Consider the following 49279-nt stretch of genomic DNA (forward strand, 5'->3'; position numbering starts at 1 on the left):
AAGGGCAATTGAAGTTGACGTTAGAAAATGACCGTAAATTCAAAGAAGGGGATTGCGTGATATTCCAGGAAACACATGCTGGGAAGGTCTCGTATTTTACGGGGAGAGCTATTGCTCACATCATCACCTCCATTCAAACCAAGCCAACTGGCCATATGATGTTGTTGAATGGGCACTGTCTCCTGAATCTTCGTATATTAACGGAAGCAGAGGAAGAGATGTACCACCCTGTCATTGATCGACTAGCCACGTTCAAATTACGCGGAGCCTAATCCGAATTCTTTTTAAGAAATCGGAATCAATCCGAATCTTCGGATGAAGACCCTCTTTTAGAGGGCTTATGCACCTTTTGTGTCGTTGTTAAGAATATAGGAATCATAATATAATATAGGTATGTATAGATTTGGACTATACGATGATAAAGGGGATGTTGACATGGAACAAAATGAAGCGATCACGGTAAAATGCTTGCCTTGCAATCACGAGTTTTCTTACGTACGAACAGCAGGAGATGAAAACTCTCGGGATGACTACTACATCCAGTGTCCGAATTGTGAGACGGGTGAAGATGTTGGAACGTCGTATCCACAAACGTTTGAAGTGTTGAAAAAACCTGTCACATTAAAAGACCAGGTCACGCTTTTCCGTGAGAAAATGATTCAGTTTGCCGAGGAGAAAAAACAACTGCTGGAGTTGCTGGCAGAGATGGATGAAGCCTTCGATTTCTGTGGAACCGATATACCCACTCTACTTGAAGACCGCCATTTTGACCTCATGAGAGCTGCACTCAGTCTGCTTCAGGATCACGACTATGCCCGTGAAGAACATCGCTAATCTGAATAATTTGAGCAAGGAGAATTAGTAGAATGAAGGAGAGATTTTCATGAATGAAACCATAAGAAAAATAAAAGAGTGGTGTGAATTAGCGGAGAAAAAAGAAATCAGTCACACATGGGCCTTGTATCAAATCGAAAAGATCATCAAAAAGTAGTTCCATCTAAGAGAGAAGGCAACCCCTTCTCTTTTTATCGTTACTTATATTGAATATCGGAATGAATTGTGATACAATAGGGATACAAATACCTCAAATCTCACCCTTTTAAAGGAGGCATGTTTATATGACTTCTTCCCTCTACGTACCAAACGAGATTCATAGTCTCATCGAAGATGGAGCCATCTTCTACATATCTCATTCTGGTGGCAAAGACTCTCAAGCCATGTACGCCCTTCTCCAGCACATCGTTCCAACGGATCAAATCGTCGTGGTTCATGCGGATTTAGGAGAAGTCGAGTGGCTCGGGGTTCAAGACCACATTCGAACCAACACGCATCATGAGGTTCATGTCGTACGAGCAGGGAAAACATTCCTCGAGATGGTGGAAAATCGAGGAATGTGGCCAAGTGCTGCTTACCGCCAGTGTACGAGTGACTTAAAGCGTGGTCCTATTTTCAAATTCATTCGAAACGACCTGAAGCAAAGAAACGCCACCATTGCCGTCAACTGCATGGGCTTACGAGCCCAAGAATCCTCCTCACGAGCCAAGAAAAATCCTTTTGCCTACAATGAATCCCAAAGCAGCCACAAACGAGTCACTCGTCATGTGTATGACTGGTTGCCGATTTTTTACTTAACCACGGAAGAAGTGTTCCAATCCATTCGAGAAGCGGGTCAAGAACCTTTCTGGGCATATGAGCGAAACGAGAGACTGAGTTGTGTGTTTTGCATCATGGGGTGTGCGAATGACTTACGCCACGGGGCGGAGCAACGACCTGAATTGTACCGAAAGTATGTAGAACTGGAGAAAAAGATTGGCCACACGATGTTCATGAAAGGAAAAGAACCCATTTCCTTGGAAGACCATGTAGGCATTAAGGTATCAGAACTCAGGGAGCAATGGTCAGCATAGCAAGTTGAATATAGGCCCCTGAAGAAGGGGGTATCCTTAGAAAGGTGGTGGAGTGGATGTGGATGGTTGTCCTTGTTTTAGCGTTTTGTTTGTACCTCGCATTAGGAACCTTCTTTCATAAGCCCGATGAGTGGTCCCTAGCGAAAAAGACCCTTGCTCATATCTTTTGGTTGCCTCTTTGTCTATTCATCTTTGTATTGCTTCTCATAGAAAAACCCAAAATCATGTAACACGTCGATGTTAGAGAGCCTTTCTCTAGCATTCTTATCCGTAACAAAAAGAAGGTGAGAAACTTGTCTTTTACTGAATGGTATGAAAAAACCTATCAAGAGAAATGGCACGAAGACTATGCTTGGCTGTATCGTTTTGCAAGTGAAGTGAGCAAAGGCTACGAAACGTACTGTAAGGAACATAACATTCAACCCATTTGGAATGGGTAGAAAAAGTTCGACTCTACAATAGGAGGGATCCTCATGCTGGTCGCTGGTATTTTTCAAGCCCATAAACAAACCAGAAAAGCGTTAGATCAACGGTTTAAAGAATTAGGGTATGACCTCGCCAACAAACGGTATGTAATAGGGAAAACATTAGGCTATTTGCCGAATCTCAAGGACATGACCATCGAAGAAATGAGAAGAGTCCTAGCCGAGTTAAACCACCATCCAATAAGAAGGGAAGATCAATGATGGAAACCATAGTGGTCTCCTTGATTGTGAAGGGTGAGTTTAAAAACGTCATCATGACAAAAGATATGTTGGGTGACCTTTCTCTGAAACTACGGGAAGAAGGAGTGGTCCCGGTTCATTTGGCAAAAGAAACGGTTCTAGCCGAGGGAGTGGTCGTCTTCGGAAAGGGAGCCAAGCACCAACTCATGGTGTTTTCAAATCACGCGGAATAGGAGAGGTCACATGAAAACCTATCGATTCTTTAAAACCCCGATTACGATGGAGCCACCGATGGTGAAAGTCGGAATGTTTAAGAAAGTTGTGGACCCAAGGCACAAAACGACAGAAGAGATTCTTACTCTTGCGGAAGAACACGGTTGGGGCATGACCACACATTCTCCTCACAACACCCTATTCCTGTTTGTGGAGGAGCATCCATCGAACCTAAATCTCATCTCTAGCATTCCTCGGATTTGGTCGACCTTTCTCATCCCAGAACGCTTTCTTTCCCTGATTGAGCATCAAGAACGTTTAGGAATTTCCGATGTCTCCTTGCATGTTTCCTTCAAAAAGGAGGAGGTCAAAAAAGAGATTCTTCCGGTGGTAAAGGAAGCCGTAAATCAGCGACACATGCACCTCCTCCAAACATTACTGGAGGGAATCGAGTACAAGGAGCAGGGGTGGATAAAAAGCCTTTCTTTCACTTACAAAAACCAACACATCGAAGTGTTTGCCAAAACCATGACCATCACCAATCCCCAACCGTTTGAGTCATGGATCCGTGACGAAGTGGTTTGGAGATTGTTCTGAAATTCATAGAAACTCAGATTACTAGGAGGATATGATTCCCATGGATAAATGGAAACTACATCTCGACTACCCGCAGATTGATTTCGTCAAAATAGACAAATTTGCCAAAACCCATCCCGATTCCTTTCATCTAGTGGAAACGGACCCGAACCACACCTATTACGTGAGTGAAGATTCCCTCCACTTTCAGCAACAAGTCAAAACGCTGCAACTCCGCTCCTTTGAAATCACCCAAGACCGTTTCCTTCGCCTCGTGGAACAAATGAAACGCTACCACTATCAAATTCACACCATCACGTTTACCCATCCGGTCTCCAAGCAAGTATCTGACACCATCGTAGCCTTACTGGAATTGGATTACGATGAGGCGCTCCTCGCCCTGTTAAAGGGGGCCAATCAAGATGTGGATTCTATCACCTTTAAGCACGAAGGCGTTGAGTACCGAGTGACCCGGTTTGCGGAAGTGGAAGTAGTATCAGAAGAACCGTGTCAAATAGCCAATCTCCTGCAGCGAGACCCGCTCATGATTTGGTTAGGCTACTAAATGTTTAAAGGAGGAACCTAGATGAATTCCGCCCAGCAAGTGTTAAAAGAAAACATCGAAACGCTTCAAGAAGGGCTTCGCTTGTTGGAGAAGCCTACCCTCGACAACTTACTCACCTTTTTCACGTTTTCCAAACTTCCGAAACATACCTTGAAATACAACCGGGAGGTCCACTTGGCTCTCATGAGTCATCTGAATGCCATTTTAGAGCCATCTGGCTATCAAATCGGTGAAGAAAAGGTTCGAATGAGTGGTACTTTTGATCTTTACTACCGGTCTGAAATTCCTCTAGGAAATTCAGATAGCAAAGAACATAAGCAAGAATCCGTGTTGCGGTGGATGGGCCAACTCGATATACCGAAACGTCGCTTGTTGTACTTTCCAGATTTAGAAGGCTCCAAGAAAAACATTACGAAACAAGTGGAGCAGCTCGTACAACACAAGACGATCTGGTATGTGTCCGTGGAAGAAGTCAAACAAGAGTTTGAACAATTTACGGCTCTCAAGAAAGTCTTTAAGGCCAAACGGTATGAAGAACTCCAAAAGACGCTAGAGCTGGAACCGACCCTCACCAAAGAAAAAGAAAAGGAATGGAAGGATCGTGAAGACCTTCTTCTTCACCAGCTCCAGGTCATTGAAGAGGAACTTGCACAATATCCCGTTTTAGAAGAATTGCTTGCGTCGATTGGGTTTACGATTCTCAAGCGAGAAGAGGAAGAGTCGATTTCCTCATAAGTCCCCTCATAAGGGGCTCTTTTTATGGGGTTCATTCGTTGAATATCGGAATGTATTTAACGTATAATAAAAGAAAGAAGGTAGGAGAAGGGGGAAAGAGATGAAAAGAGAAGTGATTCCCATGGATGTCGTTCGTTATCTGGAGAAGAAAGCAAAATTTCATCGCCGTATTACGGAAAGAGACATGCATCTTCTGCTGTTCTTTGCTCAAGGATTTTGTCTTGGCATCACCGGAAAACCATTGTTTCGAGAGAGAATCACTTGGAACCCTCATCACTTCATGTTCCCGGTTCTCATTCAAAGTCTCTCAAAGGAATGGGTACATCCCAAGTGGAAGGAGCGAGAGAAGCATAGAAACGTTCCAGAGGATCTATTCTCAAAAGAAGAACAGCACGTGTTGGATACCGTTTGGGTTGTGTACAAGGAGAACCATACATCTTTCTTGACCTCGCTTAAAAACAGCACGCTTTTCAACGAAACGGTAGATTCGGAGGAAAAGATGGTTTCGTTAACGAAATTACGCTCGTACTTTCAAACCCATTGGGTGAAACCAGAGTATGTGGCGAAAGAAAATGAGGACCTTACCGAATTAGAACGTGCTCAACAACTCTATGATAATCCACTAGCTAGACCGAAAACCAAAGCCGAACTCAAACAGGAGAAGCGAGAAAAGAGACAGGCGTTCTTTGGAATCATGGGAGTTTGGTTAAGCGTGTTGTTTCCGGTGGTTTTTGCAGGCGTCATGTTGTACGGCATCTACCATGCCATTAGCGATCATATGTCCTCTCAAACAGGGGTAAGTGAAGTTCACAAGCCCGTCATCGAAATCTTTACCGGCTATGTCACGGGGAAAGAACACATTCCAGGGAAAATCGAAACCGACTACATCATGGTACCAGCCGGATCCAGTTTCATCCAGGTACCAGTGGATCACAGTCTTCCCGATGAATACCTTCTTCACGTTGCCAAAGGACCCGAGGTGAAAACCGTAAAAGTGACTCGTGGATTGTTTACTCAAGTAAAAGAAGCGGAACAAGTATCCATTACCTTTCAAGACGGGTATGTTCAGTCTGTGAAGAAACCATAGAGCCCCTTATAAGGGGACATTATCGGGAATGATATTCCTGCGTTTAAAAAGGAGACGATGAGATGGTTCAAGTAAAACTGGTAAAAAATGAAGAAGAAGTATTGCCAAAGTCGATGATTGTGGTGGCCGAAATGGATGATAAAAGTGGAGTGTTTTCGGTTCAAGGAGGTGTAAATCTTCATGCCTTTGCGTATCATTGTGTGAATGCCGTAGAAGGGTGTATCGAAGAATTGAAAACCACGATTGCCCCACTCGCTCTTACGGATCCCAACGCTGGAGTGAGTACGCTAGAGGAAGCACAAGCATTGGTAGAAAAAGAGTTTCTGTCCATCTTACAAAACCTCTTCCTTCAAAAATCCATTGAATTGACTCTTCGTGAACCTCAAAAATAAAAGATGCCCTCCTGCTAAAAAACAGGAGGGTTTTCTTATGTCCGGTCAAACAGGGTTAGGCTTCGATAACAAGCAACCCATTCATGATTCGTTTCACCTGATCATCGTCGATTTCATGAGGGTGAAGAGGAGGATGTTGGTGCTTTTCTCGGTAGGATTGAATGCTTTCCCATTTGGTCCGTAAGGCTTTTTCCCTGCGAATGCCAACGGCTCTTACTTCTTCTTCCGTGGTAGCATACAAGGTTAATTGATTCTGGTGTATCCGAATGATGTCTTTTAAATCAGCCACATCTCGCTTGGTGAGTTCATCGAGCTGCGTATCAAGTTTTCCGAGAAGAATCTTATACATCGGGTCATCTTGTTCGGTACTTCTGACGACGGTATGATTCGCATAGTTTTCTTCAATGGCTTTAATGAGATAGCCTGCTAGATTTTGAACATCATCGGTCGCCACATCCTGGAGGACATATCGGATGTTCGCATCCAAGTAGTGGTAATCAAAGGTTTCAATGAGGTCGATGGCTTTCTTCTGACGAACGCCATAGCGAACCAGTTTATGTAAAATGTCTTGCAAATCCGTGGTGGTGGTATCAATGTCAATCTGAGGTTTCTTGAACTTCGGATTCTCATTGATGTAAAAGATAAACGAATCAATCTTTCTTCCTTTTTTCTTGTACACCTCGTATTCAAACACGATGTCGGTTTCTTTCTTCAGCTCTTTTTGGGCTTGGTCGAGTACCGATTCTCTAAAATGTTTCATGAGTTTGTATTTGTCATCTGGAATGTTTAAGAGATGACGCAAATCTTCCACTCGGATGACGCGAGAGGTTTTATAGGTTTTCCCGTCTTTCGTCACGGGATTTGAAATCCATTCTTTTTCTTTTAACAATTCATAGATTCGCCAAGAATACTCGCTTTTCAGTTTCAAGACATTGATTAAACGGTATTTCGTATAAGATCGCAAGTTTAAGAGAAATTGAGCCAATGCTTCTCCTAGTTGTATCCGTACCGTACCTTCTCCGTCATTGTAGGTAGAACGTTGCACCCAACTGATTTTGTCTCGTACTTTGCCATTTTCAGAGTGTATTTCTAGCACTTTTTTCTGTAATCCATCAATCGCTTTTTCGACTCGGTCATAGAAACTGTTGGCTTGAATTCCTATGAGGTCGGCTAGGTCCTTGACTCGAATCACATACGTTTTAAAGTCATGATCATCCGGTTGAACAAGAGCCACTAACGCAAAAATAATCCTTCTTTCGGTTAGGGTTAAATCTTGTCGCATGTTTATGAGTTCAGTAGATTGATTGACCCAATAGTTCGGTTTGATTTCCGCCTCTAAATCAAGAGACAATTGCTCATCGCTATAAGTCTCTGGCATGTCCAAAAAACTCCTTCGGTTCTCTTGTCTCCATTCTCAAATGGAGATCACTCTAGGCATTATCATACCGAAGATAGGAGAAATTTTCTAGTTTCTGTCGGAAAATGAAACAAAACTGCAATAAATCCAGAAAAAGAGGGCATATGTCCGTGAAAATGGGGCAATCCGAATTTCCCTAAAGGAATTTCGGAATCAAGAGGGGATTCAGAATTCTTTCATGTTATTATTCTATATTCTGTTTTTATTTCTGTTATTATTCTTGTTACTTGTTAAGAGAGTAGGAGATTCCTAGAGAGACAAGCCATTCAAGTCACATATGTCCTCTAAAGAAGGGCGTGAAGTCCGGCAAAAAAGGGGATATGTCCGTGATAAGAGGGTTCAAGTGTCCGGTCAAAAGATGCGATAGGTCCTCTTAAAGAGGGTGATATGTCCCCTAAAACAGGGGAAAAGTGAGGATACATCCCCTTAAAAGGGGCGATATGTCCCCTTTTTGGGGGTGAAACGGGAAAACCTTACTAATCCGAATTTCCAAAAAAGAATTTCGGAAGAAACCCGTGGTATAAAGGTATGTCCAAGCGACTTGATATATGACAAAAAGAAAAAGATTCTATGTAAGGAATGGATCCGAGCAGGAGTTTCAGATATGACCCGGTTTCCCCGGACATATCCGAATTCCTTTTTAAGGATTTCGGACTAACGATAGACCACAAAATAGAGGACATATAAAAAGAAATAAACCCCCTGCTGTTAAGCAGAGGTTGGAACGCCAAAGACGCTCCAGACATCGATGATGGTTCGGTACGCATCGAGAGTCTCAAAGATACGATGTTCGGCAATACCCTCTCTCTTTAAGAGATAGGGTATTTCTAGGAGTTCAAGTGTAAGTCCTACCTGATTTTGAATGGAGGCGGGAACGACATGTGGCTCGTAGCCTTGTAAAAACAGCCATCGGGCTTTTTTCGGCTCTTCTTTCCAAAGAATTTCAATGACAGAAGAAACCTCTTCTGGATGACACTTCAACCAGATGGATTCTTCCGTGGAAAGAGGCATTAACCTCTTATCGCCTTTGGATTTCCACAAGAGGTGCGCCGCATAGAGTTCTTCTTGCTCGATTCCAGCATATGATTGCAACTCTTTTGGCAAATGAGTCGGATTCTCCCCGGTTACATAGGCTTTTCTCTTTGCTTCGTTTGGAGAAAGTCCGTGATAGAGACGACGGTAGATTCCATCCCAATCAGGTGTTTCCACAGGTAGTGGTTCACATCCTGCTGCTAAAAACGTATCCACGAAAGCACTTGCTTCCTCGTACGTATGGATAGAGGGGCGAAAGACCACAAACGTCACCAGATTCCAGTGAAAAAGAGTCTCGGCGTGACCGTATCCCGGTTGCCAGAAGTACGGAATCGTGTCGCCTGTTTTTCGTTCAGAGGCACGAATCATGGAGAGAATCTCTTCTTCGTTGCCTCCCATATCCTTAAACACGTAAAACAAGTGATGTTTAGGAGCACCCTTTGTGGGATTTAACGTTTTCGGGCGAAGATATTCTTCGTTTTCGCCTCGTGGTACTTGGTAAGGAACCGGTACTTTTCGTTCCGTTGGTTTTCCCTTGTCCACGGTTTTCATGCGAACAATTCGAGGTTTTTGGGTTAGATCACGGTGACGACGCTTTTCGTAAGCCACTCGTTCTTCCTCACTCCACGGAAGCCAAACGGAAGATTCTCCGTACTCATTCAAATCCCAATCGGAATAGATGTCAAGATTTGGAATCGTCGTTTCCGCTTCATTGACGCGAAAATCAGTACGTAACACCAACGCTCCTACATGAGGAACATCTTCTGGGGTGACATCTTCATCGTTTTCGACCCATCCACACTCTTCTTTCCATACTTCTTTGATGTAGTGGAGGTCTTCAGGGGAAACCAGCTCCATTCCAGCTACTCGTTGAAAGTAAAGCGTGTTCTTCAGCAAGTAGATTCGGCCTTTCAGATTGTAACGAGCGAGGGATATGTCCGGGTAAACAGGGCTCCCACCTAAACAGACGGATTCGGTACTTTGAGCAAAGGCTGCTTTCTCTTCTTCTAATCGAGAAAGATAGGCTTGTTTCGTTCCCACTTTCCCTTTTGCCCCTTTCCAAGTCTCTTTTTCGGCTTCTGCGTCATGTAGAAACGGATTATACCAATCGAGGTACCGCTCTCTGAAACTTTTGACGGGCAAGCGGAAGTTCACATCAAAGAGAGAAGAGCGAATTCGCTTTCTGAGTTCTAAAATGGGAGCTGCCCACGGTTCTTTTCGAGTCAAAAAGTACTCGAGCATTTGATCGTCTTTTGGCATCATGCACAAGATACAGCCATTCCGACTCGTTCCACAGCCTTTTCGGTCGGCTTTGTCTACTTGAATCGGGCATTCCCCAGCATCCTTATACATCTTCTCGACTTCAATGGTCGAAACGCCCCACGGAAGTTTCGTGTGGGAGAGAAGAATGCCCCAAACTTGTGATTCTTGAATGGTCGCAATCGGGTGAGACACCCATTTCGTCTCATGCTCTTGAAACATGAAGGCTCCTGTTGGATTGTGCTTTCTCATGCTTTGTGCTCGAGACTCACTTTCTTCGAACCTGGTTCCCAAAAAGACCGTATAGGCACCGTATTCTTTCACAATGTCTTTTAAGAATTGCACTTGAGGTTCAATCTTCCAATCCCCGGTACACCAGCGATTCGGGTTTGCGGGAGTAGGCATGACATTTCCATGAGCAAGGACTTTTCCGGCAAACGTTCTCCATTGTTTCCCTGGTCGATTTTCCGGTTTGGTGAGGACCGCACGTAGGTTTAGGAACCCACGTAAGGCTGCGCTTTCATTTAGGGTGTTTACCTGAAGATGAACGTAACTCTTCATGAGGGGATGCTCCATTAACGTATCACTCGTTAAGACGATGACCTTGCGTGTTTGTTTGTGCAACGGGATCCGTTCATGCATCTTCCAGATAGCGAGAACCAGCAAGCAACTGTCTTTCCCGTACGAGGAAGCCACCACCCACGGGCGAGAGTTGGTTGGGTCTAGGTAGGCAGAGGTCAGTTCTTCAATGACCGGCTCTAGGACTGCTTGAAGACGGTCGTGTTGCTTCCGGATGGTAAGAACTTCATCTACAAGCGTGCCCTCAACGGGGTGAGTAACCATCCCGGCTGGAAAAGGAATCGCAGGAAAGACGGTCGCTACTAGACTATCTTTACACAAAAATGGGTCAGATTCGATGATCTGATGAGGGGTAGGAATCATGTTGTACGAGCATGATTGATTTTGTAGCAAACGTTCTGCCGTTAACGCATCTTGACTGTCGTACCAAGAAATGATGATTTCGTTCATGTTTTAGATCCCCTTCCTTATCGCATATCCATGGGTGTAACTATCTATATTATATCACGTTATTCATGTTTCATTCCCTATTTCTTGTATTGTTTTGGGTGATTTGTTACAATGAAAAGAGGAAAAATCATCATTCAAAAAAGGAGAGAATCTCATGAAGTCGTATCAAAACTGGATAGGGCTTTGCCTCATTGGAGGATTATCCTGTTTGCTCCTTTTCCTTCGCCCTGTTCAAGAGGACATATCAGACGGAGAGCATACATGGAAGTGGAAGACGTTCGCTCATCCACTTGGAAGTGTTACGGTGTTCCAACAAGATGAAAAGCCTCGTCAAATCCTCCAAAATCACGTCACCAGCAAACCCCTTGACATGAAAGCCTTAAAAACAAATAACCAAACCTTGTTTCATACCCTTCATGCCTCAGATGTCACCATTTGGCGACTCCCTTCTAAAAAGAAACCACTCACCCTCACGCAATCGTCTATTTCTCTACCGACATCCTTGAAAGGAATGCAAGTTGCATCCTTTTTGCCGGGAGAATCCTTTACCCTACTTGAGCGAAAAAAAGAAGAGGACGAATGGATCCGCATTTCTCATGACTCTGAAAAAGTGGAGACGTTCCGATTGAAAGACATCGAATCCTCCTTTTTTGAGCAACTCATTCCGGTAGGAGCAAGAGAAGAGGTAGCCAATTTTCACGTGACGCTACGTGATCATTCGTTTAACCTTTCCGTGTTAGAACCAAACCAACTCCCGCTTTGGTTTGATATTACGTTTTCTTACCAGAACGAAGAAGAGTATCATTTCACCGCTTGGTGGAATTGGGACAAAGGAACAGGAGTGGAGCTAAAAGGAGAAGCCTATGGAAAGAAAAAAGGAGAGACCATCGCTCGATTGATTCACACCTACTAGACTCACCAAAGAATAGGAGAGAGAACATGGAAAAACCGTTGAAAATCTTGTTGCTCAACCAAGAAGAACCAAAAGTGCAGCTCGAAACCGATGTCTGTTTGGTCATTGCCCGAACGAACGGGGAAGAAGAAGATACGACCTTCGTTCACTTTGAAAATATCTCGAACTTAAATGAGTTGTTCTCGCTTGGGGTGCTCATGTGGAAAAACATGCAGGAAGCAGCATCTTCCTATATCCAGCAACTTCACCCAGAGTGGTTTGAAGGGAAAAGTGAAGAAGAAAAAGCCAAAATCCTATCAGCCGTGCTGCAAAACCTCATCAAAGAAGCCCACGATCAACTTCAAACCCCGAATGAAGCCACATCTGAATCCTCTGAAACGGTTCATTAACTCTTGCGACATGCTAAAAGAAAGGAGCCTCCATATGAAATCCCTTCCTAAACTCCTCATTCCCGAACACGAAGAAATCCTTGAGATTTTCCCCGACAAAATCATCACCCGCACCGAACTTGGTCGACACACCTACAACCGAGCGTACTATGACCTCCCTCGGATCCCTTCGATTGGCACTTCCAGCGATTCATAAAATTTTGCAAAAAGGAGAAACTAACGCCAACAGAAAAAGGAGAGAACCCTGATGAATCCAGATTGGATTGCCTATTTAGTGTTTGGGGCAGGGGTACTGTTCTTCCTCTTGGCTCAAATCAAACGAGCACCGGATCTGGAAGAAGAACGAAACAAGTGTGGAAGCAAACTCGAGCAAACCTTGTTTGATGCCATTGCCAAAAGCGATTTGCCGCTTCCCACCCTTCAGTACAAACCCTTACCCAACCGAAAGTACCGCCTAGATTTTGCTTACGTCTTAGATGGAGGGCGATGCAAGATTGATGTGGAAGTAGATGGACCGCACCACAGCCTCCCTGAACAAATCCTAAAAGACCGGGAACGAGATACACTTCTCAAGAAACATGGCTGGAAAGTCATTCGCTTTAATCAAAACGAAGTGCGTTCTCGAACCGATTGGTGTGTGGAAGAAATTCGTGATCTTTTGCTCCTCTATGCGGTGAAAAACAAAAGAGATGTGAAAACCTTTACTCGACCACGAGCGAAAACCTCATGGTTCAATAGACGACTCGAATCCCCTTCAAAATGATGGGGATTTTTTAGTGGTTGCGGGAAATGTTTCGGTATAATAATGAAAAGAAGAAAAGGAGGAGAGAAGATGAGAGCACCGATTCCAGATGAAGAGATGAACCTCATTACCGATTGTGTTTATTGCGATTATTTAATCGAGGTGCTGGAGCATGATCAACAGCTCGTGTTCAAAAGTACGTTCAAAATCCCCGAAGCCTGGGAAGGATTCCTTGATGCTCACATCGGCCTTCTCCTAAAAGAACGAGGAACCCTCCGGAATTTGTGCCGAGAAAAGGGAATCAAAGTCATGGATTCTGTATGGGAAGAAGGGGAGTTTTTACGAGTCCCTTATACCGCTAGAGGCTATCAAGGGGAGATGAGGTTTTGGCGATTTGCCCTGCAGCTCGAAGGAGCAAAGCGATTAGAACAGATTTTCCTTCATCCAAACAAAACACCCTAAACCGAAGGGCTTAGGGTGTTAATAGGACTTCCGTCTCTTCCACATCTAGTGGAGTTCCTACATCTTTCCACCAACCATCTAAGCGAAACACCTCACAGTGTTTGCCTCGATCCACAAGAAGTTGAATGACATCCGAAATTTCGTACTCCCCACGAGAAGAAGGGAGCAAAAATGGCAACACCTCAAAGAAGGCAGGAGAGAAGAGGTAAAATCCAGCTGCGGCTTCTCGCCCTATATCCTCATTTGGTTTTTCGACGATTTGGGTAATGGCCATTCCGTTGGTTTGAAGAATCCCGTATCGGCTCGGGTCATCCACCCATCGAGTGGCTACTAGAGCATCTTGGCTCGAAAAGGATTGAATCATCGGAAGGAGGGGAGCATTGGTGAGGTTATCGCCTAACGCCACGAAAAAGGGGGCATGTTGGAGAAAATCTTTGGCCACCCCGACCGCATGCGCGATGCCAAGCGGTTCTTCCTGCATGAGATAGGTGAGGGAGACGCCGTATTCACGCCCATCTCCTAATAGGTCCTCTAAAAAGGGATGAGAGAAGGGACTTACCACCAAACCAACTTCACGAATGCCTGCACGGGTTAGTTGCTCCAGTGAATATACAATCATCGGTACCCCGTTTAAGGGGACACATGCTTTCGGGATGCTTTCCGTTAACGGATACATACGAGTGCCTTTTCCCGCACAAAGAAGAAGCGCCTTCATCAGCTCTCACCTCTGGATACTTGTAGGAAAGGGCGGTAACAGGCTGCGTCTTCTATTGGAGTAAACGCTCCATTTTCAAAACGAGAGGCTACGCCATCGGTTCCATAGAGAATCCAGGTGTAATCTTCTATCCTTTTGGCTACATGTACTTCTCTGATGATGAGAGGTTGAAGGTCATCGATCCCATTTGTAACAGAACGAGTGCCTTCTTCATTGAGATCCAGTACATGAATCATTTTCTTGGGTTCGTCTACATGAATGACACACGCGACAGCAATCTCGGTTCTGGGGATTTTGTATCGTCGGTACATGAGAAATCCTCCTTATCCTATTTGTTTTCCGAATGATTCTTTAATGGCTTTTACGATGAACGAAGGTTCTAAGATGCCCTCTAACCCGGTTCCTTTGATTTGAGGGGAGATGTTCATGTCGATGGCAAACAACAATCCTCGTCGTTTCGGATGAGGAATCAAGTCAATGGCAAGAAGCGGGATATTGGTGTAGTGGAGAAGGTTCTCGATGCTGTGAAATTCAGAACGGTACTGTTTGTAAGCGTGGGTATCTGAGTGAAGCAAGGTGATTTCGACCTCTCCCACATTGGAACGCCATTCCACAAATCGTTCGCGGGTCTGAAGGTACTCCATCCAGTAAAAAGAGTCTCCGATTTTTAAGCAACGATAGTGAACCGCTACATAGGCTTTCCTCTTTGGATGAAAAGGGGGTTCGATGTAGAGGCTTGCAAATTCATCCGGATGACAGCGTACCGCCGATTCATGGGGGAGTCGTAGTTTCCCTTCACCTTGATGGGCTTCTATATCCGTATAGACCACGTATTCCTTCTTGGTGAATCGATTCACAACATCTTTTACTCGACCAAATGGGGGGGTGCGAAATCCCATTCCTTGTAACCAAAAGAACATCTCAGGGCGAGTGAGACCAGAGCGTGTCATTCGCTTAAATATCGGACCTTCTGAGTCAAAGTGATGGTCATAGAAGTCCACAAAATCGCTATGTAATCGTGCTTTCATAGGGGTTCATCTCCTTCCTGAAAAAAACTTGAACATTCCTGTCAAGACGTTCTAAGATGAAGATAGAAAATCTTTGTTTACTAGAAATATTCCAGATAAAAGACCTCTCCACTGGCTCACGTCCAACCACGGAGACGGCTACCACCGTCATCCTTTATGGACTCACCACCCAAAATTTTAGTGAGTCAAACTAAGGAGGATTTTTTATTATGGAAAACTCAGTATTCTACAAAGGCTTTCGTATCGATGTCATGGATTTTAGTGCAATTGCTGTTAATTTACCTACACCTGTTCAAGTTGAAATTTTTCGTACTGGTGTTTCATGTGATGACATGGAACTTCCAAACTACAAATTCTCAACTGTTCAAGAAGGTCTTACAGCTGCTCGTAATCACATTGACACATTTTTGTTTACTCGATGCTAAGGTTTTTAGTCTGAATTTCCTTTGGAATTTCAGATCGGAGACGTTTATTTGTCTCCTCCCCCTTATGAGTCATTTGAAGAGACGCGAAGGGTACAATCACAATAGGATTCAGGCATGTCACACGTTTCACAGGTAGGGGTGATATTCACGCCTCCACACTCGAGACAACGGATGTAACAATCCTCATACTCGTGGCCACAATCGGCACATTCCACCATTGCCATTACTGTTCATCTCCTTAAGAGGAAGATTTTTTAATCGTTTATCCACGTTTCGGAAATGACTTCATTGCCTAATTTCAATTGAATTTCGATGTAAGACTTGGAGCCGTATTGTCCGCCCTTTTTCTCTACATCAATACTCAAATGTTTTTTGAGGTACTCTTTGACGATGTGTTCAATCTCTTTCTGTTCCATCAGAATTCACCTCTCATTATCTGGATTAGTTTAGTTGTGCAATCGAAATTCGTGACCACATGGACAATTCACTTTGATGGATTGTGGTTCATCCAGGTTGCAATAGAACCCATCCTGCTGTTGTTCAATCGAGTCGGATAGATAGTGCTTCCCATCCTCATCTGGTAAATCGGTACTTTTGTGGTGGCACCACATTCCGTACATTCTATCGAAATATGAATCTTCAAACCAATCAACTCCTACTACTGTCTTAATCTTGTGTATTACCTTTCTTCGTATACCACTACGGCTTTCTTTTCATTGGGGTAACTGATGCTGATTACGTTAATGTCAGGTCGATTGTATTTTTCAGAAACAGAATTGACGAACTGTTCAAAGGACATGTCAAATCTTTCGACGTAATCATGAAAACCCATCGTGCCTTCATCGACAATCCTAGAAGTTCTTTCCTCAATCGCTTGGCGTAACATAGTATCTTCCTTTCACATTTTTGTTCTAATCCAAGGGTTCTAAATCAAACCATCGAACCCATCTGTTTTGCATTTTTTCATTATAGACTCCAACGAATCCCCGTTTGTCACGTCTGGAAGTAACGACATACTCGCCTGTAAATTCAGGGTGATGGAGATTCTTCCAGAATACACGATCCCCAACTTCGAACCCTGTACCAAATAGCCACTTGTTTAGTTTTTTTAAGATGTTCATAGGTTCACCTTCTTGGAAGGATGTGTTTCAGAGTCGACCGTTTGACGACCCTCTAAGCAAGTAAAAAAGACAGCAAGGGAAACGACAACCCCTACGATGAAAACTGCAGCCCAAAACTCTTCCACGCTTGTTGTGAAAAACAAGATTCATCACTCCTAAATCTAATTTCAGCCATTCCATATCGGTTCAAGATGATGTTGATCGCAATACGTTTGATAGGCGTCTAACCACTCATGAGAGCAACCTAGTAAAGCGTAATCCTCATGCCATTCATCTCCGTATGTGTGTTTATACCATTCAACAAAAGACATCCTAGAATCACCCTTTCTTTTTGCATAAATACGAACGCTGTATTAGCCTTCTTCAGGATCGTTGTAATCTTCCCCACATCCCGTACAGACTAAGTCAATGAGGCTCACATATTCTCCGCATTTTCTATATGTCATTTTCTCACTCCTTTTTGAGATGTGTGAGTCGGTTAAGGAACTACAGTTTCGAACTAATCGCTAGAGTTTTATCCCATATTGTCAAATCGACCATCAACTTCTATTTCTTTTCCACAAGTTTTACACTGATATGTTCGAATGGAATATCTTACATAGCCATTATCTACTTCTCTGAACCCGACTTTTGTATACTCGTGCTTATGCTTTAATAAAGCAATCACCTTTTTAAACATCTTTTTCACCCCTTTACTTTTCAAATCGCATAGAATCCTGTTTAAAATCATCTAAAGTATAGTAATCCATGGTTTCCCCTTTATCGTGTAGGAAGGTAAAAAGAGATTTAACACTCTCAAACTCTTCTTTTGCTCGTTTAAAACAATGATAACGAAGATGCATACGCATTAACTGTGAGTGTTTATCTAATAATGCCCGTCTAAAGTCTATATCATCTTTATGGCTTCGATTTTTCAATTTACCGTTTTCAAGTATCATTCTGACCACTCCTTTTTTAGTTCATAATATGTGTCTTATACGAATCACTGTACCTCTATTGTAGCACAAAATGACTGTATTATCAATGAATAACGGAATAAAATAGAGAGACAAAAAAGAGAAAGGTTCGATTCCTTTCTCTTCATCTTTTTATGGGAGATATTGTTCCGTGATCTTCACGATGACCCCGTTTTGAATTTCGAGATGAAAAGGGATGTCATGGTAGCGTTTATCTTTTTTCATCACGTCGATGAATTGCTTAAGGGTAATCTTTTGATCCCACTGAATTTCACGGGTTTGTTCGATGTTGTACGTTTGCATGTAAATCTTCACGTTCGGGGAAACAGACAAGGTGCGAAGTTTCGGATTCACGTTTCGCATGTAGTAGCCATCCGGGGTTTCACACTTGCCGTTGACGATCGGGCAGTTTTTGTCTTTACCGGCTTCACGGTTCGCTTCTTCACCCATGAACCACTGGATGTAATCGGCTTTTACGGATACTTTGTTTTTGGCTTGGGTGATCCCGACTAAAAAGGCAGTTTCTTTCACCGTTTTGCTTTTGGCTGCTTCCGGTTGAAGGGCAGGGAGGAAAAGCAACAAGACCAGAAGGGAGAGGAACCAGGATTTCTTCAAAGGGCAAACCTCCTTAAAAATATCTCTACACTCTTTAGACGTAGAGGATAAGGGAAAAGATACAAAAGAAAAAAAGGTTATAAACCTTTTTCTTTCGCGTCTTTCCACATTTTTTTCACTCGTTCGAGTTCTTCTTTGGTATGAGGGGTAGAACCTGCATTCATTTCGTAGTACCACTGCAGCACTTCCGCTCGAGTTTTTAGGTTGTTCACGTGCCAAACAATGGTCACCATGTTCGGAACCTTGTCCTCAAACGCTTCCCGCTTATAGCCGAAAATCGGAATCTCGTTTGCTAAGAATCGTCTGAGAGCGGTAAGTCGCTGCAATCCATCGACACACACGTACTCGCCCACCCAATCTTTCATCCAGCCGGGATGATTGAAGTAAAAATCTCGACCCGATCTGCCTCCACGAAACACATATTCCACATAGGCAATCTGCTGTTCTTCGGTCCAGACGTGGCCACGTTGAAAATCGGGGTTCAGTTCAAGCCTGTCTTCCTCAAACGCACGCTTGAGATGGTCTTCTAAGTATCGCAAGGAAACATGAACTTGGTATCCGGCTTCTCTCGTCATTTGGGGAATTTTTCCGAATTGAGGCAATTCGGATACATCAAATGTAGGCATGATTCATCCTTCTTTCTTATTCAAAATAGGTTTCATCCCAAGATTCTTGGACATCTTCAGTCAATTTCAGGATGTTTTGGTATGCTGCATCCGGGATGACTGATTCCAACTCTACAAAATCTAAAAATGACTTTTCTCCTGCCTCCAGAGAGAAAGAGAAGGTTTCGATTCTTTCTAACACTTGAGGAGAGACCCAAAACCACTGTCCTTTGGCTAAACTATGCTGGATGGATTCATGAAGAAGAATGCTCTTTTCGTGCTCATAGAGGGTAACGGTCGTGTCTTCTAAGATGAGTTCCAAATCATCTCGACACTTGTGAGACGAAATACGGGAGTAGGCTTCCTCTATGGTGATGTTTTCTATGCGAAACGCCGCATTAAGTCGTTGTATGGGCAACGCAAGGTCGCCTCCTAAGAGGTCAGAATGGAGTCTCTTGCTTAAGATAGCCGAAAATCGTTCTTTTCTAGGGACGTTTAACACATCTTCTGGTCGGATTTTCGGGAAGATGAGGCAATCGGAGCGGGACCAGTTGGATTTTTTATCAACGCCCTTTTTCTTCACAATGAGGGTTTCGGCTTGTACTTCCACTACAATACCTTCTTGCCCATTGCCTTTGGCTAAATCCCCAGGTCGAATCGAATCGCTCTCCTCTGGTTCATAGAAACAACCATCTTGATAGAATACGAGTCTGCTCAATTGATTCACTCCTTCTTTCATCGTATAGGTGTTGCATACTTTCCTTCACCATAGAACGTCTTGAAGGGGCATTTCAAGAAAATAAATTCCCCCAAGTCTTTTAGACAGGGAGGGTCTGAACCGCTTCCAGTTCAAGAAGCAAGTGCTGTTCAATGAGAAGCCACTCGACGTGATAGCCAATGTGACGGTCATCAATGTAGACATCCGCCCATACTTTCGGCGAGTACGTAAAATCGTATCGTTCCCGTGCTTCTGGGTGCTGGTCATTGATGGCGTCAAACAAGTGAAACATGTCTTGTTCTTTTAAGAATTCTTTTGCTTGTTCTAACGTGTCATCGCTTCGGCAGGTCCAGAGGATGAAACGAAAACCTTTTCCGTATAGGCGAGAAAGAACCTCTTTGCAATGAGGGAGAAGGGTGAGGGCGTCTTTGTGGAAACCAGAGGCGATCGTATCATCAAAATCCACAGCGACGACGAGTTGGTTCGGTAAAATCGGCATAGGGCTGCCTCCTTTCTTATTTCCTTAACGGAAAAAAGATTCTTCTATTTTTTTTCAACGAGTTGGATGATTCCTACACAAAAAGCGGGAACCACGAGAAAGATGAGAAGGAACGAAAGCAAGAAGAAGGTTTCAACTGTGAGCATAGAAAGGCTCCTTTCAAGTAAGGATGATAAAACATAAGAAGGGGAGAACCTCTCCCCAAAATTCATTCAAACGAATTCGGATTACAACTCATCCACATAGTACCGTTTCACGGTTTCATTCGTAACGGTGATTTCAAAGGTGTCAAACCCTGCTTGTTGGACCATCTCTCGGATGCTTTCCACAGAAGGCATGGTTTTCATCGTATAGCCCTTTACAAAGGTCGGTTCCGCCGTTCCTTCTGCGATCTCCATCGCCTTGTAGGCATGAACGTCAAAGCGAATATCGGATTCCTGATCAAAAGGCTCTAAGATGTCTTTGATTTGATTTTCTGGAATTGGCAGAATGCTCATGGCGACAAAGTTTTCAGCGACAAACTCTTCTGCGTCGACGATATGCGTCACGATGCGGTACGTATTTCTTCCCGTGTAGCGGGCTTCTTCTGGTTCAAATTCTCGTAAAAACAGAACATCTCCCACTTTAAAATCTCGGTCATTCTTTCGTAAATCTACGGTCTTTCGTTTATACAGGTTGGCATGCACCAGCGCAGAATACGCTTCTGGCCACGTTTTCAATTCATGTATGGTTCTCATGAGGAGAACACCTCCTGTTTATTTGATTGAGATTCAAGTAACTGCACAAATCCTTTGACGGCAAAGAGAATAGACTCCATATGGTATTTCATGGTGTACAACGCGTCACTGTATTCAGGAAATCGCTGAATCGCTGCTTTGCAAAGAGGCAACACGTACGTTTCCGTTTCCACGACATAGGCTTTCATCTTCTCTAAAGAAAAGGCTCCGACCATGGTGGAGAGATTGTGACAGCGATCCGAGAGTTTCACAAAGATGGGTTCAAACCGCTCGCCGTTTCGTAAATCCTGATAGTACTTGTCTGTTGTCTTGCCGTTTTTTGATAGGAGTTCTAAATCGGAAATGATACTTGCGTCCATGTGGTGTTTATGAACCAAATCCACCCAATCCACCGGGCAATCTTCTAACACATCATGCAAAAAGGCTTCTGAAAGCAAGCCGTCATTGTGAATACCAAGGGAGACGAGGGAAGATGCCACTCTGGTTGGGTGAGAGATGTACGGTTCTCCAGTACGCCTTGTCTGACCTTCATGCAAAGTGGTTGCGGCGTGAATCGCTTTTAACGTATTCCAGTATCCATGTCCTTTGGCGAATCCTTTTAGGAAAATCAATTCTTTTTCATAGGGAGCTGTCGTCATGTATGTACCTCCTCCGTGAATATCGGTATGTATAGTGTATCACGTTACGGCTACATTATCAACGAATATCGGAATATAAAAAGAATAAAAACCCTGATTTCTCAGGGTTACGAGACAAGGTGTAGAGATGATGATGAGAACGGAAGTGAATTCTTTAGGTTGTGGTGTAGGGTGTACGTAGCTGGAACACAATATTCAATGGCTTGTTTCACCAAAGCAACCGTTTCAAGCGGTGTTATCCCTTTTAAGCAACACGTCTCCCATCTTGCAGATGACGTACTCATGATGAAGTAGGATAGAACAAGTGGAAATTCCTGTTTAAACCGCTTAACAATCTCTCCATAGTCTCTCGTCGTATGTTCATCGTGACGTAAGAGGTTGTTGAAGATACGCAAATAGCGAAGAGTGGCATCTTTGGAGGAAGTTGTGGCTCGTGTATGGGCGAGAGCCATTTTCTCTAGGAAAGAAACTCTTTGGTATTCCTTCATTTCCTCTTTCAGTTCGTTTAGGGTTTCCCTTAACCCTAATTCCTCTACAACACTCTCTAAGGTGTTAAATTCTGACAGGATGTAGAGTTTTTGAGATTTCAGACGGTACACCGTTTCGTTCCATGTTTGCATGAGTTGTTTCTTTCGGAGTTCTTGCTCTTGTTTTTGTATGTCTAGTGAATCCTTTCTCTTTTTCTCTTTGATCACACGAGCTCCTGACAGGACAGGAGGCATCGTAAGCGTCACACTAGATTCTGAAACAGGAGTTAATTTGTAAAGCCCTTGGGTGTCGTATACACGAAATCTTCCTGAAACCATGGAACCAAATACGGCACATGACAAAGCGGTGTCCGTATTCAAGTGAATTTGATACACTCGTCTCGTCTTAACGCTCATGACGGTTAAGTATTTGTAGCCTTTCTTCGTAACTTGGAACTCTCCTTTTACAATAGCCCCAACTTGGATTGATTTTTTCATATCGTTTCCCCCTAGAATAGTAGTAAAAAGAATGAAACAAGGTCCTTAACAACGAATAGAGAAACACCAAATCCATACGCCTTGAGTATCGAGATCTCCTTTCTTAATTTCTTTTATTTTACCATGAACAAAGGAATATGTAGAGAATAAAATAACAAAAAACCAAGAAGAATAACCTTCTTGGCTAAAGAGCGGGTGTATTCGAGTCATATCGAACAGGATGAAGTAAAAGGGAATAGTCCGAAATCTTAAAAAGAATTCGGATTGAATCCTCTTCCTGCAAACAAATGGGTAGCGGTTTCTTTCAGAAGAAGCATTAGGCTCGCTCTCCTCTTCGGTATTCCTCTAAGAGTTGCTGAATTTTAGCCTGTGTCTGAAGAATAGTCTCGAGGTTTCCTTCAATCGTTCCACCTGATGCTTTAATTTCATAGTAGTAGTCTTGTGGATCCGTGAGAGGCTCAACGACTTTCGAATGAAGAATGAGCGAGTTGGCTGGATAGGTGACAAACTGCCTTGTAGGGTAGTATTTTTCAACGGTTACCTCTTCAACCAGTTCATAGGCTTTGGAAATGCCTTTTAGTTTCTTCTTTTTCACTTTTTCCAGTTGGGGTTCGTAGTAGGAGAGGGATTTGTACTTGTTGACGACGACCAAAAGCCCGTCTTGGATGCGGTAAATGTCTTGAAGAGAGTGTTGTTGGATGATTTGCATTAACCATTCTCCTTTGGTTGTTCTACTGCCTCGCAGAACACTTTGTATACACGCTTTTTGTTTCGCTGAACCTCTTTTACTCCTTTGTAATGAGGGCAGCGGGGAACCAGAATACCTCGAGAGCTGGTTAAGATACAGGTGCAACGTTGCTCAGGTTCACCTGTTACCAAATCTTTGTGAACGTAAAAACCGACGAGACGTTGAATAGGGCAATCATTCTTTTTGACAGCCACTTCTTCAGATGTACCAGAAAAGGCACACATGGTTGCAAGCACTTCTACTTTAGGGGATTTGGGCATATGAAATTCCTCCAATCATGGATTATCTTGAACTGCGACGTAAAAACCAAATGACGGCTAAAAACAGAGAAACCGCAATGGCTCCCCAATAGAGAATGGTTCCAATCATACAATGTTCCTCCTTTTCGGTTTAAAAATAGTGGGCAACCTCAATCCAAGTGATTGAACTTCACATTCTACTCTCCCATGACCTTCTCGAAAGGTGCGACGAATGGCTTGGTGGACATCCGCCCATGATTTCCCATTGCGATAGTCATAGTGTTGAAGAATAGAGAATTCTGTGATTTTCCTAAACAGAAGCCAAGCAGCGACGTCCTTGAGATTAGGTGATTTGGTTGGCATGATGAATCCCCTCCGGTAGATACACATACTTTCCTTCACAATAGACCGTTTCGGCTTCCCATATGGGCTCCCCAGTTTCTAACACTTGAAAGGTATCGGTGTAGTAGGGATTGTATGTGACAGGAATAATGTGTGCAGGGAGAAGAGTATTGGAAGATTCATAGAAACCACGTACAAAGGCATGTACCGCTTTTCGTTTCTCTTTGCGAACGCGTTCTCTTCCAGAGACGCTTACCACAAAGGAACAGGCTGACAACTGCACAGTTTCGGCATGACCTAACACATGTCCGGTTTTGGCGTCACGAATGGAGTAATTTCCTGTATGTAAGTTACGGTAAACCTCTACGAGCTGTTGAGGAGATACGGTTCTTCCCTTATAGGATTCCATTCGCAATCCACCTTCTTCTTAAAAATCTAGTACCATTATTGTACCACAATGGAGTTACAATGTTCAAGTTATATACCGTTATTCATTGAAAAGAAAAACCATTCATGATAGAATAAGAGAACAGAAGGAGGGGAAAGAGATGTCACGATCTCAAGTGGAGTTGATCGAAGTCCATACGGCTTGTGAGAAGATTCGTCTCCATTTAGCGAAAGAACCTCTTCACGATTTGACCAAGCAAATTTTAGAAGCCTGTTTGGAAAGACTCCCAACCGGGCAATACTCCCTCGATGATCTTCACACCATCCTTCATAATCACACACATTTTCCCAACTACGATGAACTTTCTCTCATTTTTGAAGAGGTGTTTACAAGCGTTCATACCGCTATGGATAAATGGTTTTAGGATTTATTTCAAGAGAATAGGAGGTAGAGTGATGAAGAAAAAATGGAAAACCGTGTTGATGATTGCTTCCCTTGCTACGGCTTTTGGGTTAGGTACGTTAACCGATGACTTACGTGCCGATGCAGCCAAAAAAGTACCTGATCGCTTCAAAACCTTGAAGCACTATGATGAAACCGCCTTGGTTGAAGATGTGGAGACCAAATGCCAATACTTTTACACGATTGGGGTTGGAGGAATGGCACCGGTGGTCATCAACAAAAAAGGAGACATTGCGGGCTGCAAAAAGTAGCCCTCTTTTCCTCTTATTTTTCCTTTCCATACAAATAGAAAAGAAGATTCTTTTCCCTCTGCACAAGAGGTTATCCATCGGTCCGGGAGAACGATTGAAAAACCGCCTCTTAGAAGGGGATGTCAACAATTGCGTTTGCCAGTAGTTGGTTGACTCCTCACCAATAGGAGTGACACTGGCCGTTAGAGGGTGGCGTCCTATTTCCCAGCGAACCTACTTAGAGGATTTATCAAAAATTGGCAACCTCTAATGGTTCACATCCCGTACGCGAAGGATTTATCCTTGGCAGACATTCGTTTGGTGAGAAACCCACTGGTAACGCGCGACCTGGGCAGTGGTTGGTTTCTATCTATAGAACCAACGAACGAATGAACGAAGCGACCGCCCATCCTATACGAAAGGATCTCGTTTTTCTGTCCCCTTAACAGGGGCAGAACTGTTCGCTCCCAACCCTCCGACCGAAAAGGGGGAAGGGAAGGGCACTACCAAACCTTCATCGAAGAGCATTAACCCTCGGTTCCAAAAAAAAGCCTCTTATTCTTAATTCCAAAAGGGAATTAAGATTGCGAATGAAACACACTCCTTATGCCTGATTTCTTAAGATTTCAGAGCTATTCGACGATTTTAAGGAGGATTATACGATGAAAATGAAAAAGTTGTTCAAACGTTTAGCGGTACCTTTTGTATTTGTAAGTGTGTTAGCTGGTGGTTTTGGAGGGAATCAACCTACACCTCCTCAACCTCAAATTCCTGTTGTGGATATGAGTCTTCACCAAGACCTCATGAACCAAGCCATTCAACAGCAGCAACAAACTTTCGCAAATCTTGAATTCAATGACCAGAGCGAAGAAATCGTCTCACAATTTCAAGAGATGCAAAACATGGATGCTATGGATGTGGATACTTCTATGGACATGAACATGGACATGAGCACCAACATGAACGTTTGGCCTTAATACGCCTGACGCTTTCCATTGGAAGACTTATTGATGTCTTCCTCCCCTTATCTTTTTATTATGAATATCGTGATTATTTATGAATGTTGTGATAAAATATAAGTACCAAAATGAATGTTTCGTACGACGATAAGGGAGGCGTTTTAATATGTATCAAGTGAACAAGTTTGTTTGTGAAAGACAGTTTTCTCACGAAGTATTTGTAGTGGGCGGTATGATTAATGTAAACGTTCGAAACCAAGAAGGCTATATTGATTTTGGATACTGCATTCCGACTCTTTCTTGGCCACGTGATGAAGCGACTCAAGATGTGATGCTTGAAGACAAGTTCCATTTCTCCACTCAACAAGAATGGGTCAAACCGATTCTTCGTCAATGGATGAAGAAGCATAAAGACCTCATTGAGACATCTCTAAACGAGTCTTTGGTGCTGGTGTAAGATGTACACACTTTTGTGTGTGTATGTCGTCAAACGCACGGGTCACAAAGGAGTCATTCTCATCGAAGAGAACGATCCACACGAATTAGTCCTTCAACTCGATCAGGAGTTGAAACTCACCGCTACACAACATGAATCTCCCCTCTATGTTCAACTCCTCTCTTAAGAGAGGATTATCCCATTTCAAGGAGGTTTTGAATATGAAATACGAATTCAAGCGAGTCAATCCCAATCAAGTACAGGTGTTTTACGAAGACGGCGGGTATCAAATGATGACGAATGAAGAGTTTGCCGCGTTTCTTAGTCAAGAAAGTAACAAGTTGCAGGGAATTTCCTTTAATGAACAATTTACGTCATTAAGGGATCAGTTGAAATGGATGACGGATGTGTTTTTAGCTGCTCAAGAAACTGGAAGTTCCATTGCAGGAGAACGAATTGAGGTGCAGATTTTGGAGGAAGCGGTAAAGGAAGAAGAAGACGGACTTTCCATCTCTGCCAAATACAAAATCATTCACCCGTCGGGAAGACGAGAGGGAGATGATATTTCCTTTTCAATCGCAGGGGTCACTGGAGAAATTGCTCCTCGTATTCCTTTCATTTTTCCTACCTTACTTCAACTGATGTATAGTGGGGTTCATGCCACCAAAGCAGACAAACGTGCCCTGTTTGAGGCCTACGGCGAACCAACTCCAGAAGCCTACCGGGAAGAGGAGGCAACACATGTCTAAAGAACCGCTTAAAGACGAATCCCATCCCATCTTTCAACGGATTGAAACCCTATTCCATTACATCGGATTGATTCTTGGAATCATGCTGGTAGTAGTGGCTATCGTCACGATGGTCATGACTTCAGATTACAAGTATCAACATTTCGTCTTAATCGGAGTCTCCATTGTTTTTGTCTTTCACTTGTGGGTTACGTTGCCTAGAGATGTCCGGCTTTCAACCCGATTAGAGAAAAAGAAAAGAAAAAACGAAGCATAGTTTTTGACATAGCACCTACCCATTCGGGAAAGGTGTTTTTTTTTGCAAACCTTGCAGCAAACCTTCCGATCCTCTCGTCTAATAAAACGCAAGGGGAAACATGTTATGCACCTTTGAATTTCACAACCGAGGTGCTTTCACACCACCTAAAGGAGGATACACCCTTGAAGAAAACCCCCATTGTACTAGCAGGCATCGCAACGGCTCTCTTGCTGACGGCTTGTGGAACCAACGTAGAAGTAGAAGAAGTGAAAGATGGCACCAATGGTTCTGGTGTAGTCAAAGAAGTGAAAGTAGATCCACCTGTAAAAAGCCCGGAAAAACCAACTAACGGCGATGAACTCATGTTCATTCCCGAACAAAACCTCACCTACACGGTGAACGGAAAAACGGTTGAAGAAACCGCCTTCCGAATTGGAAACAGTGATCTTGGGCTTTACGTGTTGCCAGAATACCAACTCGAGCAAGAAGAACCGGGGAAATCCATCATCATCCACGGAAAAACAGGGGATATGATGAGAATGGAAAAAGCCCCAAAAACCACAACAGAAGACATGCTTGCGGAATTGAAAACTCGAGCGGAAGCCGTATCCAAAGACGTGTTTCACAATGAAACCGCCGGTACCGATTTAGACGGAGCGATTCACTACAAAGCGTACCACGGGGAAGAAGTGGTGAACTTCATCTATCTGCCGGAGCAACAAGCGATGTTGACCATTTTTGACCAAAAGAGTGCAGAAAGCATCGAACCGCTCGTCGCCATGGCCAAAACGATTCATTGGAACGAGTTTCAAGAATAAACCCCAAGAGTAAGAGGAGATCCTCTTGCTCTTTTTATTTCCACAAACATTGTATGAATAAAGGTATTGTTTTATAATAAAAGTATAAATTGTTTCGTTTCGTGCGAAGAATTAGGCATCTGAAATCCTTTTCGGAATTCAGAAAAAAGGGGAGATATAATATGGAACTATCCTTTCTTACTTCAGGGAATACTCGTTGTGTCTATGAGCATCTCACGACACCAGCTCGTGAAGGAGACATCATTCGATTACCCATTCAAAAGACGGATTCTCCGACTCATCGCTTGTTTAAAAACTTTAAGGTTGTCAAATCATCCTCTTCATTCGTCATCTTAGAGAAAACCGCAAATGGAAACAAGACTCTCCGCCATGACCAGTACATCACGTTAAAAGAAGTGTCGTGGAATCCTCTCTATCGCTTTGTGTATCTTCTTCATCAACTTACTGAACGAGTGGATGTGTCTTACCGGTTGCTTGAAGTCATTCCGGTCTGGAACGCCGCTCTTTTGAAGAACGTAACCATTTGGGAACTTCCTGAACTTGTCAAAAAAACCTCTATGCTGCCAGAACATGCAGAAGAATGGGCGCTCTTAGAGGAAGCCCTTTACGCGGAATTTTACGAGTGGGAATACCAAGATGCGTTGATTCAATCTTTACATGGTCATTTGGAACTTCTTCCAAAAGAATCTACAGAAGAAGATCATCGAGTCGAGCGGAAAGCACTTCAAAATTGGATTGAGAACCTACGAGAAGACACTTCGTTTGCAAGTGAAATTGAGATTCGACTGAAACACATTCATGCAGGACCAACCGTAAAACCACTTCTCACAAGACTTAAGGAAACTTGGCAAAACACGAAGGACAATGCCGAATTTAAACTCAATCAACTCTACTCTAACGCCTAAAGGGGGAATTTGGATGTTAGGCCTCACATTTCTACATCAAGATGGAATGTTAATTCCATATGAGCGGGTGAATGAACCTTTCTCTATTGGAGACCTTGTTCAGAAAAAAGATTCCACGTTGCCTGATTTTGATACATACCTTAGTGATCAATACGTCTATACCGTTCACGGTTTGACGTTTGACTCTGGTGTGCAGCAAATCATGGCTGAAAAAGTGGGGGTGACGGTAACCATCCCTGAACATCACTTAAGTCTGTTGCGTCCCATTGAGTGGAACGGAAGAATTCGGTTTGTCTACTTGCTTAGTGTGTTGCGGGATAAGGCGTCTGGTGAGTTTACCCAACATCTCACGACTCTCATCAACCTCATGTTCATGGTAAACCTACCGATCAAACAAATTCCACGAGAATACAGCGTCGATAAACCACTATCTCCAGACTCGATAGAAGAGTGGGAATTCATGATGGAGGAGTTGTTCGCCGATTGGTATGAGTGGGAAGAGCGGGAAGGAGTCATCCAGTACGCAACCAACTTCCAAGAACGCCACTCCAACGCTCGTATCGCGAACGTCATCGACCAACTACTACCCCTTCTTCACAACCACACCAAGTCACTTTCTACCATTGAAGAAGAGATCCAATCCTTCCCCATGCCTGCTATTACGAGTGGGTTAATAAGGGTAGGAAAGAAAAAGGCTCAAGAAGCCATTGAAACCTTACTAGCCTAAAATGGCTTTCAGACTGAGAAGAATAAGGGGGATTACCATGCTAACCATACAAGAAATTGAGAGTTTACAAGACTGGTTGAAACTGAACAGAGCTCCTGCGATCCATCGAGCGAACCTTCTCATCCTCATTGATAATGGTCATTTTCCACACCTACATGACGAAGAAGAGTTAAAAGGGCTTTACGAAGAGGTACAAACCTTACGTCGGGGATTGAATGCAGAAAAGGCTTGGAAACTCTTAACCGCTTTAGAGAAGGGTAAACAAGAAAATAAGGACTTGGCGGAAGCCTTGCAAATGAATAACCAAACGGTTGAACTTCTTTTGAAGGAAAATAAGGAGTTAAAAGAAAAGGTGAAGCGTTACGAAGAGAAGGGAGAATAATAGTGTGTTTCATGCATGTTCAGGAATTTCTCTCCTATTGGGCAAAAAAAAGAAAACGGAGCAATCTCCGTTTTTCTTATTTGATTTGATAATACACGCCTAGAATTTCTTTTAGTAAACGCAATTTCACGTTATCTGGGGTCTCATATTCTCCGGTGATTTCGTTATAAACCCGTTCCTCTGGTGCAAGCAAGTAATAGGCTCGCTGCTCCACTCCGATTTGATCCATAACCGCAAGCAAAATCCGCTTCATATACACTTCAAACCGTTGAACCTCTCCGGGAATGGTGTGGTCTACCTGAAATCCTTTGATTAACGTTTCAATCGCTTTTATAGCCAGTTCATTCACATCATCTTTTTCTGAGTATCCATCCATCTCTGAGGTGATTAGGGGTTCCAAGCAAACGCTCCTCCTTATACGGTCTTTTTACCTATATTGTACGGAAAAATAGGAAAAAAGAAAGAGGTTTCACCCAAAAATCAAAAATAAAAAGACACCCGATGAAGGTGTCTCTGCGTCATCCTGCCTATAAAGCGTTCAGACGGTTATTCGTTTCTCATCAAACCTCTCTTTGGAATCTTCCGAAATTCAGATGATTCCAGGAACATCTTCAAAGAGTTCATTGATGTCTTGCTGCTCAATCAGACGAGTCAGATACACGGCTAAATCCACCGTATACGGTCGCCAATCAGGGTCATCCAGCAAGAAGTAGGGAACTCGGTAAATCCGGTTCTTCATTATCTCGCCAATAAACCAATCCCGGCGTTTGTCTTTCTGCCTATACCATAACCAGAAGTGGTGGGGTCCATCCACCTCAATGTTTAAATGGCGATAGGCTAATGGGAGTTGGCAATCCAGCGTACAACGGCTCACCGGAACTTGTAAATGTTCCTCTCTGATTTTTCGCACATTGTAATGCCTTTCGTAGGACCGGTTAAAGTCCTCAAAAAATTTGGTTTCTGTTACTGAGACGGGTGCTACGAATTTCGTCTGCGATGTTTGGTCTGAATCTTTCAACATTTATCACCTCACTCCATCCTATGAGGGAAGGAATGAGTTTAGAACATAATGTCTTATAAATGAATATCGGAACGGTTGTCCCTTGTTATGAATAACGGTATGAAATATAATAGAGGTAAGACCTTTTTGTTTTGACTCGATAAAGAAGGATCATTTCAGATCTTAGGGGGAAATGCCATGATTTTTACGTTCTGGTTACACGATGTTGATTCAAGAGAAGCGGAAACATTGTCCATCCCTGCGGACACTCCTCATGAAGCGATGCGAAAGGTGGAGGCTCTAGCAGAAAGTCGAGCCAAATCCCGCTCCACGCTCATCCGTGTGTATGTGACAGACATTCCAGCTCCGGTTCATTCGACAAGGGATTGGAGACTACCATTCGCGTATTGGGAAGAAGAACAAATTCAAATTAATCTGATTAGTCCGAAATTCTTTCAAGAAAGAAATTCGGATACCCAAAAGGGAATTCAGATAGCATAAGGGGGAATTAACCATGAAAATCACCATCATTTCTGCACTTAACCACTTACTTCTTCGCTACAGTTGGTCCAAACAAATGGAGATTCGCATCCATGACATCCTTGCTGCCACTCGTTCTTCTGGAGAACAGGGATACCAGGAGCGGATGATGTACCATCGTTCCGTGCCTAGCCCATCGGTTCGACACACGATGGAACTCATTCACGCTTTTGTAGAGTCTCACCGAGAGGAAGTGGCTTGATGAATCTAACCAAAGCCGTGGCTGTTGTATCCTACTCCTTCGTTTAAAGAAGGACTCCAACACTATTAATCTTTTTCCTATAAGGAAATAAGACTCTAAGGGGGAATAAAAGATGGGTAAACCAGTAGAAGACAGAGTTCGTTTTGAGATCCGTAACGACGAGGGAATCGTCATGGGAAATGCAGACATCTACCAAGTAAGAGAATTCATTGAAGCAGCCCTTCTAAGTTCGGAACTTCAATTCCATCCGACTCTTCAAGAGTTTTGGAATGAAGATACAGAAGAACTAGAAATCTTCATGCATTCGGATAATTGGGAAGATGAAGAAACTCAGGAACAATATGCGGAGAAAATCAAAGAGTGTGAGGATTTAGGGTTTTCTCACAGCGATGATTCGGTCGCAACCGAAAGCATCCTGAGCTACTTAGGGTTGAGTATCCACTATACGCATATGGTTGAGGCTTAGTGATTCTTGTTTAAAGAAGGACTACAACGATACTTAAGGAGGAAAATCCAAATGTCATCTAAAAAAGACTATGAAACGACGCTCATTACCCTTACTCAAGGCGGAAAATCCGATTCCATTACCAAAAAACTCATCAAGATTCAGATTCAGACAGAAGATGCCCAACTAAAAGAACATCTGGAAACCTTTCTTTCCATCCTTAAACAGATGGAAGGTGCTCCTCGTTCAGCCATTCAACAACGCTCTCTTGCCCTCAAAAAAGCGAGTTCGACCCTTCGTGCTTACTGCCAAGAGGTGTTGAGAAACACCAAACCACAATGGCAAATTCTTGCCGAGCGACATGGATGGTCACCTCCTGTTGCGAAGGCCGTAAAACGAGTGAAACAACCATCGCCGTTTGAAATGGGAGTCGTTCGAGAATTGGTAAAATAAGAAGGAAGCATCTCTTTGTAAGACCTGTCCTTTTGAAGGAACTAGCGCTATACTATTTTCATATTAGGGGGTAATCATATGAATCCATATAAACGATACCAAGAAATCTTACCAAGTTGGGAACTTGAAGACACAGGTGGTCACGTATTGGTTTTTTACAAAGAAGTAAAAACCGAAGATGGACAACCGATCCTTGTGTCCATGAGTGATGATTGTGTTTGCTACTGGCAACATAAGGAGTCAGGCGAGTTGGTGAGCCTTGAACAATACAAGAGCAATCAAGTCTACTATGATGAACACGGCTATGATTTCCAACGAGTCTTGTTGGAGACAGGCGGAAGCATCCTGGTTCCAAATCCACTCTCTGTGGATACGGTACGTGACTTGCAAAACGATTTCTCGACTTTACAATCTGAATTCCAATAAGGGATTTCAGACTAACAAGGATAAGGGGGATTTCCGATGAGTGACATCTGCATGGCAAAAGACTGTTCTTTCGGTGGTTTTGTAAACCTACTCGATGATGGAGACAAGCGAATGGTGCTTTGTTTGAATCATTCGGCGGTATACGGCATGGATCCGAACCTTCTCGAATTTAAAGAAGGATTCCCGCTTCCAAGTGAAGGGCTTCCGAACCAAGCCTGTGACGGCTGTGGGAGAGAAGGGATGACCTTCATGGAGAAGGTTCCAACCGAAGAAGACGTCGTGTGGAACCTTTGTGAGGAACATACGCGCAAACTGTTCCGACGCAACCTAGAACCAGACGTGTATCATATTCTCGTCAAAAAGCATGGATTGGTGTACATGCTTCACGAAGACTTCTATAACCCTGAGACAGGTGAAGCCATACAACCAATTGAATAGTCCGAATTCTGTTTTGACAGATTTCGGATAAGTTCTCGAAAGGAGCCTAATTAAGATTCATAGGCTCTTTTTTTATGGATACACACTTGCAGAATTTGTCGAAAAGTCTTTTAAGGAGTTTCCATTTTTTCTAAAAACAAATACATGTGCTGAAAAACATCAGCCGTCAATTAGGAAATAGGGGGAAATTTCTATGAAAAGACAAATTGGAAGAAACGTGTACACAATCGGGACACCAAGGTGGAGTCGTATGAAGTGGGGCATCATCATTGGAATTGGAGACCTGAATCATTACATTGTACAGTATGAATGTGGCAGAAGAGCATGGATTCATAAAGAGCGAGATATTCTCTTTTGGAAGTAACCATCAGTATCCAAAAAGGATAAAAACGAAGAAAGACTTCCTCAAGAGGAAGTCTTTTTCGTAAGTCAAATGAAGTCCGACTGTCTCATGCCCACATAGGCAAGAGGGTTCTTTTGATAGGAGGTTCCTTCTTGGATGAACGCTTGTAGAGATTCTCGAGCCTCCAAAAACGTACCTTGAACCGCTTCCCACACTAAATCAGCGACCAGATCCTCACCAGATGGAGCAAGAGGGAATGGAAACAGCTCCTCGTTTTGGAGAAGGCTTTCCCAAACATCTTGAAAAACCGTGTCTTCTTGCATCGCAGGAAATCCATCTTCCAGGTACGTGAACGGATCCTCTTCATACACCTCTAAGATGTTAGCGGATACTGCTTCAATGATGGCTTTCACCTCTACCAGTGGAACGACTTGCATACTTTGAATGACTCTCTCCTCAACTGCCATACGAAACGCCTCCTTATCGAATTCATCTGAATCTATTCCTAAATCGTCGAAAATCAATTGGTTGTTACCTTAAGCATAGAACAATTACATTCCGTTATTCAAGAAATATTACTTTATTATCGGTGTTATGATATAATATGTGTATGTTTTAAGAATATATGCACGAAATAAAGGGAAGGGGAATAAAAATATGATTCTTTTAGTTCTATTTGAAGAAATTCACCCGAAAACGAAGCAAAAAACCGGAAGAATGCTCGTTTCTCATGGCATTAATACGGTCACCTTAGAAAACGTCGCGCTTCCGCAAGAGCCTCCAAATGAGTTAAATGCAAGATGGCATCAAGACCTACAAGGCTGGATTCTCGACTAAGCAACGGACTAATCATTTCTCAAAAGGGGCGATGTGCATGCAAACGATGGACTACATCCAAAATAAGATTCAAGGGATTCGTGAACACGTGGCAAAAGGAGTATCGAGAGCGGGAACGAGAGTATCGGTCGTCACTGATCAATCTTCAGTTCACCGATTTGGCTCTCTGGTTCAACTTCATGGATTCTTTCTCATCCAAGATGCCAGAACAGGAGAGGTGATTCAAAAACAGATTTGCGACATGGTGTATGAAGCCGGTAGCGTGAATCTACAAGACCTCTATCCGGTCATGCTGCAACTCGAATGGTCCGGCTGTCATGCCTCAAGAGAAGATTGGCTTCTGTTGGATCAACATCTGCTATCTGAAATCGAAAGAGAACAGCAAACCTCATCACCAAAGAAAATTCCTCTAGGCATTCACTAAACCATACCCATAAAGGAGAGATGAATATGTTTGAAATCATTCATAAACTCTACGAAGTTCTGAATCTGGTGAAAAAACTGGAAGCAGGATACACGTCAGCGAATCCAAAGGCGATGCTCGTATCCTATGAAAACAAGGTGTACAAAATGACCCTTGAAGAAGTGGGAGAAGGCAAAGTGGAAGATCATATCAACACTCTAAAACGATAGGAGCGATGTTCAATGAACCTTCAATCAAAACTAAAACAAATGGGTCCCATTAAGTCCCTGAAATTCACGGAATTCTTTTTGGATGAGCAAGGTCAACATGTGTATACGTTTCATTACCGTATTGCACCTGAAGCGGGTTTAAGCCATGGCAACTACCCTACCTTTGCAAAAATCGAAATTAAAACCAAAAACCCTATTACTGTTGAATCATTAGAAAGGTTGCACAACGAGTATTTCCGATTGGAGACCGCTCTAAAAGGAGATTTTAACCCGGACTACATTACCCCGATTTCCAAAGAAGAGTATGACCTTGAAACCGTAGAACCACCAAATTCCAACGAGTAATCCTAACCAAATTCAAGGAGTGATTCTCTTGAATAAAAATTCGTTTAATAAACTAGCGGGAACCCTCATCATGGGCTACACACATGTATCCTCCCTTACTGGAAATGAGAATGATGGTTCCGACATGTTTCAAAAGGATCCGAAAGATAAATCCCTGTACTTCTTTAGTCCGATGGAAGAGGTCACCGATGCGATGACGCTTGCTCAGAAGATGAGCGAGGCCCATGAAGTGGCCATCTATCTGGATGGGGGTGAAGTAACGGTTCATACCATCTCGAAAAACAAATCCATCCCTTCTTACAACGAAGTCGTTTCCTCCTCTTTGCCGTTTTCCATCACTCTTTCTTGCTTAAAAGCAAGTGGGATCGATGTCGCTTCTCTGTTAAAAGAGTTAGGGTACCAATCATAAATAAAGGAGGATGATTCTCATGAATCGTTCAAACATGAATGCAGTCACCGATAAACAACGATCCCTGATTCAGAAGATGGAACAATTACTCGACGTCACCTTCACCGGTACTACCAAACAAGAAGCCTCTGCCTTCATTACTCGTTACATGGAGGAATACAAGGAACAACAGGCTTTTGTGTTTGATATGGTACACAACGAAAATCATTACTAATCTGAATTCCATTTGGATTTCAGACGAATCTACTTCAGGAAGGTGAATAGGATGGCCAGCAAACCCAAATCAAGAACGTTCATCGTGCTTCGTCGCGGAAGAAGAAACGGTCGTTGCATGGGAATGGGGCGATTCAAGGTCGGAGCTCGACATGCAAAAGAAGCGATCCAATTGGTGCAAGGGGTTGTCGGAAAACATACGAAACTACGAGTCTACTATGAAGACCCCACCAAATTCATGCCTCACGGAATTGTCATACGAGAATGTTAATAAGACTCCCAAACCATATTTGAAAGGATGAATCTAATGAGCAATCAAAATACAAAACCAGCAATTGAAGTGAACGTGGGAGGTCTGAAGTGTGACGCTCCTGGTTGTGATTTCATCGACATGTCTATCAAAGTCGAAGACTATGAGCAATGGGTTAATGCTCCATGTCCGAAATGTGGAGGCAATCTCTTAACCGAAGCGGATTTCCGCAACGTGAAGTTCCTTCTCAAGATGGCGGAGATGGCCAACAAGATTCTTCCTCCAAGAACACAAGATCCAGAAGCCACCATGTCGGTCAAGATGAATGGAACCGGTGAGATGGAGTTTGACATCAAGGAATATACCAAACACTAATAATCTGAAATTCTTCGAAATTCAGACTTTAAGGAGGCTAAAAGATGAATCTAACCAATTTTAAACGTTTCCGAATCAATGATACTCATACGTTTGTCGATGTCGAGGCTTGTGGGGGTCACTCCTCTTACGGACTCAAGTTGGTTGCCTATGATTTTGCGAATGAACGAGTAGAAATTCGCAGGAAAGACAAACAAACAGCCATGTTTGTGCTCAAGTATGAAGATACCGAGATTCCGGACTATTGGAAGGATGCGGAGATCATCTTTACGACCGCTCCTCAACCACAAAATCCATAAGAATGAAGGGGGAATCTTAATGAGTATCAAAACCATTGAAGAGTATTTGGTTAAAGCAGGAATCAAAGCAGACGACACATTCTCGAAAGAGGTAGCCATTCGAATCGTTAATGAACATGTGCTTCCCATTTACAAAGGGAGAGTAAACTTAACCGAAGAAAAAGACTCTTTTACGGGCTATGAGATTGCGGGCAAACTTCATACAATTCATCGTGTTTTTGTCGAGGAGTTTGAAAAAGCCATCGAAGAAGAGGAGGAGCTGGCATGATTGATCCTCTCTTTGATTCTTACTTCCAGTATCAAATGAATGGTGGAACCAAGTCCTTAAAAGAATTTGGACTACCAAAATCAGCAAGGAAAAAGTATTCATACCTAAAGAGCCGTTCTTACATCAAAGAGCATTTTGACCTCAAAAATAGTCTCATTGGAGGCTATCCAAAAGGCATTACGCTCTTACAATGGGTGGCTCCAAGAAATGTCCTATTTGCGGTTAAACATGTCATGAAACAGGAGCATGAACATCTTGTTCACATGATCCAAACGGATCCAAAGCCGATTCCAACTAGCACCCTTGAATACTTGCTGCACCAAAAACTGCTCATGCACGTGCTGAAAGATGAACTCTCTCCAAAAGAAATCCAACGCATTGAACGGTTCTTAAAAAAACAAATCCAAAAAACCTTAGAACAGATTCCTTCAGAGAAAATAGCCACCTCCTAGAATCCTTGAACAAGAGAGTTTCTCTTGTTCTTATCTCCTTTTATGCTTGAATTCCTATTTACAAATAGATCGTCTCCTCCCTCCTGAAATCCCACCAAGATTTTAGGAATTTATAGTAGCAATTTGAATTCCGCTTACGGAATTCAGACAACCAGCTGCTACCTTACCATTAGGAGGAGATTATATGTTTGTAAAAAAAGAAGAAATCCTTAGAAGTGACTTTTTTAATCGTTTTGACTACAAGATTGTTTTTGTGAAAACAAGATCGTGGTTTAAAACGCAATTCGAGGTTCAGATTCAACGACTGGATGGCACCATCCTTCGGTCGATTCGTGGAACTCATCATGAAGTCGCTCAAATGCTTAAAGGTTTTGTCAAGATTGGCAAAGGCTATGGGATTACTCTTCATCGGGAATTCGAGATGTTCGCTCGATGAGATTGGTATGGAGTGTTTTTTGACTCCTCCCCTTATCCGTTTCACCCCCTTCCTTTCATGAGAATATGTGATATAATCATGAATAAGGGAATGTTTTATAAAAAGGAGGTTTTACTCATGATTTCCATGGAAGAATTTCATATGCAACTAAATACCTTGCCATACGGAATGGGCTTAATTCAACGTCATTACGGGGAATTAGAAGGCGTAAGAGGGGTGTTAGAACCCGGAGAACTCATTCTGTCGGTTGTAGGCGCTCATTTTTCTCCTCAAGGGTTAAATGGATTGTTAACCGCTACCTCAAAACAAGTGCTCTTCACGTGGCTCATTCCAGGCGCTTCCCCGTCGCACATTTACTTTCCGTATGCGAATATTTCTCAATTTTCCTATCCGCCACAAGGAAACATGGCGACTCTATCACTGTTTGGGCAAACCTTTGACTTTCAGACCGACTACATTGGTCATTTCGCTGGAGCAGTCGAATCCCGTCTTCCAAACCGAAACCCTTCATCCTCTTTCTCTAATCCATCGCCACAAAATCAAGGCTCTCACGAATTTGACCCGCATGTAGGGCCTCCACTGGATCCGTACCAAGACTTACAGGGAACGACGTTCAACTCCTTTGACATTGAAGCAGATCGTTCCATCTCCATGCCTTCCATGAAAGGAATGGGAACCGGAGCCAAACGATTCCTCAACATTTTGTTACCCATTTTGGCAGTACTCACTCTCCTTGGAAGTCTTTTCTTTGTCGACTGGACGAGCCTTTAATCGAAACCCTGTTAGACTCTGAACCCTTGAAATTCAAGGGTTTTTCTTTGTTTATTGAACTACGGAACTTGATATGAATAACGGTATTATGTTATAATAAAGAGGTACTAAGCAAGTCACTAAATGAGAAAATGAAGGAGTGTTGTGTATGTCAAATGCAGCTCAAAATCAAAATGTGGTTCAACGTAAACAAATCTTCGTGGTGAAAACAAACAAAAACGTATTCGAAGCGTTAGATGGGTTAAACGCAGAAAACGAAAAGTTTAACAAGATTCAATTGAACCTTGTCAACCATGAAGTGAATCCATCGGTTTTTGTTAGCCATAGCATTAATCCGGATGTGCTGCAGGTGTTAGCCTTTGAAATTCTGAACGGTTCGTTTACCGGTTTTGCAGAATACAAAGGGTCAGCGAACTCCAAGCGTGCAGATGGTAAACCAGAAGCACGTACGCTGAAAATCTCCAAGCGTCAACCTTCTAAGCCTGGTGAAGTCGTCAAGTATCCATTTGCGATTACGATTGAGACAGGAGAAGGGCAAGTGATTGGAGAAGGAGCGGTTAAAATGGTGAAGAAGGAGCAAAGCGTGAATATGTTGCTTTCTGAAATGGACATGAAGCGTTTTGCGGTGAGGGTTAGTAAGTTCATCGACAACTTCAACTACTTCCACCAAACGAAAAACTACAAATAAGTCATCACAGCCCCGCCAACAACGGGGCTTTTCGTCTATCTATTTGGAATCTAACGAATGTTGAATTAAGGGAGGAACCCAATCATGACTCAAACCCTATACCGCTCACCGCTTGATTACATGGCAACTGTTTCAGGAAAGCAAATCTATCCGCTTAACGCAAGACCCGAAGAAGTGGATGTTCAAGATATGATTCATGCCACGAGTCTCTTGTGTCGGTACGGAGGACATACGAAGTTTTTCTACTCCGTTGCTCACCATAGCCTATTGGTTGCTCGTTACCTAAAGGAAAAAGGAGCGAGTGCCTTGGTGCAGTTTTACGGATTGTGGCACGACGGAACCGAAGCCTATTTTGTGGACCTTCCAAGACCCGTGAAGCGTCACATGAAAAAATATCGAACCCACGAAAACAATCTTCACCCTATCATTTGGGAAGCCCTTGGCGTAAGACCGCCCACGAAAGAAGAATGGGCACTCGTCAAAGAAGCCGATAACGCGGTGCTCTATTACGAAGCGAAATTTGTGCAGCCCAAAGCCGTGTGGTGGAGAGAGGAACATGTAGACCTTGGATACAAAATCCAAGAAGAGCTGCCGAGTGTCATTCGTCGACAGTTTGAAATCGCTCACTCGAATTTGTTACGAGAACTAGAGGGAGTGTAGACCTTTTTAAGTTTCTTACAATCCTACTAAAGGAGTGAAGAATCATGACAAAGAAAGAGAAAAAGTATCAGTACCGAAAAGAACCGAGAAGCCTCTCGAGACGAAAAGCCCTTTGTGACATCTGGGGGCTGTTCCTCTCTACCAATCCTCCTTCCGTAAAAGAACAAGCACAAGCCGATTTTCGTGCCTATGCGGAACATCAAACCGCACATCGTCGAAAAGTGAAACCCGCTTACCTCTGGATTCAAGACTATCTTTCCATTAAGATCGTGCAGGAAAACGGAAAACCCGTTTTAAAAGTCACGTACATTCTAAATCAAGGGGGAGAGGCAAGTGAAAGTGCCTAATGGGGTAATAAAAGAACCAAAAGTGGTGCATTGCAAGGAAGAACCGTTCGACGTCTATATCGGAAGAGGAAATGGCTCCATTTGGGGCAATCCGTTTAGTCATAAAGAGGGAACCAAGGCAGCACATAAAACAAAAACCGCCGAGGAAGCGGTACAGAAGTATGAGGAATGGTTGTTAAAACAATCGCACCTTCTTGAAAAACTTCCAGAATTAAAAGGAAAAGTGTTAGCCTGTTGGTGTAAATCAAAGAGACAACCTGACGCTCCGTGTCACGGGGATGTGCTCTTGAAGTATAGCAACGACCCTACCTTACTCCCGAAACCTACTATGGTTTCTTCTTCTGCATCCGTTTCATCAAATCGGCATATTCTTACCTTTGTTCCCTTTCCCATCGATAATGCGGTTTGTTTTACGGGGCATAGACCAAATAAACTTGGTGGATACAACGAATTCAATCCCATTGCTCGATATGTCATGCAAGAACTGTTGAGAGAAATCGAATTTCTCATTGAAGAAGGGAAGTCGGTGTTCATCTCTGGCATGGCTCTTGGGGTGGATATGTGGGCAGCAGAAGCGGTATTAAACCTAAGAAAGAAGTATCCTCACATTAAACTGATCGCGGCTGTTCCCTTTGAAGGCCAAGAGAAAAAGTGGCCACTCTCTTCTCAAGAAAGATGGCGACGTATCGTAGTCGAAGCAAACCAAGTCGTGCAAGTCAATGAACCTGGCTATGCGGGTTGGAAAATGCAATCACGTAACGAGTGGATGGTCGATCACGCTTCTGTCGTGGTCGCCGTTTGGAATGGAACTTCCGGAGGAACAGGCAATTGTGTGCGTTACGCCGAATCCGCCATTCATCAACCGATTGTCGTACGAATTGACCCAAATCAAGCAATATAACCTGAAGAACACCTGATTCAAGGTGTTCTTTTTTATGAATGTCGGTATGTGTTCACAAAGTTCACAATGTCGAAAAATATTAGGTGAAAAATCGGACCATTTCTCACTGTTTTTGGCACCTACTTACATATCTCTATGGGCGCCTATTCCGAGTACCCCTCAAGGATGGGTGTATCAAAAAATATGGAGGAAAAACCAATGAACAAAAATACCGTGTATCAAGGAAAGTTAGAACTTCAACAAAACACCCACAGACGCTATTTGGAGATTTTGAAGTCGTTCGTGGAAACGGAGGAGAACCAAGAATACTTCCAGAAGCATGGTTTAATCTCCTTTGAGATCATCGACGTAGGTGATTATTTCTTTTACCGAATTGAGGAAGAGCATTCGTTTTGGCTCCACCGCTTTGAACGAATCATCGTTGATGTGTTTCCCGAGCTATTGAGTTGCTGCAAACGAAAAGGAAAGCGTTGGAAGTTGCTAAAACTGTAGGCTTCCAGAATAGGCGGTATGTTTCGGAACCTCTCCTCATATATCAGGTAAAAAGAGAGGGGGACCTGATATGAAAAGATCCAAACGGTTTTCGTTTCCCATGCAAGATTTTCGGACTTGGCGAGATTTAGGTGACAAAGCGAATGAGGAGGAAGAAATGAAATCTTGTGAACGTTGTGGCACCATGCTACCTCTTTACCAGATGAATTCCTTTGAAGTGTCTATGTTTGAGCAAAAACTCTTATGTGAGTCTTGTGCTTCTCACGAAGATTCTGTATAACCCTTCTTTTTACTACCGAATGAAAAAGGGGTTATTTTCTTTCATCTTTTTTTTGACGTAATCTTCATCAATGAAACTCACGTAACCATCCAAAGTAAAATTTGCATGAATGGTTAAAGATAAGAAGAAACAAAGATTTAAACATAAGCCCCTTCTAAAAAAGGCGTTCTCATCCTATATGGCTCAAGGGGAAGACGGGGGTTTAGGAGAAGGTCACAATCCCATTATCCACAGAAACAAGAGGAAGACAAACCCAATAAATCTAGCCAGTGGAGAACAAACCCAAAAGAGAAGGGAACTAACCCAATTGTGCTTTAAACAGAAGGCATTTAACCCAAGACCACAGGATTTTTAACCCAAAAAGAGAGCAAAAAAAGAACCATCCTCTTCACGGAGGGTGGTTTTTTGGAAAATAGGTTGGATTTTTCTTCAGAGAATTTCTAAAAAGAGAAAAGAAGAAGAACGGAATAAACGGGAAATAGCCCTGCTCTTTTGATTTTTTCAAAAAAGCAAGGCTTAGTTGAATCCAGGTGCTTTTACCTTCGTGCCCGTGGCTTCATATTCTGCTGTACGCCCGTTTCCTAACAGAGCATGTTCTTCTTTCGTGAAACCAGCGTTATGATCATAACGCTCCCGAAACGCTTTTCGGAAATAGTTCCCAATGGTTCGCACGTGAAATATGCCGCCAGAACGGGTTACTTTATGGATTCGCTCGTTAATCTCATCTAATGTACGAATAAAGAAATCTTTGATGATGCGATCTCGTTCCAGATACGAACCATCTTCGCTCTTGGCTCGGGTCATATGTTTCATGACTTCTTGTTTAAAGGAAACCATTACCTGTTTCACATCAACCGGGCGATATTTCATGTTGGAATAATCCAAAAAGTGAACCAGCTCTTCATGTAACTTTTGCTGAAGAGGGGAGAGTTCGAATTCATCCGTGTTTTCTTTGACACAATCGTACTTGAGGGTAAACTTGATTTTCTTTACCCACAATTGAAGGCCTCTTGTATGAACGTGAAGAAACTCCACTCCAAAAAAGGATTCAAAGTATGTCAACACCGCACGAACATCTACGGCTTTTTTACGAAGCATCTGCTTTAGGGTGTTCATGTTGAATTCGGTGTCCATTGCATCGACTTGCTTCCTTGTTTTACAATCTTTGATTTTGACACGGAATTGGTTTAACAGATTAAACAGGAGTTCAATCATGGTTGGATTTGAGGTGCGAACGGCTTCGGCTAAAAAGTCGGTCTCAAACAACGTATAAGGCACACGGAAATAGTTTGGGTTTTCTTTGGTTCGTTCGGGTGTGTCATACTTCTCCCAATCGGTGATCCGAAATACTCGATTTCTCCCATGAGGATTCTCCATCTCTTCGATAAACTGGTGGTCCATGAGCCACTCCAAACCAGCATGAAGGGAGTCATACTTCACTCCGCTCTTACTCTCCCAATCAGTTAGGCGGTATTCTTTCACAATGCCTTTTGGATTGTTTTCTTTTGAACGTTGAAATAGTATGGTTAAAAAAGTGGCATAAGCCGTGGAGGTGATTTGGATCCCACAGTTCTTTTTTACGGCCTCAAACTTTTCTTTTAACCCTTGAGGGAATTTATACCCATTGATTTTAAAGTTTTGTAGTTTCCTTGATTTAGCCATTCTGTTCGCACCTCCTTTCGAGGAAAATCTTTGTGCTGATATGGACACGTGAGTCACGATTGTGCTACAATAGGTTAAGAATTCAAAAAGGTATGGAGGCATAGAGGTATCCTCCCAAGACACCTTTCTTTTTTTTGAAAAGTGTCGGGCTTACGGTGTAACGTATGATGTTTTTGAATGATGTTTTTGAATGATGTTTTTGATTCTATAACCTAACCATTTTGATACGCAGCGCCAACTGCGTGTCCCACAAGACTCCGCCGCCAAACGGAGTTTTTTTCTTGCCCATTAAAGAAGAGAAAATAAAAAACGCATCCCTCATCCATGACGACTCATCTAATGATCCCGAGAAGGAATCAAAAAGAAGGGTTGGAAAGGTATGCGTTGTACGTTTGAATTCTATGTATCACAAAAACTCTCAAAACTTGAGAGGATAAGGGGTTGGCAAAGAAACGCCAATTCTCCTGAAATGTACACAAAAAACGAATATAGCAGTACCTTAACTTTAGGATCTTCCAACATTGATTCTTCTTAAGAGTCTTTTTTGTTTCTAACATTGAAAGACAGGGCAATCTTTCCATGTTTACTAGGGCACTTTCAGTATAAGACAAAATTCTGACCTTTTCAACAATCTTTTTTTGTGAACGAGTTGAGAAGATTGGTTAACGTTCACAAAATACCCACAATTTAGGGAACATGCGGGATGTGGAAGTTTGGGAAAAAGAGAGTGAAATTCTGCTTGATTTTTCGCAGCGTGTCCATTAAGATAGGATTATATACATGATAAAACACGAGATAGCAACCTGCTTCCTGTGGTTTTTCATGAGAGTCAAAGGGCAGAAGAGCCGCTCCGGGTTTCCTGGGGCGGTTTTTCATTTTTTCGGCACAAAAGGGTGCTTCTTTTTTTGTTCTAACCTCTGAACAACGTGATTTTTAGCGAATAAAATGGTATGATTAAGGAAGAATCCCCGAAAGGAGCCTTTCCTATGAATCTATTTTCTGTTTGCCCTCCTCAAATTCACGACTATCTTCTTCAAGAAATGAACACCCAAGTACCCTTTAAAGATCCGGAAGCATTAGTCGAACTCGTCGAATACCAAGTGATATTGCCGATCCTAGCCTATCAAAAAGGGACACGTGCCTATGGTCTTACCTTCTTTGAACGAGAGTTTCGAGTGTGTTTGGTTGATGTCGTAGCAGAAGGAAAAGTCGAAGAGAAGATTCTTGAAACCTTCAAACTCACGCAAGTAGAAGAAGCGCGAGACTTTTTGGTCTCCTATCTGAAGGACGTTGTGAAAGAAAAGGCGGTGTAACCCTCATGTATTCCCCTTTTGAACCAAGTTTCCCGAACACCTCTTCATTCCCTAGCCATTTCTCCCCTCCAGAAGAACATGAATACTCCCTAAAACTTACCTTGATATGGGAAGCCGTGGATGTCGGTTTAGGTTTTTTCATGCTAGGACTCATTGGCTGGATCATCCGAGCTATGTATCTTGCCTGTGTCGAAATCTTGCTGTGAAGGAGTGTAAAAGATGACAGAAGAACAAACCAAAGTAGAAGAAGAATTCTTTGATAACAGCACTCCTTACAAACGACTGTCTCACATGACAAGAACCCGAAACCCCGATGACTCGAGACGACTTCAAGCCTTAACCACCCTCCGAGAAATGCAGGAAGAAGACATGAAATTGTTTGAGTTTAATGAAGAGCATTCCCGTCTTCTTAAACAACGACGCTTTCTTCGTGTGTTCATCCGTTGCCTTTGGTTTTTCATTGCTATTGACCTTGCCTACGGGTTGTGGGTGACGTTCCGATGATGTTTTACCAAAAGCGAGAAAAGTTGAAAAAACTTCGGATCTGGGTGAGAGCTCTGACTTTCACGACTTGGGCATGGTGTCTCTTGTGGGTAGGGCTTTCCCTTGTCACCTTCTTTGAACATCCCCTCATGTTTTTCCTGCTTAATACAGGCATGTTTCTCATGACATGGGCGGTGTACCACCGACTCATGCTCATCCTTTTGTCTAAACAACAATCCATCCTCTCTGTCGAAAACCCCCATAAGGAGGAATCCCCGTGAAACGCCAAAGCATGTTCCTTGTCCTCGCGTTGTTTTGTTTGCTCACCCTTGTTGGGTGTAGTGAAAGCAAGTACGAAGCACCTGCTCCTGATCACACGGAGCCGGTATACATTTAACCCCCAAAAAAAAGCCTGTCTCATGAGAGAACAGGCTTTTTGGTGGTAGCAAGAATCTGAAATCTGTTAACAAGAATTCAGATATAAACCCTCATAATGGTCATTTAAGCAAGGTTGGAATAGACAGAAAAACGCATGGTGTTGTCCACTCGACGTTTGCTAGGCGGGGGAGTTAATGGTTTTCTCACAGAAGATACGGCTGGTTCTTCTGGTGGCTGGAAACCGCTTAAGATGTTCTTCGCTTCTCTTAGGCTCATGTACACTTTCGGATTTCGAAACTCCCCGTCGCGTGCTCCTAAGTGAGGAAGGGTTTCTTTATCCTCTTTGGTTGGCGGTTGGTGAAAGAAGTAGTCTCCAATTTGGATGAGGGTATCACTACGTTGCTGGGCAGTCTTTGGATTGGGAGAGAAGTGTAACCCAACTTTCTTGGCTTTTCCTTCTTTCAGTAATTGGGCAATCGCATGGCGCTTCATTTCATACAATTTGCGTGGGTCTGGAGCGGCTTTCGCATTGCGGTTCACGATATAGAGGGCTTGGGCGACTTGTTCGGTACTCGGGGTGGTTTGAATCAAAGTCATAGTAATCATCCTTTTTTTAAAGTATTGGTATACAGGCTGTATACCCGTTTTTATTGACTATAAACATCGGAATAATAAAAAAATAAAAATATTTTTTATGAATAAAGGAATGTTTGATATAATGAAAGAAGTACCGATTCACCTATAAGACATTGAAGGAGGCACAACCATGGGCAAAGTTGTCGTATTAACAGGACCCTCAACGAGTGGGAAATCTTCCATTTTGACACGGCTTGGATTAAAGTCAATTGTCACGTCCACGACTCGAACCATGCGACCAGGAGAGCAGCAAGGAATTGACTATCACTTTCATACCCTTGAAGAGTTTGATGATCTGGTGGAGCAAGGTGAAATGCCAGAACGGACCGTGTATGCGGGCGTGAAATATGGCATCTTAAAACGAGTACTGGATGTCGTGAAAGAGGATAAAGAGGACTATGCTGTCATCTTGGATGTAGTCGGGCTAGAATTTTTGCGTGACTATCTTGGAAAAGACCGTGTGCTAGGGTTGTTTGTTGGGGTATCTCCAGCCACCATCGAAAAACGGCTAGAAGAAAGAGGTACAGCACGAGAAGAAAGACAGCGACGAATCAAACAAGCAGCGGAAAAAGAATTGTCTCTTTCGTATCGAGCTCATTGTGACGTAGAAGTGTGGAACGAACATCGTTCCTTAGAAGAAACGACCGATGACATAAGAGGGTTGATACGGAACCATGGATTTGTGTTACCGGAATGAGGGTCTTCCTCATTTCTTATGGGATTCTTCGACGGAATTATTGAATCTTCCTCTTTTTTTATCAACATTTCCTCTCCCTACCCTTATTATATCACGTTGTTCTAAAAATATACCGATATGTGGCTAACAATTACTTCCATTATTCGACTAAAACCAAATTTTATCAAATGGATGTTAGAAAAGGAGCGTGAAGTGACATGTTTTGGCGCATATGGATGCTGGGTTGGCTTGGCTTGTGGGGATGGATAGGGTTTGATGTTTCCTTGTTTCGTTTAGGCGTATCCCATCATCTCCATCTCTCCATCCCGTTGTTTGCATGGTGGAGTTGGTATGGAATCGCAGTAGGGAAACGAAAATCCTCTTGGCTGCTCATTAGTTGGGGCATGCTGGGAGCGTTCTTAGGATGGTGGATTCATCAATCTTCATCGGGGTGGCTACCCGATTGGGTGGTCGTCATGGTACCGGAATCCAGCACCTCTTTTCAGGAGCGGATGCTGGAACAATGGATCCTCGCGATCCTCCCTCTGTTGTGGGTAGGGTTTCTTTGGAGAATCAAGCCAAGGCCGTTGCTGCCGTGCTTCTATGCAGGAGGAGCGGGAGCGGGAACCTTTCTATTTGAGTGCATGTCTTTACCCATTCTTTTAGGAGTGGTAGTAGGCGGGGCGTTGAGCATTTTCATGCATGAAGCCATCCGGTTAAAGTGGCTTCACATTCGAAGCGAGGCGAAAGGATTGTTCCCTAAAGCCTCCGTGATCTCTTCTTTTCCTTCTTCTCCTTCTTCTCATCCGAAAGGAATCCATCATCACTCTCCCCATCATGCTCTTACCATGCACCACTATCCAGTGGTTCCGGTCTTTTTTGTATGGGAGGAAACACCTCCGCCTCCACCGGGGGATTCCTTGTGACCCATTCTTTTTACCCGAGAGGTGACCCATGTTTTTAAGGAGCATCTTCTTACCCGAAACATGTTGGTCAGAAGGGTGATCACAAAGAGCAAAAAAGAGGAGCCTCTAAAGGCTCCTTTTCTCTGAAAAAATTTATAGTGGGGGATGTTCTTGAGTTTCTTCCCTCTTTCGCTTCCAGATGAAAAACCCGAAATGAGCGGCAACCGATAGTCCAAATGCCACCAACATGAGAACCAGAAAAAATAGTACTCGAACCACAAACATCCACTCTTCTGCAAAGGAGAAGATGCTTTTGATGGCAAAATACAAGAGGGATTGTGACAACAGGCTAGTAGCGAATAGGAAACCAGGGGAGGTGACTTCGTCTTCAAACATCTGAACGTGAAGTTTGGCTCCACCGTAAACAAAAAAGAGAAACAAAAGAATGGGAATGAGGGCAAGTCCGATTTCACCAATCCGAACGAGAACGTCTACCACCTGTTCTCCAACCAATTCTTCTAAACCTTCTAACATGGGGTGATCCTCCTTTCGTTTGATGAAAACAACTGGCTGATGTAGGACGAAAACGATGAGGGTTCAATCGGAACCCCATTTGTCAAACACCAGTCAGCAAACTGTACAAACAAGATTTCTTCTTCTAAGCCGGAGTTTTTTGCAAAATGCAGCAGAACCC

General features: G+C 43.1%; 86 protein-coding genes (2 of these 86 cut by a window edge). 56 read left to right on the top strand and 30 right to left on the bottom strand.

Features of this window, described 5'->3' with window-relative positions; genetic code table 11:
- From ACFYKX_RS10965 to ACFYKX_RS11015, 11 genes are all read left to right on the top strand, one after another.
- Window positions 1–272, top strand: the 3' portion of a protein-coding gene (locus ACFYKX_RS10965; protein WP_389360948.1) for a DUF3850 domain-containing protein. 52 nt of this gene lie to the left of the window's left edge; only the last 272 of its 324 coding nucleotides appear in the window; its start codon lies beyond the left edge, outside the window; its stop codon occupies window positions 270–272.
- 163 nt (window positions 273–435) lie between these two features.
- Complete coding sequence (locus tag ACFYKX_RS10970; RefSeq protein WP_389360950.1) at window positions 436–834, top strand: hypothetical protein; 399 nt, start codon at window positions 436–438, stop codon at window positions 832–834.
- A gap of 284 nt (window positions 835–1118) precedes the next feature.
- On the top strand, window positions 1119–1907 hold the full coding sequence (locus ACFYKX_RS10975; protein ID WP_389360951.1) for a phosphoadenosine phosphosulfate reductase domain-containing protein: 789 nt from the start codon (window positions 1119–1121) through the stop codon (window positions 1905–1907).
- A gap of 293 nt (window positions 1908–2200) precedes the next feature.
- Window positions 2201–2347: a hypothetical protein gene (locus ACFYKX_RS10980; protein ID WP_389360953.1), complete on the top strand. Its 147-nt coding sequence runs from the start codon at window positions 2201–2203 to the stop codon at window positions 2345–2347.
- Window positions 2348–2380: 33 nt separating this feature from the next.
- The gene (locus ACFYKX_RS10985; RefSeq protein WP_389360955.1) at window positions 2381–2593 is read left to right on the top strand and encodes a hypothetical protein; all 213 of its coding nucleotides are present in this window, start codon (window positions 2381–2383) and stop codon (window positions 2591–2593) included.
- Window positions 2590–2805, top strand: coding sequence for a hypothetical protein (locus ACFYKX_RS10990; RefSeq protein ID WP_389360957.1), 216 nt, complete (start codon window positions 2590–2592; stop codon window positions 2803–2805). Before ACFYKX_RS10985 ends, ACFYKX_RS10990 begins: the two co-directional genes overlap by 4 nt.
- 10 nt (window positions 2806–2815) lie before the next feature.
- On the top strand, window positions 2816–3382 hold the full coding sequence (locus tag ACFYKX_RS10995; RefSeq protein WP_389360959.1) for a hypothetical protein: 567 nt from the start codon (window positions 2816–2818) through the stop codon (window positions 3380–3382).
- 40 nt (window positions 3383–3422) lie between these two features.
- On the top strand, window positions 3423–3926 hold the full coding sequence (locus ACFYKX_RS11000; RefSeq protein WP_389360960.1) for a hypothetical protein: 504 nt from the start codon (window positions 3423–3425) through the stop codon (window positions 3924–3926).
- Between the two features lie 21 nt (window positions 3927–3947).
- Window positions 3948–4661 carry a hypothetical protein gene (locus ACFYKX_RS11005; RefSeq protein WP_389360962.1) on the top strand — a complete coding sequence of 238 codons (714 nt, stop codon included), beginning with the start codon at window positions 3948–3950 and terminating at the stop codon, window positions 4659–4661.
- Window positions 4662–4761: 100 nt separating this feature from the next.
- Window positions 4762–5748 (top strand): hypothetical protein, encoded by a 987-nt coding sequence (locus ACFYKX_RS11010; protein WP_389360963.1) that lies wholly within the window; start codon window positions 4762–4764, stop codon window positions 5746–5748.
- Between the two features lie 62 nt (window positions 5749–5810).
- Complete coding sequence (locus tag ACFYKX_RS11015) at window positions 5811–6140, top strand: hypothetical protein (protein ID WP_389360965.1); 330 nt, start codon at window positions 5811–5813, stop codon at window positions 6138–6140.
- 55 nt (window positions 6141–6195) lie between these two features.
- Here ACFYKX_RS11015 and ACFYKX_RS11020 read toward each other — a convergent pair whose 3' ends face one another.
- Both ACFYKX_RS11020 and ACFYKX_RS11025 read right to left on the bottom strand, forming a co-directional pair.
- Entirely contained in the window at window positions 6196–7518 is a 1323-nt protein-coding gene (locus ACFYKX_RS11020) for a replication initiation protein (protein ID WP_389360967.1), read from the bottom strand.
- A gap of 747 nt (window positions 7519–8265) precedes the next feature.
- Window positions 8266–10821, bottom strand: a complete 2556-nt coding sequence (locus ACFYKX_RS11025) for a hypothetical protein (RefSeq protein ID WP_389360969.1) — start codon at window positions 10819–10821, stop codon at window positions 8266–8268.
- Window positions 10822–11032: 211 nt separating this feature from the next.
- Between ACFYKX_RS11025 and ACFYKX_RS11030 the strand changes: the two genes are divergently transcribed.
- The 4 genes from ACFYKX_RS11030 to ACFYKX_RS11045 all read left to right on the top strand — a co-directional run bounded on the left by ACFYKX_RS11030 (window position 11033) and on the right by ACFYKX_RS11045 (window position 13384).
- Window positions 11033–11791 (top strand): hypothetical protein, encoded by a 759-nt coding sequence (locus ACFYKX_RS11030; protein WP_389360971.1) that lies wholly within the window; start codon window positions 11033–11035, stop codon window positions 11789–11791.
- A 26-nt stretch (window positions 11792–11817) separates the two neighbouring features.
- Window positions 11818–12180, top strand: coding sequence for a hypothetical protein (locus ACFYKX_RS11035; protein WP_389360972.1), 363 nt, complete (start codon window positions 11818–11820; stop codon window positions 12178–12180).
- Between the two features lie 247 nt (window positions 12181–12427).
- A complete protein-coding gene (locus ACFYKX_RS11040) occupies window positions 12428–12943 on the top strand; it encodes an endonuclease domain-containing protein (protein ID WP_389360974.1) in 516 nt (171 codons plus the stop codon).
- Between the two features lie 69 nt (window positions 12944–13012).
- Entirely contained in the window at window positions 13013–13384 is a 372-nt protein-coding gene (locus ACFYKX_RS11045; RefSeq protein WP_389360976.1) for a hypothetical protein, read from the top strand.
- A 10-nt stretch (window positions 13385–13394) separates the two neighbouring features.
- On the opposite strand, the gene ACFYKX_RS11050 is transcribed toward ACFYKX_RS11045, so the two are convergent.
- From ACFYKX_RS11050 to ACFYKX_RS11060, 3 genes are read right to left on the bottom strand one after another with little or no spacing between them, the layout of a single operon-like run.
- Window positions 13395–14099 (bottom strand): sugar phosphate nucleotidyltransferase, encoded by a 705-nt coding sequence (locus ACFYKX_RS11050; RefSeq protein WP_389360978.1) that lies wholly within the window; start codon window positions 14097–14099, stop codon window positions 13395–13397.
- Complete coding sequence (locus ACFYKX_RS11055) at window positions 14099–14410, bottom strand: hypothetical protein (RefSeq protein WP_389360980.1); 312 nt, start codon at window positions 14408–14410, stop codon at window positions 14099–14101. The genes ACFYKX_RS11050 and ACFYKX_RS11055 overlap by 1 nt, the downstream gene beginning before the upstream one ends.
- 12 nt (window positions 14411–14422) lie before the next feature.
- Window positions 14423–14998, bottom strand: coding sequence for a hypothetical protein (locus ACFYKX_RS11060; protein WP_389360982.1), 576 nt, complete (start codon window positions 14996–14998; stop codon window positions 14423–14425).
- Between the two features lie 338 nt (window positions 14999–15336).
- Between ACFYKX_RS11060 and ACFYKX_RS11065 the strand changes: the two genes are divergently transcribed.
- Window positions 15337–15552 carry a hypothetical protein gene (locus ACFYKX_RS11065; protein WP_389360984.1) on the top strand — a complete coding sequence of 72 codons (216 nt, stop codon included), beginning with the start codon at window positions 15337–15339 and terminating at the stop codon, window positions 15550–15552.
- Between the two features lie 254 nt (window positions 15553–15806).
- Here ACFYKX_RS11065 and ACFYKX_RS11070 read toward each other — a convergent pair whose 3' ends face one another.
- The 18 genes from ACFYKX_RS11070 to ACFYKX_RS11155 all read right to left on the bottom strand — a co-directional run bounded on the left by ACFYKX_RS11070 (window position 15807) and on the right by ACFYKX_RS11155 (window position 24144).
- Window positions 15807–15968 (bottom strand): hypothetical protein, encoded by a 162-nt coding sequence (locus ACFYKX_RS11070; RefSeq protein WP_389360986.1) that lies wholly within the window; start codon window positions 15966–15968, stop codon window positions 15807–15809.
- Window positions 15969–16231: 263 nt separating this feature from the next.
- Window positions 16232–16438 (bottom strand): hypothetical protein, encoded by a 207-nt coding sequence (locus ACFYKX_RS11075; protein WP_389360988.1) that lies wholly within the window; start codon window positions 16436–16438, stop codon window positions 16232–16234.
- Window positions 16439–16463: 25 nt separating this feature from the next.
- Window positions 16464–16673, bottom strand: a complete 210-nt coding sequence (locus tag ACFYKX_RS11080; RefSeq protein WP_389360990.1) for a hypothetical protein — start codon at window positions 16671–16673, stop codon at window positions 16464–16466.
- A complete protein-coding gene (locus ACFYKX_RS11085) occupies window positions 16670–16816 on the bottom strand; it encodes a hypothetical protein (RefSeq protein ID WP_389360992.1) in 147 nt (48 codons plus the stop codon). The genes ACFYKX_RS11080 and ACFYKX_RS11085 overlap by 4 nt, the downstream gene beginning before the upstream one ends.
- Window positions 16817–16840: 24 nt before the next feature.
- On the bottom strand, window positions 16841–16984 hold the full coding sequence (locus ACFYKX_RS11090) for a hypothetical protein (RefSeq protein WP_389360994.1): 144 nt from the start codon (window positions 16982–16984) through the stop codon (window positions 16841–16843).
- Between the two features lie 203 nt (window positions 16985–17187).
- Window positions 17188–17352 (bottom strand): hypothetical protein, encoded by a 165-nt coding sequence (locus ACFYKX_RS11095; RefSeq protein ID WP_389360996.1) that lies wholly within the window; start codon window positions 17350–17352, stop codon window positions 17188–17190.
- A gap of 13 nt (window positions 17353–17365) precedes the next feature.
- Entirely contained in the window at window positions 17366–17611 is a 246-nt protein-coding gene (locus ACFYKX_RS11100) for a hypothetical protein (RefSeq protein ID WP_389360998.1), read from the bottom strand.
- A gap of 150 nt (window positions 17612–17761) precedes the next feature.
- Entirely contained in the window at window positions 17762–18244 is a 483-nt protein-coding gene (locus ACFYKX_RS11105; protein WP_389361000.1) for a hypothetical protein, read from the bottom strand.
- A gap of 77 nt (window positions 18245–18321) precedes the next feature.
- Entirely contained in the window at window positions 18322–18870 is a 549-nt protein-coding gene (locus tag ACFYKX_RS11110) for a DUF262 domain-containing protein (RefSeq protein ID WP_389361002.1), read from the bottom strand.
- A gap of 16 nt (window positions 18871–18886) precedes the next feature.
- Window positions 18887–19567 carry a hypothetical protein gene (locus tag ACFYKX_RS11115; protein WP_389361004.1) on the bottom strand — a complete coding sequence of 227 codons (681 nt, stop codon included), beginning with the start codon at window positions 19565–19567 and terminating at the stop codon, window positions 18887–18889.
- A gap of 100 nt (window positions 19568–19667) precedes the next feature.
- Complete coding sequence (locus ACFYKX_RS11120) at window positions 19668–20066, bottom strand: hypothetical protein (RefSeq protein ID WP_389361006.1); 399 nt, start codon at window positions 20064–20066, stop codon at window positions 19668–19670.
- Window positions 20067–20293: 227 nt separating this feature from the next.
- Window positions 20294–20803, bottom strand: a complete 510-nt coding sequence (locus ACFYKX_RS11125) for a DUF3850 domain-containing protein (protein ID WP_389361008.1) — start codon at window positions 20801–20803, stop codon at window positions 20294–20296.
- Window positions 20800–21441 carry an HD domain-containing protein gene (locus tag ACFYKX_RS11130; RefSeq protein WP_389361010.1) on the bottom strand — a complete coding sequence of 214 codons (642 nt, stop codon included), beginning with the start codon at window positions 21439–21441 and terminating at the stop codon, window positions 20800–20802. Before ACFYKX_RS11130 ends, ACFYKX_RS11125 begins: the two co-directional genes overlap by 4 nt.
- Before the next feature lie 107 nt (window positions 21442–21548).
- On the bottom strand, window positions 21549–22406 hold the full coding sequence (locus ACFYKX_RS11135; protein ID WP_389361012.1) for a hypothetical protein: 858 nt from the start codon (window positions 22404–22406) through the stop codon (window positions 21549–21551).
- A gap of 316 nt (window positions 22407–22722) precedes the next feature.
- Entirely contained in the window at window positions 22723–23115 is a 393-nt protein-coding gene (locus tag ACFYKX_RS11140) for a hypothetical protein (protein ID WP_389361014.1), read from the bottom strand.
- The gene (locus ACFYKX_RS11145; RefSeq protein ID WP_389361016.1) at window positions 23115–23414 is read right to left on the bottom strand and encodes a hypothetical protein; all 300 of its coding nucleotides are present in this window, start codon (window positions 23412–23414) and stop codon (window positions 23115–23117) included. Before ACFYKX_RS11145 ends, ACFYKX_RS11140 begins: the two co-directional genes overlap by 1 nt.
- A gap of 105 nt (window positions 23415–23519) precedes the next feature.
- The gene (locus tag ACFYKX_RS11150; RefSeq protein ID WP_389361018.1) at window positions 23520–23756 is read right to left on the bottom strand and encodes a hypothetical protein; all 237 of its coding nucleotides are present in this window, start codon (window positions 23754–23756) and stop codon (window positions 23520–23522) included.
- Window positions 23737–24144: a hypothetical protein gene (locus ACFYKX_RS11155; RefSeq protein WP_389361020.1), complete on the bottom strand. Its 408-nt coding sequence runs from the start codon at window positions 24142–24144 to the stop codon at window positions 23737–23739. Before ACFYKX_RS11155 ends, ACFYKX_RS11150 begins: the two co-directional genes overlap by 20 nt.
- 139 nt (window positions 24145–24283) lie before the next feature.
- Here ACFYKX_RS11155 and ACFYKX_RS11160 point away from each other — a divergent pair, with 139 nt between their 5' ends.
- From ACFYKX_RS11160 to ACFYKX_RS11205, 10 genes are all read left to right on the top strand, one after another.
- On the top strand, window positions 24284–24547 hold the full coding sequence (locus ACFYKX_RS11160; RefSeq protein WP_389361021.1) for a hypothetical protein: 264 nt from the start codon (window positions 24284–24286) through the stop codon (window positions 24545–24547).
- A 31-nt stretch (window positions 24548–24578) separates the two neighbouring features.
- Window positions 24579–24836, top strand: coding sequence for a hypothetical protein (locus ACFYKX_RS11165; RefSeq protein WP_389361023.1), 258 nt, complete (start codon window positions 24579–24581; stop codon window positions 24834–24836).
- Between the two features lie 641 nt (window positions 24837–25477).
- Window positions 25478–25792, top strand: a complete 315-nt coding sequence (locus ACFYKX_RS11170) for a hypothetical protein (protein WP_389361025.1) — start codon at window positions 25478–25480, stop codon at window positions 25790–25792.
- Window positions 25793–25940: 148 nt separating this feature from the next.
- On the top strand, window positions 25941–26231 hold the full coding sequence (locus ACFYKX_RS11175) for a hypothetical protein (RefSeq protein ID WP_389361027.1): 291 nt from the start codon (window positions 25941–25943) through the stop codon (window positions 26229–26231).
- A gap of 200 nt (window positions 26232–26431) precedes the next feature.
- Window positions 26432–26959 carry a hypothetical protein gene (locus ACFYKX_RS11180; protein ID WP_389361029.1) on the top strand — a complete coding sequence of 176 codons (528 nt, stop codon included), beginning with the start codon at window positions 26432–26434 and terminating at the stop codon, window positions 26957–26959.
- Window positions 26952–27215, top strand: a complete 264-nt coding sequence (locus ACFYKX_RS11185) for a hypothetical protein (RefSeq protein WP_389361030.1) — start codon at window positions 26952–26954, stop codon at window positions 27213–27215. Before ACFYKX_RS11180 ends, ACFYKX_RS11185 begins: the two co-directional genes overlap by 8 nt.
- A 164-nt stretch (window positions 27216–27379) precedes the next feature.
- The gene (locus ACFYKX_RS11190) at window positions 27380–28015 is read left to right on the top strand and encodes a hypothetical protein (RefSeq protein ID WP_389361032.1); all 636 of its coding nucleotides are present in this window, start codon (window positions 27380–27382) and stop codon (window positions 28013–28015) included.
- A 161-nt stretch (window positions 28016–28176) separates the two neighbouring features.
- On the top strand, window positions 28177–28920 hold the full coding sequence (locus ACFYKX_RS11195) for a hypothetical protein (protein ID WP_389361034.1): 744 nt from the start codon (window positions 28177–28179) through the stop codon (window positions 28918–28920).
- Between the two features lie 13 nt (window positions 28921–28933).
- Window positions 28934–29647 carry a hypothetical protein gene (locus ACFYKX_RS11200; protein WP_389361036.1) on the top strand — a complete coding sequence of 238 codons (714 nt, stop codon included), beginning with the start codon at window positions 28934–28936 and terminating at the stop codon, window positions 29645–29647.
- A gap of 37 nt (window positions 29648–29684) precedes the next feature.
- On the top strand, window positions 29685–30029 hold the full coding sequence (locus ACFYKX_RS11205) for a hypothetical protein (protein WP_389361038.1): 345 nt from the start codon (window positions 29685–29687) through the stop codon (window positions 30027–30029).
- Between the two features lie 76 nt (window positions 30030–30105).
- Here the strand turns inward: ACFYKX_RS11205 and ACFYKX_RS11210 are convergent, their stop codons facing one another.
- Both ACFYKX_RS11210 and ACFYKX_RS11215 read right to left on the bottom strand, forming a co-directional pair.
- Window positions 30106–30429 (bottom strand): hypothetical protein, encoded by a 324-nt coding sequence (locus ACFYKX_RS11210; RefSeq protein WP_389361039.1) that lies wholly within the window; start codon window positions 30427–30429, stop codon window positions 30106–30108.
- Window positions 30430–30618: 189 nt separating this feature from the next.
- On the bottom strand, window positions 30619–31050 hold the full coding sequence (locus tag ACFYKX_RS11215; protein ID WP_389361041.1) for a hypothetical protein: 432 nt from the start codon (window positions 31048–31050) through the stop codon (window positions 30619–30621).
- Window positions 31051–31227: 177 nt separating this feature from the next.
- On the opposite strand from ACFYKX_RS11215, the gene ACFYKX_RS11220 reads away from it, so the two are divergent.
- The 7 genes from ACFYKX_RS11220 (at window position 31228) to ACFYKX_RS11250 (ending at window position 33897) form a co-directional block, all read left to right on the top strand.
- Window positions 31228–31530, top strand: a complete 303-nt coding sequence (locus ACFYKX_RS11220) for a hypothetical protein (protein ID WP_389361043.1) — start codon at window positions 31228–31230, stop codon at window positions 31528–31530.
- 13 nt (window positions 31531–31543) lie between these two features.
- Window positions 31544–31771, top strand: a complete 228-nt coding sequence (locus tag ACFYKX_RS11225; RefSeq protein ID WP_389361045.1) for a hypothetical protein — start codon at window positions 31544–31546, stop codon at window positions 31769–31771.
- Between the two features lie 112 nt (window positions 31772–31883).
- Entirely contained in the window at window positions 31884–32237 is a 354-nt protein-coding gene (locus ACFYKX_RS11230) for a hypothetical protein (RefSeq protein WP_389361047.1), read from the top strand.
- Between the two features lie 51 nt (window positions 32238–32288).
- Complete coding sequence (locus ACFYKX_RS11235; RefSeq protein WP_389361048.1) at window positions 32289–32669, top strand: hypothetical protein; 381 nt, start codon at window positions 32289–32291, stop codon at window positions 32667–32669.
- Between the two features lie 78 nt (window positions 32670–32747).
- Window positions 32748–33095: a hypothetical protein gene (locus ACFYKX_RS11240; RefSeq protein ID WP_389361050.1), complete on the top strand. Its 348-nt coding sequence runs from the start codon at window positions 32748–32750 to the stop codon at window positions 33093–33095.
- Window positions 33096–33131: 36 nt separating this feature from the next.
- Window positions 33132–33533, top strand: a complete 402-nt coding sequence (locus ACFYKX_RS11245) for a hypothetical protein (RefSeq protein WP_389361052.1) — start codon at window positions 33132–33134, stop codon at window positions 33531–33533.
- 193 nt (window positions 33534–33726) lie between these two features.
- Window positions 33727–33897, top strand: coding sequence for a hypothetical protein (locus tag ACFYKX_RS11250; protein WP_389361054.1), 171 nt, complete (start codon window positions 33727–33729; stop codon window positions 33895–33897).
- A 65-nt stretch (window positions 33898–33962) separates the two neighbouring features.
- Here ACFYKX_RS11250 and ACFYKX_RS11255 read toward each other — a convergent pair whose 3' ends face one another.
- On the bottom strand, window positions 33963–34343 hold the full coding sequence (locus ACFYKX_RS11255; RefSeq protein ID WP_389361056.1) for a hypothetical protein: 381 nt from the start codon (window positions 34341–34343) through the stop codon (window positions 33963–33965).
- A 190-nt stretch (window positions 34344–34533) separates the two neighbouring features.
- On the opposite strand from ACFYKX_RS11255, the gene ACFYKX_RS11260 reads away from it, so the two are divergent.
- The 19 genes from ACFYKX_RS11260 (at window position 34534) to ACFYKX_RS11350 (ending at window position 42532) form a co-directional block, all read left to right on the top strand.
- Window positions 34534–34713 carry a hypothetical protein gene (locus tag ACFYKX_RS11260; RefSeq protein ID WP_389361058.1) on the top strand — a complete coding sequence of 60 codons (180 nt, stop codon included), beginning with the start codon at window positions 34534–34536 and terminating at the stop codon, window positions 34711–34713.
- Window positions 34714–34744: 31 nt separating this feature from the next.
- A complete protein-coding gene (locus ACFYKX_RS11265) occupies window positions 34745–35137 on the top strand; it encodes a hypothetical protein (RefSeq protein ID WP_389361060.1) in 393 nt (130 codons plus the stop codon).
- Between the two features lie 20 nt (window positions 35138–35157).
- Window positions 35158–35346: a hypothetical protein gene (locus ACFYKX_RS11270; protein ID WP_389361062.1), complete on the top strand. Its 189-nt coding sequence runs from the start codon at window positions 35158–35160 to the stop codon at window positions 35344–35346.
- A gap of 12 nt (window positions 35347–35358) precedes the next feature.
- Complete coding sequence (locus ACFYKX_RS11275; RefSeq protein ID WP_389361064.1) at window positions 35359–35691, top strand: hypothetical protein; 333 nt, start codon at window positions 35359–35361, stop codon at window positions 35689–35691.
- Between the two features lie 28 nt (window positions 35692–35719).
- On the top strand, window positions 35720–36100 hold the full coding sequence (locus tag ACFYKX_RS11280) for a hypothetical protein (RefSeq protein WP_389361066.1): 381 nt from the start codon (window positions 35720–35722) through the stop codon (window positions 36098–36100).
- A gap of 19 nt (window positions 36101–36119) precedes the next feature.
- Entirely contained in the window at window positions 36120–36314 is a 195-nt protein-coding gene (locus ACFYKX_RS11285) for a hypothetical protein (RefSeq protein ID WP_389361068.1), read from the top strand.
- 51 nt (window positions 36315–36365) lie between these two features.
- On the top strand, window positions 36366–36584 hold the full coding sequence (locus tag ACFYKX_RS11290) for a hypothetical protein (protein WP_389361070.1): 219 nt from the start codon (window positions 36366–36368) through the stop codon (window positions 36582–36584).
- Between the two features lie 36 nt (window positions 36585–36620).
- Window positions 36621–36938, top strand: a complete 318-nt coding sequence (locus ACFYKX_RS11295) for a hypothetical protein (protein WP_389361071.1) — start codon at window positions 36621–36623, stop codon at window positions 36936–36938.
- A 44-nt stretch (window positions 36939–36982) separates the two neighbouring features.
- A complete protein-coding gene (locus ACFYKX_RS11300) occupies window positions 36983–37237 on the top strand; it encodes a hypothetical protein (protein ID WP_389361073.1) in 255 nt (84 codons plus the stop codon).
- A gap of 19 nt (window positions 37238–37256) precedes the next feature.
- Window positions 37257–37505, top strand: a complete 249-nt coding sequence (locus ACFYKX_RS11305) for a hypothetical protein (RefSeq protein WP_389361075.1) — start codon at window positions 37257–37259, stop codon at window positions 37503–37505.
- Window positions 37502–37957 (top strand): hypothetical protein, encoded by a 456-nt coding sequence (locus ACFYKX_RS11310; protein ID WP_389361077.1) that lies wholly within the window; start codon window positions 37502–37504, stop codon window positions 37955–37957. Before ACFYKX_RS11305 ends, ACFYKX_RS11310 begins: the two co-directional genes overlap by 4 nt.
- Before the next feature lie 184 nt (window positions 37958–38141).
- Window positions 38142–38393, top strand: coding sequence for a hypothetical protein (locus tag ACFYKX_RS11315; RefSeq protein WP_389361079.1), 252 nt, complete (start codon window positions 38142–38144; stop codon window positions 38391–38393).
- A gap of 117 nt (window positions 38394–38510) precedes the next feature.
- On the top strand, window positions 38511–39164 hold the full coding sequence (locus tag ACFYKX_RS11320) for a hypothetical protein (RefSeq protein ID WP_389361081.1): 654 nt from the start codon (window positions 38511–38513) through the stop codon (window positions 39162–39164).
- A gap of 148 nt (window positions 39165–39312) precedes the next feature.
- The gene (locus tag ACFYKX_RS11325) at window positions 39313–39852 is read left to right on the top strand and encodes a hypothetical protein (protein ID WP_389361083.1); all 540 of its coding nucleotides are present in this window, start codon (window positions 39313–39315) and stop codon (window positions 39850–39852) included.
- Between the two features lie 84 nt (window positions 39853–39936).
- Window positions 39937–40512 carry a hypothetical protein gene (locus ACFYKX_RS11330; protein ID WP_389361085.1) on the top strand — a complete coding sequence of 192 codons (576 nt, stop codon included), beginning with the start codon at window positions 39937–39939 and terminating at the stop codon, window positions 40510–40512.
- 44 nt (window positions 40513–40556) lie between these two features.
- Window positions 40557–40859, top strand: coding sequence for a hypothetical protein (locus ACFYKX_RS11335; protein WP_389361087.1), 303 nt, complete (start codon window positions 40557–40559; stop codon window positions 40857–40859).
- Window positions 40846–41760, top strand: a complete 915-nt coding sequence (locus ACFYKX_RS11340; RefSeq protein WP_389361089.1) for an SLOG family protein — start codon at window positions 40846–40848, stop codon at window positions 41758–41760. Before ACFYKX_RS11335 ends, ACFYKX_RS11340 begins: the two co-directional genes overlap by 14 nt.
- 198 nt (window positions 41761–41958) lie before the next feature.
- Entirely contained in the window at window positions 41959–42252 is a 294-nt protein-coding gene (locus ACFYKX_RS11345; protein WP_389361091.1) for a hypothetical protein, read from the top strand.
- A 70-nt stretch (window positions 42253–42322) separates the two neighbouring features.
- Entirely contained in the window at window positions 42323–42532 is a 210-nt protein-coding gene (locus ACFYKX_RS11350) for a hypothetical protein (RefSeq protein WP_389361093.1), read from the top strand.
- A gap of 516 nt (window positions 42533–43048) precedes the next feature.
- On the opposite strand, the gene ACFYKX_RS11355 is transcribed toward ACFYKX_RS11350, so the two are convergent.
- The gene (locus ACFYKX_RS11355) at window positions 43049–44194 is read right to left on the bottom strand and encodes a hypothetical protein (RefSeq protein WP_389361095.1); all 1146 of its coding nucleotides are present in this window, start codon (window positions 44192–44194) and stop codon (window positions 43049–43051) included.
- Between the two features lie 986 nt (window positions 44195–45180).
- Here ACFYKX_RS11355 and ACFYKX_RS11360 point away from each other — a divergent pair.
- Together ACFYKX_RS11360 and ACFYKX_RS11365 are read left to right on the top strand one after the other, a co-directional pair.
- Window positions 45181–45507, top strand: coding sequence for a hypothetical protein (locus tag ACFYKX_RS11360; protein WP_389361096.1), 327 nt, complete (start codon window positions 45181–45183; stop codon window positions 45505–45507).
- A gap of 219 nt (window positions 45508–45726) precedes the next feature.
- On the top strand, window positions 45727–46011 hold the full coding sequence (locus tag ACFYKX_RS11365) for a hypothetical protein (protein WP_389361098.1): 285 nt from the start codon (window positions 45727–45729) through the stop codon (window positions 46009–46011).
- Window positions 46012–46491: 480 nt separating this feature from the next.
- Here ACFYKX_RS11365 and ACFYKX_RS11370 read toward each other — a convergent pair whose 3' ends face one another.
- Window positions 46492–46965 (bottom strand): YkyB family protein, encoded by a 474-nt coding sequence (locus ACFYKX_RS11370; RefSeq protein ID WP_389361100.1) that lies wholly within the window; start codon window positions 46963–46965, stop codon window positions 46492–46494.
- A gap of 169 nt (window positions 46966–47134) precedes the next feature.
- Between ACFYKX_RS11370 and ACFYKX_RS11375 the strand changes: the two genes are divergently transcribed.
- Both ACFYKX_RS11375 and ACFYKX_RS11380 read left to right on the top strand, forming a co-directional pair.
- On the top strand, window positions 47135–47701 hold the full coding sequence (locus ACFYKX_RS11375; protein ID WP_389361102.1) for a guanylate kinase: 567 nt from the start codon (window positions 47135–47137) through the stop codon (window positions 47699–47701).
- A gap of 197 nt (window positions 47702–47898) precedes the next feature.
- Window positions 47899–48606, top strand: coding sequence for a hypothetical protein (locus ACFYKX_RS11380; RefSeq protein WP_389361104.1), 708 nt, complete (start codon window positions 47899–47901; stop codon window positions 48604–48606).
- Window positions 48607–48738: 132 nt separating this feature from the next.
- Here the strand turns inward: ACFYKX_RS11380 and ACFYKX_RS11385 are convergent, their stop codons facing one another.
- A complete protein-coding gene (locus ACFYKX_RS11385; RefSeq protein WP_389361106.1) occupies window positions 48739–49119 on the bottom strand; it encodes a hypothetical protein in 381 nt (126 codons plus the stop codon).
- Window positions 49113–49279 carry the 3' end of a hypothetical protein gene (locus tag ACFYKX_RS11390; protein ID WP_389361108.1) on the bottom strand. Its footprint extends 499 nt past the window's final position, so the window shows 167 of its 666 coding nt (coding positions 500–666); its start codon lies off the right edge, out of view; it ends in the stop codon at window positions 49113–49115. The genes ACFYKX_RS11385 and ACFYKX_RS11390 overlap by 7 nt, the downstream gene beginning before the upstream one ends.

The organism is Cytobacillus spartinae (assembly GCF_042865285.1).
GTDB classification, from domain to species: Bacteria; Bacillota; Bacilli; order Bacillales; family Cytobacillaceae; genus Robertmurraya_A; species Robertmurraya_A spartinae.

Coding starts and splice junctions, on each gene's coding strand:
- ACFYKX_RS10975 (WP_389360951.1), top strand. CDS start 1,119: ATGACTTCTTCCCTCTACGTACCAAACGAGATTCATAGTCTCATCGAA.
- ACFYKX_RS11140 (WP_389361014.1), bottom strand. CDS start 23,115: ATGCAAATCATCCAACAACACTCTCTTCAAGACATTTACCGCATCCAA.
- ACFYKX_RS11180 (WP_389361029.1), top strand. CDS start 26,432: ATGAAATACGAATTCAAGCGAGTCAATCCCAATCAAGTACAGGTGTTT.
- ACFYKX_RS11060 (WP_389360982.1), bottom strand. CDS start 14,998: ATGGGATTTCGCACCCCCCCATTTGGTCGAGTAAAAGATGTTGTGAAT.
- ACFYKX_RS11205 (WP_389361038.1), top strand. CDS start 29,685: ATGCTAACCATACAAGAAATTGAGAGTTTACAAGACTGGTTGAAACTG.
- ACFYKX_RS11075 (WP_389360988.1), bottom strand. CDS start 16,438: ATGTTACGCCAAGCGATTGAGGAAAGAACTTCTAGGATTGTCGATGAA.
- ACFYKX_RS11250 (WP_389361054.1), top strand. CDS start 33,727: ATGAAAAGACAAATTGGAAGAAACGTGTACACAATCGGGACACCAAGG.
- ACFYKX_RS11330 (WP_389361085.1), top strand. CDS start 39,937: ATGACTCAAACCCTATACCGCTCACCGCTTGATTACATGGCAACTGTT.
- ACFYKX_RS11055 (WP_389360980.1), bottom strand. CDS start 14,410: ATGTACCGACGATACAAAATCCCCAGAACCGAGATTGCTGTCGCGTGT.
- ACFYKX_RS11020 (WP_389360967.1), bottom strand. CDS start 7,518: ATGCCAGAGACTTATAGCGATGAGCAATTGTCTCTTGATTTAGAGGCG.
- ACFYKX_RS11005 (WP_389360962.1), top strand. CDS start 3,948: ATGAATTCCGCCCAGCAAGTGTTAAAAGAAAACATCGAAACGCTTCAA.
- ACFYKX_RS11235 (WP_389361048.1), top strand. CDS start 32,289: ATGTCATCTAAAAAAGACTATGAAACGACGCTCATTACCCTTACTCAA.
- ACFYKX_RS11370 (WP_389361100.1), bottom strand. CDS start 46,965: ATGACTTTGATTCAAACCACCCCGAGTACCGAACAAGTCGCCCAAGCC.
- ACFYKX_RS11015 (WP_389360965.1), top strand. CDS start 5,811: ATGGTTCAAGTAAAACTGGTAAAAAATGAAGAAGAAGTATTGCCAAAG.
- ACFYKX_RS11360 (WP_389361096.1), top strand. CDS start 45,181: ATGAATCTATTTTCTGTTTGCCCTCCTCAAATTCACGACTATCTTCTT.
- ACFYKX_RS11035 (WP_389360972.1), top strand. CDS start 11,818: ATGGAAAAACCGTTGAAAATCTTGTTGCTCAACCAAGAAGAACCAAAA.
- ACFYKX_RS11350 (WP_389361093.1), top strand. CDS start 42,323: ATGAAAAGATCCAAACGGTTTTCGTTTCCCATGCAAGATTTTCGGACT.
- ACFYKX_RS11375 (WP_389361102.1), top strand. CDS start 47,135: ATGGGCAAAGTTGTCGTATTAACAGGACCCTCAACGAGTGGGAAATCT.
- ACFYKX_RS11040 (WP_389360974.1), top strand. CDS start 12,428: ATGAATCCAGATTGGATTGCCTATTTAGTGTTTGGGGCAGGGGTACTG.
- ACFYKX_RS11200 (WP_389361036.1), top strand. CDS start 28,934: ATGTTAGGCCTCACATTTCTACATCAAGATGGAATGTTAATTCCATAT.
- ACFYKX_RS11220 (WP_389361043.1), top strand. CDS start 31,228: ATGATTTTTACGTTCTGGTTACACGATGTTGATTCAAGAGAAGCGGAA.
- ACFYKX_RS11245 (WP_389361052.1), top strand. CDS start 33,132: ATGAGTGACATCTGCATGGCAAAAGACTGTTCTTTCGGTGGTTTTGTA.
- ACFYKX_RS11320 (WP_389361081.1), top strand. CDS start 38,511: ATGATTTCCATGGAAGAATTTCATATGCAACTAAATACCTTGCCATAC.
- ACFYKX_RS11135 (WP_389361012.1), bottom strand. CDS start 22,406: ATGAAAAAATCAATCCAAGTTGGGGCTATTGTAAAAGGAGAGTTCCAA.
- ACFYKX_RS11225 (WP_389361045.1), top strand. CDS start 31,544: ATGAAAATCACCATCATTTCTGCACTTAACCACTTACTTCTTCGCTAC.
- ACFYKX_RS11355 (WP_389361095.1), bottom strand. CDS start 44,194: ATGGCTAAATCAAGGAAACTACAAAACTTTAAAATCAATGGGTATAAA.
- ACFYKX_RS11095 (WP_389360996.1), bottom strand. CDS start 17,352: ATGTTTAAAAAGGTGATTGCTTTATTAAAGCATAAGCACGAGTATACA.
- ACFYKX_RS11305 (WP_389361075.1), top strand. CDS start 37,257: ATGAGTATCAAAACCATTGAAGAGTATTTGGTTAAAGCAGGAATCAAA.
- ACFYKX_RS11380 (WP_389361104.1), top strand. CDS start 47,899: ATGTTTTGGCGCATATGGATGCTGGGTTGGCTTGGCTTGTGGGGATGG.
- ACFYKX_RS11100 (WP_389360998.1), bottom strand. CDS start 17,611: ATGATACTTGAAAACGGTAAATTGAAAAATCGAAGCCATAAAGATGAT.
- ACFYKX_RS11110 (WP_389361002.1), bottom strand. CDS start 18,870: ATGCCTACATTTGATGTATCCGAATTGCCTCAATTCGGAAAAATTCCC.
- ACFYKX_RS11160 (WP_389361021.1), top strand. CDS start 24,284: ATGTCACGATCTCAAGTGGAGTTGATCGAAGTCCATACGGCTTGTGAG.
- ACFYKX_RS11145 (WP_389361016.1), bottom strand. CDS start 23,414: ATGCCCAAATCCCCTAAAGTAGAAGTGCTTGCAACCATGTGTGCCTTT.
- ACFYKX_RS11290 (WP_389361070.1), top strand. CDS start 36,366: ATGGCCAGCAAACCCAAATCAAGAACGTTCATCGTGCTTCGTCGCGGA.
- ACFYKX_RS11165 (WP_389361023.1), top strand. CDS start 24,579: ATGAAGAAAAAATGGAAAACCGTGTTGATGATTGCTTCCCTTGCTACG.
- ACFYKX_RS10970 (WP_389360950.1), top strand. CDS start 436: ATGGAACAAAATGAAGCGATCACGGTAAAATGCTTGCCTTGCAATCAC.
- ACFYKX_RS11045 (WP_389360976.1), top strand. CDS start 13,013: ATGAGAGCACCGATTCCAGATGAAGAGATGAACCTCATTACCGATTGT.
- ACFYKX_RS11265 (WP_389361060.1), top strand. CDS start 34,745: ATGTGCATGCAAACGATGGACTACATCCAAAATAAGATTCAAGGGATT.
- ACFYKX_RS11310 (WP_389361077.1), top strand. CDS start 37,502: ATGATTGATCCTCTCTTTGATTCTTACTTCCAGTATCAAATGAATGGT.
- ACFYKX_RS11010 (WP_389360963.1), top strand. CDS start 4,762: ATGAAAAGAGAAGTGATTCCCATGGATGTCGTTCGTTATCTGGAGAAG.
- ACFYKX_RS11090 (WP_389360994.1), bottom strand. CDS start 16,984: ATGTCTTTTGTTGAATGGTATAAACACACATACGGAGATGAATGGCAT.
- ACFYKX_RS11260 (WP_389361058.1), top strand. CDS start 34,534: ATGATTCTTTTAGTTCTATTTGAAGAAATTCACCCGAAAACGAAGCAA.
- ACFYKX_RS11065 (WP_389360984.1), top strand. CDS start 15,337: ATGGAAAACTCAGTATTCTACAAAGGCTTTCGTATCGATGTCATGGAT.
- ACFYKX_RS11050 (WP_389360978.1), bottom strand. CDS start 14,099: ATGAAGGCGCTTCTTCTTTGTGCGGGAAAAGGCACTCGTATGTATCCG.
- ACFYKX_RS10985 (WP_389360955.1), top strand. CDS start 2,381: ATGCTGGTCGCTGGTATTTTTCAAGCCCATAAACAAACCAGAAAAGCG.
- ACFYKX_RS11150 (WP_389361018.1), bottom strand. CDS start 23,756: ATGCCAACCAAATCACCTAATCTCAAGGACGTCGCTGCTTGGCTTCTG.
- ACFYKX_RS11000 (WP_389360960.1), top strand. CDS start 3,423: ATGGATAAATGGAAACTACATCTCGACTACCCGCAGATTGATTTCGTC.
- ACFYKX_RS11080 (WP_389360990.1), bottom strand. CDS start 16,673: ATGAACATCTTAAAAAAACTAAACAAGTGGCTATTTGGTACAGGGTTC.
- ACFYKX_RS11230 (WP_389361047.1), top strand. CDS start 31,884: ATGGGTAAACCAGTAGAAGACAGAGTTCGTTTTGAGATCCGTAACGAC.
- ACFYKX_RS11240 (WP_389361050.1), top strand. CDS start 32,748: ATGAATCCATATAAACGATACCAAGAAATCTTACCAAGTTGGGAACTT.
- ACFYKX_RS11285 (WP_389361068.1), top strand. CDS start 36,120: ATGAATCGTTCAAACATGAATGCAGTCACCGATAAACAACGATCCCTG.
- ACFYKX_RS11215 (WP_389361041.1), bottom strand. CDS start 31,050: ATGTTGAAAGATTCAGACCAAACATCGCAGACGAAATTCGTAGCACCC.
- ACFYKX_RS11170 (WP_389361025.1), top strand. CDS start 25,478: ATGAAAATGAAAAAGTTGTTCAAACGTTTAGCGGTACCTTTTGTATTT.
- ACFYKX_RS11155 (WP_389361020.1), bottom strand. CDS start 24,144: ATGGAATCCTATAAGGGAAGAACCGTATCTCCTCAACAGCTCGTAGAG.
- ACFYKX_RS11295 (WP_389361071.1), top strand. CDS start 36,621: ATGAGCAATCAAAATACAAAACCAGCAATTGAAGTGAACGTGGGAGGT.
- ACFYKX_RS11335 (WP_389361087.1), top strand. CDS start 40,557: ATGACAAAGAAAGAGAAAAAGTATCAGTACCGAAAAGAACCGAGAAGC.
- ACFYKX_RS11365 (WP_389361098.1), top strand. CDS start 45,727: ATGACAGAAGAACAAACCAAAGTAGAAGAAGAATTCTTTGATAACAGC.
- ACFYKX_RS11120 (WP_389361006.1), bottom strand. CDS start 20,066: ATGCCGATTTTACCGAACCAACTCGTCGTCGCTGTGGATTTTGATGAT.
- ACFYKX_RS11175 (WP_389361027.1), top strand. CDS start 25,941: ATGTATCAAGTGAACAAGTTTGTTTGTGAAAGACAGTTTTCTCACGAA.
- ACFYKX_RS10995 (WP_389360959.1), top strand. CDS start 2,816: ATGAAAACCTATCGATTCTTTAAAACCCCGATTACGATGGAGCCACCG.
- ACFYKX_RS11125 (WP_389361008.1), bottom strand. CDS start 20,803: ATGAGAACCATACATGAATTGAAAACGTGGCCAGAAGCGTATTCTGCG.
- ACFYKX_RS11385 (WP_389361106.1), bottom strand. CDS start 49,119: ATGTTAGAAGGTTTAGAAGAATTGGTTGGAGAACAGGTGGTAGACGTT.
- ACFYKX_RS11270 (WP_389361062.1), top strand. CDS start 35,158: ATGAATATGTTTGAAATCATTCATAAACTCTACGAAGTTCTGAATCTG.
- ACFYKX_RS11030 (WP_389360971.1), top strand. CDS start 11,033: ATGAAGTCGTATCAAAACTGGATAGGGCTTTGCCTCATTGGAGGATTA.
- ACFYKX_RS10990 (WP_389360957.1), top strand. CDS start 2,590: ATGATGGAAACCATAGTGGTCTCCTTGATTGTGAAGGGTGAGTTTAAA.
- ACFYKX_RS11130 (WP_389361010.1), bottom strand. CDS start 21,441: ATGACGACAGCTCCCTATGAAAAAGAATTGATTTTCCTAAAAGGATTC.
- ACFYKX_RS11255 (WP_389361056.1), bottom strand. CDS start 34,343: ATGGCAGTTGAGGAGAGAGTCATTCAAAGTATGCAAGTCGTTCCACTG.
- ACFYKX_RS11300 (WP_389361073.1), top strand. CDS start 36,983: ATGAATCTAACCAATTTTAAACGTTTCCGAATCAATGATACTCATACG.
- ACFYKX_RS11315 (WP_389361079.1), top strand. CDS start 38,142: ATGTTTGTAAAAAAAGAAGAAATCCTTAGAAGTGACTTTTTTAATCGT.
- ACFYKX_RS11185 (WP_389361030.1), top strand. CDS start 26,952: ATGTCTAAAGAACCGCTTAAAGACGAATCCCATCCCATCTTTCAACGG.
- ACFYKX_RS11345 (WP_389361091.1), top strand. CDS start 41,959: ATGAACAAAAATACCGTGTATCAAGGAAAGTTAGAACTTCAACAAAAC.
- ACFYKX_RS11275 (WP_389361064.1), top strand. CDS start 35,359: ATGAACCTTCAATCAAAACTAAAACAAATGGGTCCCATTAAGTCCCTG.
- ACFYKX_RS11195 (WP_389361034.1), top strand. CDS start 28,177: ATGGAACTATCCTTTCTTACTTCAGGGAATACTCGTTGTGTCTATGAG.
- ACFYKX_RS11325 (WP_389361083.1), top strand. CDS start 39,313: ATGTCAAATGCAGCTCAAAATCAAAATGTGGTTCAACGTAAACAAATC.
- ACFYKX_RS11070 (WP_389360986.1), bottom strand. CDS start 15,968: ATGGAACAGAAAGAGATTGAACACATCGTCAAAGAGTACCTCAAAAAA.